This is a genomic window from Microbacterium forte, assembly GCF_031885415.1.
In the GTDB taxonomy this organism is placed as follows: Bacteria; Actinomycetota; Actinomycetes; order Actinomycetales; family Microbacteriaceae; genus Microbacterium; species Microbacterium forte.
Map to the genome: position 1 here is coordinate 966,784 of NZ_CP116871.1, position 57,671 is coordinate 1,024,454.

The following is a 57,671-nucleotide window of genomic DNA, read 5'->3' on the forward strand; positions in this document are numbered from 1 at the left end:
CGGCTGACCGGCGAGAAGGTCGCCCACACGGCGATCGACGGATGCGGCGCCCCGGTCTACGCGATCACGCTGACGGGTCTCGCCCGTTCGATCCACCGGATCGGCACCGCTTCCGATCGCTCTCCGTTCGCCCTGCATCGGGTCGCAGGATCTCTGGTGCGCGCGGTGCGCGAGCACCCCTGGACCATCGACGGCCCCGGTCGCCCTGACACCATCGCGATCGAGAAGCTCGGGGTGTTCGCGAAGGGCGGCGCAGAGGGCGTCATGGTCATGGTCGCTCCGAACGGAACGACCGTGGCGCTGAAGATGCTCGACGGCGGCGCACGCGCATCGACCATCGTGGCCGCGACTCTGCTCGCACGCGCAGGCGGGCTCACCGACTCCGAGGTCGCGACTCTCGCCGCCGCTCTGCCTCTCGAGGTGCTCGGTGGCGGCGCGGAGGTCGGAGCCGTGCGCCCCGGCAGCGGCATCTGACCATACGACGTACCGCTGCTCATCGCCCGGACGCCAATGCCGGGACCACGACACGACGAGGCCCGACGTCACCGATCAGCGACCAGGCACGTCCGGCATGCGGTCGCGCGTAGGGCGGGAGTTCTCGCACGCCCGCGAGCTGCCGCAGCTCGGCGGCGTTCTCTGCCCGGATGAGAGTCTCACCCTCTCGGCGCACCCGTTGCCACAGCGGCCAGTTCCGTTGCCACGCGTCCGCGTCGCCGATCACTATGGTCGGATGTGTCGACGTCGTGAGGTCGCGAGGTTCACCCGAGAGCGCCACGACATCGCATCCTGGGTGCGCGGCGGCCAGCGATTCGGCGACCGTCGGCACCCCCGCGGTGACGAGCGCCGTGAGAGCGCATCGCGGCGACCAACCGCTGTCCTGCCGATACCGAGAGGCACCGTGGGCAGGGCCTGACGATCGCAGTCGCTCCTCGGGTACCCAGACCAGCTGGATCTCTCGATCTCCCATCCGCATCCGCCCCGGCGGTCGGTCTCGATCGAAACCGTCGGACTCGCCGCCTGCGGCGAGATGATCGACACGGCTCGGCATCCTCAGGAGCCCCCGGCGTGGCAGCGCATCGAGAAGCCGACCGATGGGCCCCGCCGCTCTCGTCGCCGTGAGCACGAAGGTGGTACGGGAACCGTGCCGCAGGATCTGATCCCAGAGCTGCGCGACATGCTGACCGTATTCCACAGGCAGCTCGCTGATCCTGACGTCGATGTCGTCGCAGAGAACGAGACCTGCGCCGCGCGATCCGTCTGCCGCCAGAGCGACGACGGCGTCCCAGGCGTGCTCCGGGTCGGACGGTATCCAGAGCGGGTCTGCGTGCTGCTTGGCCAGCGCACGCAGAGCCGAGGTACGCCCCGACCCCGGCCCGCCCAGGAGCACGATGCCACGATCGGACCCGATTGAGAGGAACACGAGCGGCTGGCGCTGACGCTCCGGCTCGTCGGCTCGCCCCAGAACGGCATCGCCCTCCCGCGTCTCCACCTGAAGCGTGGCCAGTGGGAGCATACGCGGAAGCACGGGCAGCCACGGGCTGTGCGGGCTTTCGGCGTCGGCCCATCTCATGGCGATGGCTCTCAGGTCGGCCGCGCCCGTCAGCGCCACTCTCATCGCCGTCGGTTCCGCATCCTGGGGACGACGGACCAGCGCCAGTCCCCTGGACTCCACCCCGCCGGGAAGCTCAGCCGCACCGTCGGTGCCGATCACGGCGCGGCTGTCTGCGGCGTCAGCAACACGCAGGCTCACTCGAAGCGGGCAGTTGGCTGCCAGCGCATCGCGGATCACGCCGGAAGCGCGCTGGGTTCCGAGGATCAGATGCATACCGAGGGCTCTGCCCCGAGCAGCGATATCGGTGAACACGGCACCGAGGTCGGCATGATCCTGAAGCAACGCCGCGAACTCGTCGACCACGATCACCAGCCTCGCCATTCCGATCTCCCGCACATCACGTGCGCCGGCCTCTGCGAGGACGGACTCACGGCGGCGCAGCTCTGCGGTCAGGCTCGAGACTCCTCTGCGCGCTCCCTCCTCATCGAGATCCGTGATGACCGCTGCCACCTGCGGAAGCGTCCGAAGCGGCTCGAAAGCCGTCCCCCCTTTGAAATCCGCCAGGACGAAAGTCACTCGATCCGGCCCATGGCTGCTCGCCATGGCTGTCACCCACGACACCAGCAGCTCGCTCTTGCCGCTGCCCGTCGTGCCGGTCACTATGGCGTGCGGCCCGTCGTCGACGATGTCGAGCAGGACGTCGGCGTGTTCGCCGCGGCCCACCACCGCAGCGAGACCGACCTGCGACTCGGGCTGGCGGAGGTCGCTCAGTGCCACCCTGCTCGGGAGCGAGTCCAGCTCATCGCCCTCGACCGAGCTCTCTTCTGCGGTCGCGATCGCCTGATCGCGGGACACGCATTCAGTGGAGACCTCGACGATCCCCTGCGGTGTGCGCACGCTCGCGCGGTGCGGCTCGACGATGTCGATGACCGTGGTGATTCCCTCGGGGACATCCTCGCCGCGTCCGAGCAGCCAGATCACGGCGTCAGCCGCCGGCCGGGGGTCCCCGCTTCGCGCCACCGCGACGCGGAGCGACCCGCGCCGCGTGAAGCGCGCCTGCGGAAACCGCGCGACCCCCAGCTCCTCGAGATGTGGGCCGACGATCGACATCTGCGCAGCTCCGAATCTCACACACAGCTGCACCACGAGGGCTCTCGCTACGGAGGCGACGACGGGGTGCGCACCGCGCAGACCGAGGCCACTGCTGAGCGGAACCGTCATCGGTACGTTCTCGACCCTGGCGCATCGCGTCTTGAAGTCTCGTTCGCGTTCCCCGTCGCCTCCCGACGCCCGCACACCGCTGGTGCCGACACCGCTGCCGACGACGATCTCGGTGTCGGCGTCCGGTGGCTCGAGGCCGCGCAGCGGAGGTTGCGCCAGACCTGCGGCCGCATCGGGATGACGGTGCCATCGCATCTGACGCTCGTCATCATGGAGCCGTGACAGCTGCGCTTCCGCGAGCGACCACGCCGCCGCGCTCTCGGCCTCCGCGACGCGGAACGCCTTTCGCCGGGAGCGCGACCCGTCGATCAGCGACGCGAGGATCATCAGAGGTCCGAGGGCTGCGAAGCACAGCGAGAACAGGGAACCGGTGACGAGCCAGAGCACCACCCCGGCGGCGACGGGCACGAGCGCCGCGATGAACGGCGTCGGCGGTCTGCGTGCGGGCACGGGGGCGGCGGGGATCGCTATGGGCAGAGAATCCATGCCCCCAGTGGACCGCGCGGGAGGGGCCCAGTGAGCGCCCTCCACAGGGATCGGACGTTATTCGGAGGATTCGCCCTGTGTGGAGGAGGACTCGTCCGCTACGGAGGGGGCCTCGTCAGGCGCCGAAGAGGACTCGTCCTCGATCTGCACGATGACGAGCGTCACATTGTCGCGGCCACCGTTCTCCAACGCAGCCGCGAGCATCGCATCGACGGCAGCGGCAGGATCGGCGTTCTCACGGAGGAAATGCTGGATGCCGTAGTCGGTGAGCTCTTTCGTCAGCCCGTCCGAGCAGATCACGAACCGGTCGCCCGGGCGGACATCGAGAGTGACGTAGTCGGGTGCAGTGAGTTCACTCGCTCCCACCGCTCGTGTGATCACATTGCTGTAGGGGTGACCCTCGGCCTCTTCGGGGCTGATCTTGCCAGCGGCGATGAGCTCCTGGACGACCGAGTGGTCGGTGGTGATCTGCACCAGACGTTCGTCCCGGAGAAGGTACACACGCGAGTCGCCGATGTTGAGCGAGGTCCAGTGCGGCTCGTCCCCCTCGAACTCGAGGAAGACCCCGGTGAGGGTGGTGCCGGTGCCTTCATCGGTGGTCTCGGGGTGGTCGGCGATGTCGGCGACGGCCAGCTGAAGCGCTCCCTCGATGGCTCCGCGATCGACCGCGCCGGCGGCGACGACCGCATCGAGTCGTCTGACCGTGCTCCGGCTCGCGATCTCTCCACCGGCATGACCCCCCATGCCGTCGGCGACGATGAACAGCGGGTAGTCCGCGAAGAACGCATCCTGATTCGTCTCACGGCGGCGCCCCACATCAGTGACACCCGCCCAGGAGAGCAACAGCGAACGCTGCGCAACCCTGACGCTGTGCGTCTTCGTCGTCGTCTCAGCCACTCATCGCCTCCGGATCGCCTGCGGGTCGGGGTCCCCCAGGACACTCACACATCGTAGTGGACGGTGCCACGGTGGCACTCGCGCCCGTGGAGGCCGCTCGCAGTCGAGCGGCGCCGTCCCGGGGCTGCGACATGACCATGCCTCCACGTTATCGTCTTCAACCGGTGCTCTGAGCCACAGAGCGTCGTCTCCGTACAGCACAGAGCCCCCGACCGAAGTCGAGGGCTCTGTGTCGCGTCAGATCAGGCCGGGGGCTGCGTGGGGTCCGTGGGCGGAACCTGCGGAGCTGCCGGGGGCGCTGCGGGCGGAGCGGGCGGAGCCGTCGGGGGTGTCGACGGCGCAGCGGGCGGAACGCCGGGTGCGGCCGGGGACGACGGTGCCGCCGGCGGTGCGTAGCCGGGCTGGGCAGGCTGAGCCGGCGGGGCGTAGCCGGGCTGAGCGGGCGGAGTGTAGCCCTGCGGCGCGGGAGGCGCATAGCCCTGCTGAGGAGCGCCGTAGCCCTGCGGAGCGCCGTAGCCGGGGCCCGCGACCGGGCGCGGCTGCACGGGCACGCCGTCCCAGACGGTGGAGTCAGCGAGGAAGCTGTTCCCTGCCCACGGAGCGGGAACGATGTTCGGGTTCCAGCGGGACTTGTCGAAGGCGTTGATGCCGTACCAGACGATCGAGAGCAGAACGAACAGGACGACCCAGACAGCGTCCTTCTGCAGCTTGAGTCCGACACGCCATGCAGCGAGAGCGAGGACGACCGCGAGCGCGATACCCGTCAGGAAGTTGAGGTACGGGATGAACGAGAGCCCGATGCCGATCAGGACGACCCACGGCGAGATGTCTCCGAGCTTCGCGAAGATCATCGTGTTGTACACGGGAACCCACGCGCGCCACTTGCCCTGCACGCCCGCCTTTTCGAAGATCTTCATCAGGAAGATCGACGAGATCACATAGAACGCCAGTGCGAAGAGCAGACTGATCAAGAAGACGACGAAGAGGCCGGCGATAGCCGCCCCGTTGTCGTAATAGTCGTTGTACATGATCCCCTCCGGATCCGATGGAGCTGACGCTGTGCGCGCCGCGACACCAACCATATCGGTGTGCTGATATTTGGGGCAACGACACACGCGCGGAGAACTCCCTGCGCGACATGCTCGGTCATTCCGCGACGACGAGCTCCACGACACCGGGTTCGTCGGTGCGGCGGAGAACGAGTCCCCGGCCACCGGTCCACGTCTCCAGCGTCCGAAGCGACCGGATGCGGGGGCGGTCCTCGGCGAGAGCCCGCACGAGGAGCCCCTTGGACTTCTTGTTGAAGTGGTTGAGAGCGCGACCGTGCTCCGTCACGACTCGCACGTAGCAGGAGGCGACGGCGTGCGGCACCGGGCCGAGCGCGACGTAGGCCTCGCTGCGCAGATCGAGGACGAAGTCGGGGTCCTCCCCCGCTATCGCCTCCATGGTGGCGTCTGCCCAGTGTCGGCGCAGCGCGGGCAGACCTGGAAGCGATATCCCTGCAGCGAGTCGGTACGGCGGTATGGGATCGAGAGCGCCTACCGGGCCGAGCGGGGCCGAGTGGATCCACACGTGTGCGCCGAGCCAGCGACGGGATGCGGGAGCGAGACTGCCCGCGTCGAGCGCGTCATACAGGACGCCGGTGTAACGGTTGACCGCCGGCATGGTCGCCGCGGAGCGCAGCATCCGATTGTGCGCGACATCGCCGGCCTGCTTCGGGCTGAGTTTCAGCACTTTCCGCGCGTGCTCTTCGTCTCCTGCAAGATCGACGAGAGCGTCGATCACCTCGTGACGCTTCGCGCCGAGGCCCGGAAGCGCGAGCGCGCCCAGGTCGAGAGGGGCACCGTCGCCTCCGGATCGCTTCGTCTCTGACGGGGGCAGCAGAATCTTCATGACACCTCGGTGATACAGACGCGTCCGCCCCGACCCCCGGAGGGGTCGAGGCGGACGCGATGAACTGAACTGCTCAGGCGATGAGAGCCGCGTTGCCTGCCACGATCGTCAGGACGTCGCCCTCCATCGAGAGGAAGCCGTCCTGCGCGTTGGCGAGCACCTTGGTGCCATCCGTCTGAGTGATGCGGACCTGGCCTTCGGCGAGGATGGCCAGAACCGGCTCGTGGCCGGTCATGAAGCCGATCTCACCCTCGACGGTCTTGGCGACCACGAGGCTCGCCTCTCCCGTCCAGACCTCCGCATCCGCGGAGACGAGGCTGACATGCAATGCCATGGTCAGCCGTTCTCCTTCTGGATCTTCGCCCACTGCTCTTCGACGTCGGAGATGCCACCGACGTTGAAGAAGGCCTGCTCGGCGACGTGGTCGAAGTCACCGCGGGTGATCGCATCGAAGGACTCGATGGTCTCCTTCAGCGGGACGGTCGAACCCTCGACACCCGTGAACTTCTTGGCCATGTAGGTGTTCTGCGAGAGGAACTGCTGGATGCGGCGTGCACGCGACACGACGATCTTGTCCTCTTCGGAGAGCTCGTCGACGCCGAGGATGGCGATGATCTCCTGCAGTTCCTTGTTCTTCTGGAGGATCTGCTTGACCGTGGTGGCGACGCGGTAGTGGTCCTCGCCCAAGTAGCGGGGGTCCATGATGCGCGACGTCGAGGTCAGCGGGTCGATGGCCGGGTACAGACCCTTCGACGCGATCTCACGCGAGAGCTCCGTGGTGGCGTCGAGGTGGGCGAACGTGGTCGCCGGGGCCGGGTCCGTGTAGTCATCGGCCGGCACGTAGATCGCCTGCAGCGAGGTGATCGAGTGGCCACGGGTCGACGTGATGCGCTCCTGGAGCACACCCATCTCGTCGGCGAGGTTCGGCTGGTAACCCACGGCGGAGGGCATGCGGCCCAGCAGCGTGGAGACCTCGGAACCGGCCTGCGTGAAGCGGAAGATGTTGTCGATGAAGAGCAGCACGTCCTGCTTCTGCACGTCACGGAAGTACTCCGCCATCGTCAGAGCCGAGAGGGCGACGCGCAGACGCGTTCCCGGCGGCTCGTCCATCTGGCCGAAGACGAGGGCCGTCTTGTCGAAGACACCCGCCTCTTCCATCTCGTGGATCAGGTCGTTGCCCTCACGGGTACGCTCGCCGACACCGGCGAACACCGACACACCACCGTGGTCCTGCGCGACGCGCTGGATCATCTCCTGGATGAGGACGGTCTTGCCGACACCGGCTCCACCGAACAGACCGATCTTTCCACCCAGCACGTAGGGCGTCAGAAGGTCGATCGACTTGATGCCGGTCTCGAACATGGTGGTCTTCGACTCGAGCTGGTCGAAGTTCGGAGCCTTGCGGTGGATGGGCCAGCGCTCGGTGACCTCGATGGTCTCACCGGGCTCGAGGTTCAGGACCTCGCCGATCACGTTGAAGACCTTGCCCTTGGTGACGTCGCCGACGGGGACCGAGATGGCCTCGCCGGTGTCGCGCACTTCCTGGCCGCGCACGATGCCGTCGGTCGGCTTCAGAGCGATGGCGCGAACGAGGTCGTCACCGAGGTGCTGAGCGACCTCGAGGGTGATCTCGACCGAAGAGTCGCCGATCACGATCGTGGTCTTGAGTGCGTTGTAGATGTCGGGGATCGAGTCGTGCGGGAACTCGATGTCGACAACCGGACCGTTGACGCGTGCGACGCGCCCGACGACCGCGGTCGCCGGCTGGTCAGCCGTAGCGGTGGGGGTCATTTTCGTCTCTCTCCTGATGGTCTATTTGCTCGACGAGAGTGCGTCGGCGCCGCCGACGATCTCCGCGATCTGCTGCGTGATCTCCGCCTGACGCGCGTTGTTGCGCAGACGGGTGTAGTCGGTGATGAGCTTGTCGGCGTTGTCGCTGGCCGACTTCATCGCCTTCTGCGTCGCGGCCTGCTTGGCAGCAGACGACTGCAGGAGAGCGTTGAAGACACGGCTCTGGATGTACACCGGCAGGATCGCGTCGAGGACTGTCTCGGCATCCGGCTCGAACTCGTACAGCGGATAGACGGCGTTGCCGGCCTCCGAGTCGTCGGCTTCCGTGATCTCCAACGGAAGCAGACGCACGGACTCTGGCGACTGCGTCATCATGCTGACGAAACGGTTGTACACGAGGTGGATCTCGTCGACGCCGCCGTCGTCTGCCCCGCGGCCGAAGTCCTCGAGCAGCTTCGCCGAGATCTCCTCTGCGGTGTGGAACGACGGGGTGTCGGTGTCGCCGGTCCACTCCGCAGCCGCCGCGATGCGACGGAACTGGAAGTAGCCGACGGCCTTGCGTCCGACGAGGTAGAACACCGGCTCCTTGCCCTGCTCGCGCAGGAGCTCCGCCACCTCGAGACCCTCACGGAGGATCTGCGAGTTGAAGGCTCCGGCGAGACCGCGGTCCGACGAGAAGATCACGACCGCGGAGCGGCGGATCGTCTCGGGCTCGCGCGTGAGCGGGTGGTCGACGTTCGAGTGCGTCGCGACGGCGGACACGGCCCTCGTCACGGCTCGCGCGAAGGGACTGGACGCTTTGACACGTCCCATCGCCTTCTGGATGCGCGAAGCCGCGATGAGTTCCATCGCCTTCGTGATCTTCTTGGTCGTCTGAGCAGAGCTGATCTTCTGCTTGTAGACCCTGAGTTGAGCGCCCATGAGTTCAGTTCCTCACGCGGTTACGCGCGACGACCCTTGACGATCTTCTCCTGGTTGACGTCGTCAGCCTCTGCTGCAGCGTGCTCCTCGTGGCCGGGAGCGCCGATGGCGTGTCCCTTGCCACCCTGGAACTCCAGGATGAAAGCGTCAGTGTGCTTCTCGAGCTCGGCGACGGTGTCGTCGTCGAGGACGTTGGTGTCACGCAGCGTCTCGAGAACCTGGGTGTTGCGACGCAGGTAGTCGAGCAGCTCGCGCTCGAAGCGCAGGACGTCGGAGACCTCGATAGTGTCGAGCTTTCCCTTGGTTCCGGCCCAGATCGAGACGACCTGCTCCTCGACCGGGTACGGCGAGTACTGAGGCTGCTTGAGCAGCTCGGTGAGACGCGCACCGCGGGAGAGCTGACGACGCGAAGCCGCGTCGAGGTCGGACGCGAACATCGCGAACGCCTCGAGCGAGCGGTACTGCGCGAGTTCCAGCTTCAAGGTTCCGGAGACCTTCTTGATCGACTTCACCTGAGCGTCACCGCCGACTCGCGAGACCGAGATACCCACGTCGACCGCGGGACGCTGGTTGGCGTTGAAGAGGTCGGACTGCAGGAAGATCTGGCCGTCGGTGATCGAGATCACGTTGGTCGGGATGTATGCCGAGACGTCGTTCGCCTTGGTCTCGATGATCGGCAGACCGGTCATCGAGCCCGCGCCGAGCTCGTCGGACAGCTTCGCGCAACGCTCGAGCAAACGCGAGTGCAGGTAGAAGACGTCACCCGGGTATGCCTCGCGGCCCGGCGGACGGCGCAGGAGGAGCGATACGGCACGGTAGGCCTCAGCCTGCTTCGACAGGTCGTCGAAGATGATGAGGACGTGCTTGCCGCCGTACATCCAGTGCTGACCGATGGCCGAACCGGTGTACGGAGCGAGGTACTTGAAACCGGCGGGGTCGGATGCAGGAGCGGCCACGATGGTGGTGTACTCCAGAGCGCCGGCCTCTTCGAGCGCGCCCTTCACCGAAGCGATGGTCGAACCCTTCTGGCCGATTGCGACGTAGATGCAGCGAACCTGCTTGTTGACGTCGCCCGACTCCCAGTTGTCCTTCTGGTTGATGATCGTGTCGATCGCGATGGCCGTCTTACCGGTCTGGCGGTCGCCGATGATCAGCTGACGCTGACCGCGGCCGACGGGGATCATCGCGTCGATGGCCTTGATGCCGGTCTGCATCGGCTCGTGCACCGACTTGCGCTGCATGACGCCGGGAGCCTGAAGCTCGAGCTCACGCACGCCGTCGGTGGCGATGGAGCCGAGGCCGTCGATCGGGTTGCCCAGCGGGTCGACCACGCGGCCCAGGTAGCCGTCGCCGACGGGGACGGAGAGGACCTCACCCGTGCGGGTGACTTCCTGGCCGGCCTCGACGCCGGTGAACTCACCGAGCACGACGACACCGATCTGGTGCTCGTCGAGGTTGAGCGCGAGTCCCTTGGTGCCGTCTGCGAAGGTGACGAGCTCGTTCGCCATCACGCCGGGAAGTCCCTCGACGTGCGCGATGCCGTCTGCCGCGTCGATGACGGTGCCGACCTCGGTCGCCGCGGCCCCAGTGGGCTCGTATGCTGCGGCGAAGTCCTTCAGCGCGTCACGGATGACGTCGGGGCTGATCGATAGTTCTGCCATTGTCTTCCCTTTGTATCTGGGTGCGCGGTTCCCCGCGCGAAGTCGTGTTAGCCGGCGAGCTTCTGGCGAAGGTCGGCGAGACGGGCGGAGATGCTGCCGTCGATGACGTCATCGGCGATCTGCACGCGCAGGCCTCCGACGACGGCGGGGTCAGAGACCTCGTTGAGCGAGATCTTGCCGTCGTAGCGACGCGAGAGTGCGTCCCTGAGACGAGTGCGCTGCGCATCCGTGAGCGGCTTGGCGCTGTGCACAGTGGCCACCACGCGGTCGCCCTGATCTGCGACGACCCGCGTTGCGCGACCGAGCATCTGACGCACGCGGCGATCACGAGGCTGGCGGACCAGCGACGAGACGATCACCGCAGTCGCGTCGCTGACGCCACCTGCGAGCAGCTTGTCGACGAGTGCACCCTTGGCGTCTTCTCCCCCGAGGCGGCTCCCGAGCGCGAGCTCGAGTTCCGCGTTCGCGGCGATCACGCGGGTGAAGCCGAACAGCTCTCCCGCGATGTCGGCCTGGGGCTCGGCGAGGGCAGCAGCTCGGATGGCGAGCTCCTCGATGCCGTCGACCAGCTGCGACGCCGAAGACCAGCGCTCGGCGACGACGGTCTTCAAGACACTCTGGGCGTCCTGAGAGAACCCGCCGAACACCGCTGCGACGACGTTCTGTCGCGCCTCGACCGGAGCCGAGGCGTCGGCGAGCGCGCCGCTCAAATGAGACGACTCCGTCACGGCACGCGCGGCTGCGAACAGCTCCCGTGCCGTGTCGAGAGTGACGTCCGTCGCTGCGGCAAGCGTCTGAGTGGATGCCGCGAGTGCCTGAGTGGTCGCGCTGCCCATTACTGAGCCGCCTTCTCGGATGCTTCGAGGTCTGCGAGGAAGCGGTCGACCACTGCGGTCGCACGTGCGTCGTCGGAGAGCGTCTCGCCGACCACGCCACCGGCGAGGTCGATGGCGAGCGAGCCCACCTCGCTGCGCAGCGAGACGAGAGCGGTCTGACGCTCGGCCTCGATCTGCGTGTGCGCGGTCGCGGTGATGCGAGCAGCCTCGCTCGACGCGGCGTCCTTGGCTTCGGCGACGATCTTCTTGCCGTCCTCGCGGGCGGCCTCACGGATCTCACCGGCCTCGGTGCGTGCCTCAGCGAGCTGGCGGGTGTACTCCTCGAGCGCGGCCTCAGCCTGCTTCTGTGCTTCGTCAGCCTTGGCGATGTTGCCCTCGATGGCGGCGGACCGCTTGTCGAGCATCGCCGTGAACTTCGGAAGGGCGACCTTCCACACGACGACGAGGATGATGAGGAACCACAGACCCGACCAGATGATGTCGTACCACGCAGGGATCAGCGGGTTAGGCGTTTCTCCCTCAGCCGCGAGGTTCGTGACAAGAGCGTTCAGCATCCTGTCTCCTTCTGAAGTCGGTAGAGATTACGGGAAGGGGATGAATCCGACGGCGATGCCGACGAATGCAAGCGCCTCGGTGAAGGCGATACCGATCCACATGAGGACCTGAAGGCGACCGGCCAGCTCGGGCTGACGGGCGACGCCCTCGATGGTCTTGCCGACGACGATGCCCACGCCGATGGCCGGACCGATCGCGGCGAGGCCGTAGCCGACCGATGCGAGGTGACCGTTGATGTCTGCGAGAACCGTAGTAGCGTCCACGGGTTTTTCCTTTCGTTGGGTGGGACGGCAGTTGCCGACCCGCTCAGTGCTCTTCTGCGACCGCGAGCTGGATGTAGACCGCGGTGAGGACGGTGAAGACGTATGCCTGGAGGACGGCGACAAGAATCTCGAAGAGAGTGAAGGCGCCGCCGAAGGCGAGGGTTCCGACACCGAGAGCGGCCCAGCCGCCACCTGCGGTGAAGAAGAAGAACTGGGTTGCCGCGAAGCACAGCACCAGGAGCATGTGGCCGACGACCATGTTCATCAGGAGTCGGAGCATCAGCGTGACGGGCCGGATGATGAAGGTCGAGAGGAACTCGATGGGCGTCACGATGACGTAGACCGGCCACGGAACACCGGCCGGGAACAGCGCGTTCTTGAAGAAGCCCAGGGGGCTCTTCTTGATACCCGCGTAGATGAAGGTGACGTAGCTCACGAGTGCGAGCGTCAGCGGCACGGCGGCGATGCTCGTGCCGGCGATGTTCAGGAACGGGATGATTCCCGTGATGTTCATGAACAGCACCATGAAGAAGATCGTGGTGAGGATCGGCAGGAATCGGTTGCCGTCCTTGCGACCGAGCAGATCGTGCGCGATGTTGGTGCGGACGAAGTCCAGACCCATCTCGACGACGCTCTGGAAGCGGCCGGGGACGATCTTCATGCGACGGGTTCCGAGAACCAGGAGCAGGACCACCACCACGACGGCGAGGAACTGCACGAGGTGGATCCGGTGGACGGGGATGACCCCGAACGCGTTGAAGAGGATCTCCGGGAAGAACTCGTCGATCGAAGGTCCGTGGAACTCGCCGTCAGAGGCGAGTTTGGGCATCAGGGTCGCAGCAAGATTGAACAGCGCGGGCTCCAGCTTCGGGGCACCGGTCAGAACCGGGGCGACGATGGTCGGTGTGCTTCAAGCGCAAGCGCTCGCGAACGAGCGGCGGGCACGTGTCAACACTATCAGAATCTGAGGGTGTCCTAAGACCGAGGGGCGTCTTCGGCCGGCCCGTCCTGATCACGGGGCTCGGGAATCAGGTTGTGCCTGCCGGGCGCGCGATCCTCGGGCACGACGGTGGGCAGCTGCACACCGGGCGCGTGGTCCGTCGGCGCCTCCGAGGGCAGAGTGGCATCGCTCACGTTCGGCAGCCGCATGCGCGTGAGCACGATCACGTCGATCACCAGCGACACGATCACGCCGGCGACGATCGAGAGGAAGAAGACCATGGGGTCCAGCCACGGCTGACCGGCGAGGAGGATCATCACGAGCAGGAAGACACCGAGCTTCAGCAGCCAGCCGCCGAGCACGATCGCGAAGAACAGCTGCACGTAGAGAGGGTCGCCGAACCAGCGGTTGGCGATCAGGATGCTGAGCGCGGTGATCCCGAGGAACAGCATGGCGAGCACGACGCCGAGTAGGCCGCTCACGAGGCCCTCTCCCCCGCCGACGAGAAGACCGACACCTCCGGCGATGATCGCGAGGACCACCATCGAGAGGGCGGACCAGAGCAGCGTCCTCCGCAGGATCGGATTGCTGGAAACGGGGCTCGGGCTCACGGGGACTCCACGGGTGTCGGGTCGGACTCAGCAGACGCCGCGGGCTTCCGTCGGCGCAGAGGATTCAGGGTGATGACGAGGCACGCGGCGATTCCCACGAGGCCGAAGACGACCCCGGGAAGATACTGGCCGGGCCAGTCCTCGCGGGCGCCCACGTACATCAGGAGGACGGCGAGGGAGATGACCGCCGTCCAGGCGTAGAAGATCAGCACGGCGTCGCGGTCGCGATGGCCGAGGTCGAGCATGCGGTGATGAAGATGCTTGCGGTCGGGAGAGAACGGCGACTTTCCCGCGTTCATCCGGCGCAGAACGGCCAGCCCGAAATCGAGGAGCGGCAGCAGCACCACCAGCAGCGGAAGCAGGATCGGGATGAACGCGCCGAGGAGCTGCGATCGGCCCAGGCGCTCGGGGTCGAGGGCGGAGGGTTCGAGCTGTCCGGTCACGGCGATCGCTGACGTCGCCATCAGCAGGCCGAGGACCAGAGCGCCCGAGTCGCCCATGAAGAGCTTCGCCGGGCTCCAGTTGAAGGGCAGGAATCCGAGGCAGGCGCCGATCAGCACAGCCGCCAGGAACGAGGCGAGGTTGAAGTAGCTGGACGCGCCGGTGTCACGCGTCAGGATGTAGGAGTACGCGAAGAAGACTCCGTTGGCGATCAGGCAGACGCCGGCGACGAGCCCATCGAGTCCGTCGATGAAGTTGACCGCGTTCATCACGATGACGATCGCGAACATCGTGATGGTGATGCTCAACCAGCTCGAGAACACGATCAGATCGCCGAACGGCAGGGAGAGGATCTGCAGCCCGCCCCCCACGGTGATGATCCCTGCGGCGAGGAACTGCGCGCCGAGCTTGATCATCCAGTCGAGATCCCACAGATCGTCCACGACGCCGATGACGGCGATCAGCAGCGACGCGGCGAGGATCGACCACATCGTCTGCGGCGGCATCCACATGGTGGCGAAGAATGGATTCGCGGCCGAGAATCCGATCGCTGCGGCGATGCCGAGGAAGATCGCGACGCCGCCGAGACGCGGCGTCGGGGTGGTGTGGACATCCCGCTCGCGGATCGTCGGGTAGAGCTTGAACCGCAGGCTCAGCCGCCAGACCGCCCAGGTCAACGCGAATGTGATCGCGGCGGTCAGGATGATCGTGAAGAGGTACTGCTTCACGAATCCCCGTCCGATTCCGGTGCCTGCGCGTCGGGCTCGAGCAGATCGCCGAGCACCTCCTCCAACCGCTCGCGGCTGACAGCGCCGACCCGGAGGATGCGCACGCCGCCCGTGGTGGGCTCAGCGCCGCGGGGCACCAGCGAGGTCGCGTCGACGATCGTCGACGCGATCCCGTCGCGGCTGACACCGTCGGCGAGATAGACCGAGACGCTGTCCCCGAGCATCCGCTCGGCATCGAGCGCCGAGATCGCCGACTCACGGCCCGTGAGGTTGGCGCTGGAGACCGCGAGCGGTCCCGTCTCGGCGAGCAGCTCGAGTGCGACGCGCCCTTCGGGCATCCTGACGGCGACTGTGCCCTCCGTGTCTCCCAGGTCCCAGACGAGGGAGGGCTGGGCGGGCAGGACGATGGTCAGGCCGCCGGGCCAGAACTCATCGACGAGACGCTGGACGGGCTCCGGCACGGACTCCGCGAGCGCGTGCAGGGTCTCCTTCGTGCCGATGAGCACGGGCGGGGGCTGGTTGCGCCCTCGTCCCTTGGCATCGAGGAGGCGCTGCACCGCTGCGGGCGAGAAAGCGTCGGCGGCGACGCCGTAGACCGTGTCGGTGGGCATGACGATGAGTTCGCCGCGGCTGATCGCCTGGCGGGCGTGGCGCATGCCGGCGAGGAGCTGGGCCTCATCGCCGCAATCGAAGATGGAGGACATGACGATCCGATTCTAGTTGGGGATGCCTGTGCGGTTCGTGTCCGCGTCTCAGGGGCGCAGAGCGGTCGTCGCTCTGTCTCGGAGCGTGAGGTCGCGGTGCGTCGCCGCCGCCCGCCACCCGTCGCGGGTGAGGATGCTGCGGATCTCCTCGCCCTGCAACTCGCCGTGCTCGATGACCAGAAGCCCGCCCGTATGCAACAGCTCGAGGGCGCGCACGCTGAGCACGCGCACGACGTCGAGGCCGTCCTCTCCCCCGTACAGCGCCATCGACGGATCGAAGAGGCGCACCTCGGGGTCGCGGGGAACAGCGGCGTCAGGGACGTACGGCGGGTTCGAGATCACGACGGACGCCGTGCCGTCGAGCTCGGGGAACGCATGCGCCAGGTCTTCATTCACCAGGGTGAGATTGTCCACGCCAGCGGTGTTCCGTACCGCCCACGGGTAGGCGTCGGGCGACAGCTCCGTCGCGAAGACACGCGCATGGGGCACCTCGGTGGCCATGGCGAGAGCGATCGCGCCGCTGCCTGTGCCGAGGTCGATGCCGATCGGCGCGGGAAGCGCGGAACCCAGGAGGGCGTCGATCGCGTACTGCACCACGGTCTCGGTCTCCGGTCGAGGCACGAAGACCCCCGGACCCACGGCGAGTTCCAGATGCCGGAACGGCGCGGTTCCGGTGATGTGCTGCAGCGGCTCCCTGCCCGCCCGGCGGGTGACCAGGGCTCGCAGTGAATCCGCATCCGCCTCCTCGACCGCATCGCCGCGGATGATGACGGCCTGCACCTCTCCCCGTCGCAGACCCAGGACGTGGCCCGCGAGCAGCTCGGCATCGACGAGGGGATCCGAGACGCCCGCGTCGGCGAGTTGTCGGGCCGCGGCATGCACGGCTGAGGCGAGGGTGAGATCGGGCATGGATCAAGCGTAGAGCGCAGAAGGTGTCATATTGCCCACCCCTCCAGAGTGCTCGCCTAGGCTGGAGCGCGCAGTCCCCCCGCACAGGAAGGCTCTCCCCATGCCCGGAATCCACTCCGACATCACCACCGCTTTCGGCAACACTCCCCTGGTTCGCCTGAACCGGGTCACCGAGGGCCTCGGTGCCACCGTGCTGGCCAAGCTCGAGTTCTACAACCCGGCCTCGAGTGTCAAGGACCGGCTCGGCATCGCGATCGTCGACGCCGCAGAGGCATCGGGCGAGCTCAAGCCCGGGGGCACGATCGTGGAGGCGACCAGCGGCAACACCGGTATCGCCCTGGCGATGGTCGGCGCCGCCCGCGGCTACAAGGTGATCCTGACGATGCCCGCGTCGATGTCGAAGGAGCGGCGCATGCTTCTCAAGGCATTCGGCGCCGAACTCGTGCTCACCGACCCCACCAAGGGCATGACGCACGCTCTCGCCGAGGCGGAGGACATCGCCGCCCGCACGCCGGGCGCGGTGCTGGCGAAGCAGTTCGCCAACGAGGCGAACCCCGCGATCCACCGCAAGACCACAGCGGAGGAGATCCTCCGCGACACGGAGGGCTCGGTCGACTACTTCGTCGCCGGGATCGGCACCGGCGGAACCATCACCGGTGTCGGCCAGGTTCTGAAGGAGCGCGTCCCCGGCGTGCAGATCATCGCCGTCGAGCCCAAGGACTCCCCGATTCTCACCGAGGGGCACCCCGGACCGCACAAGATCCAGGGCATCGGACCGAACTTCGTGCCCCCCATCCTCGATCGCGATGTCCTCGACGAGGTCATCGACGTCACCTTCGACGACGCCATCCGTGTCGCGCGTGAGACCGCGCGCAAGGAGGGCATCCTCGTGGGCATGTCGAGCGGCGCCGCGATCTGGGCCGCTCTGCAGGTCGCGCAGCGCCCCGAGGCTGCGGGCAAGACCATCGTCGTCATCATCCCGTCGTTCGGCGAGCGCTACCTCTCGACCGCCCTGTACGAAGACCTTCGCGAAGGCTGATCCGCTCGATGGGCATGATCGGCCGAATGCGCGAGGACATCGCGGCAGCGCGCATCCGCGACCCCGCGGCGCGCAGCGGCGCTGAGGTGGCGCTGCTGTATCCGGGGCTGCACGCGATCTGGGCGCATCGCGTCTCGCACGCGCTCTGGCGCCGACGGCTGCGGCTCGTCGCCCGGGCCACCTCGCAGATCTCGCGCTGGCTCACCGGCATCGAGATCCACCCGGGGGCGCGGATCGGCCGACGCTTCTTCATCGACCACGGCATGGGTGTGGTGATCGGCGAGACGGCGGAGATCGGCGACGACGTGATGCTCTACCACGGCGTCACGCTCGGCGGTCGCACGCGAGACGCCGGCAAGCGTCACCCCACCCTCCGCGACGGTGTCGCCGTCGGCGCGGGGGCGAAGATCCTGGGGCCGGTCACGATCGGCGAGGGCTCGGTGGTCGGGGCGAACGCCGTGGTGACCCGTGACGCCCCGGCTGACAGCATCCTCGTCGGAGTGCCGGCGAAGCCGCGGGCACGGATCATGGGTGAGGACACCAGAGCCGTGCTGACCGCGCCGGACTACTCGATCTGACGCTCTCGCGAGTGCATCACGCGCCGCGGCGCGACCGCACCTTGTCGACCTTCTTGCGGAGGAAGATCAACGGCAGCAGAACGCTGCCCAGTGCGGTGATGAGCCAGACGATCACGGATCCGAGCAGCCACCCCGAGAGATCGACGATGCGCAGCCCGCCGATCGGCAGCAGCACGACGATGACGAGCGAGATGAGCGTCGAGAAGATCCCGATGCCGCCCATCAGCACGGGCGCGTAGCGATCGGCCATCCTGCTGACCCACGGAGCGAGAACGCTCTGCAGGATCGCGAAGATCACGATGCAGACCACGAATCCCCACCATTTGTCCCACTCGATCTGGAAGCCCTCGAGCAGGAGGTCGGCGGCGATGAGGCCGAGACCTGCGGACACGAGATACATGAGCGCGCGGAACAGAAGGGTGATCACGGCCTGAGCCTATCGCTCTCACTGCGCGACGAAGAAGGGGATCGCTCCCGACAGGATGCCGACGGCGAGCATCACCAACGACACGATCACCGCGCGCCAGAGCACCTTCTTGTGATGATCGCCGAGGTTGACGCTCGCGAGCGAGACGAGCAGCAGGATCGCCGGCACCAGAGGGCTCTGCAGGTGCACGGGCTGACCGATGATCGACGCCCTCGCCATCTCGACGGGATCGATTCCGAAGGTCGCTGCGCTCTGGGCGAGCACAGGAAGGATGCCGAAGTAGAAGGCGTCGTTGGACATGAAGAAGGTGAACGGGATCGACAGGACTCCGGTGATGGGTGCGAGGAAGGGCCCGAGCGCCGGCGGCAGCACATCAGTGATCCACGTCGCCATCGCATCGACCATGCCGGTGCCGGTCAGCACGCCGACCAGAACTCCGGCGGCGATGACCATCGACACCACCCCGACGATGCTCGGGGCGTGTGCGACGATCTCCGACGCCTGCTCCTTGATCCCCCGGAAGTTGACGAGCAGCGCGACCGCTGCACCGACCATGAAGACGTACGGAAGCGGCATGATGTCGAGCACGAGCAGGACCATCACGGCGAGCGTGAGGGCGAGGTTGAACCAGATGAGCCTCGGCCGCAGCGTGGGCCGTGCGGGGTCGAGCATGGTGTCCGCCATGGCCGTGTCCGCCGGGTCCACGCTCGCCGCGGCCACCGGGTTGCGCCCACCCGCCACGACGACGATGTTGCCGGTGCGCAGCGCCGCACGGGCACCGGGCGTCGCATCCGAGCCGCGGAAGATCTTCGGCACCGTCGAGAAGGCTCCGCCGTCTGCGCCTGTGAGCAGCGCCTCGGAGTCCAGGCGGCCGAGACGACGTCGCTCCTGCAGACCGAGCATCCAGGCGAAACCGAGCGTCACGACGATGCCGACTCCGAGCGCCGGCAGCATGGGAACGAAGATGTCGGTCGGCTGCAGACCCAGAGCGGTCGCGGCGCGCACAGTCGGCCCGCCCCACGGCACGATGTTCAACGTGCCGTTCATCAACCCGGCGACGCAGGTGAGGACGACCGGGCTCATGCCGAGACGGAGATAGATCGGCAGCATCGCCGAGGTCGTGATGATGAACGTCGTCGAGCCGTCGCCGTCGAGAGAGACAGCGCCGGCGAGGATCGCCGTGCCCAGCACGACCTTTGCGGGGTCGTCACCGAGAACGCGCGTGATGACGCGGATCAGCGGGTCGAACAGGCCGACGTCGATCATGATCCCGAAGAACATGATCGCGAACATCAGCAGTGCGGCGGTCGGTGCCATGGTGGCGATCGAGTCGAGGATCATGTCGCCCATGCCGAGCCCGGCGCCGGCGAACAGCCCGAACACGGTCGGCACGAGGATCAACGCCACCATGGGAGTCAGCCGCTTCGTCATGATCAGAGTCATGAAGGCGAGCACCATGGTGAATCCGAGAAGGACGAGGACCCACTCCGGCGGAACGAACGCGACGTCGTAGGTCGGCGCCTCTTCGGCGGCCGCTGACAGGCCGGTGAGTACGTCGGGCATGCTGTGACTCCTTCGTCGGGGATCCGTCGACTCCGACGGATCCTGACGAGACTAGGCAATCCGTCGCTTGCGAGCGCGGTATGCCGCATTCCCGGACGTTGTGCGCGTAGCGTGAGTTCTGCGCATATTGCGCGATGGTCGCGTGCGAAGGGAACAGGGTGTCGAAGAAGACGACGAGACCTCGGTTCGCCACACGGACGCTGCTGCTGCACCTCGGCACGGTCGCGCTCGTGGTCGCGCTGTGCACCGGTGTGTACCTCGCACTCGCCGTGCAGCAGCTGCGCGCCGAAGCCGAGTCGACCGCCCTCGGCATCGCCAGGACCCTGGCCGAGGACCCGCAGGTTCGCGCCGAGGTCGCGCGCATCTCCTCATTGCAGGAGACGCCGGAGGCCGAGGTGCTCAGAAACGGCGAGCTGCAGCGCATCGCGTCGGACGTGTCCGACCGCACCGGCGCGCTCTTCGTGGTGATCGCCGACTCGGACGGCATCCGCCTGGCCCACCCCACCAGCTCACGCATCGGCCAGAGGGTCAGCACGCCTTTCGAGGAGGTTCTCGCCGGGAACGAGGTCGTCGACTGGCAGACCGGCACCCTCGGCGAGTCGGCGAGAGCCAAGGTGCCGGTGCGTGACGAGGCCGGCGTGCCCGTCGGCGAGGTCAGCGTGGGGTTCGAGCGCACGGGCGTGTTCGACGACCTCCTACCCCTGCTCGCCGTGATCGGCGCCACAGCCGCGGGGGCGGTGTGTCTGGCGATCATCGCGTTCCTTCTGCTGCGTCGTCGCTGGGAGCGGCTCACGCTCGGCGTGCAGCCGGAAGAGCTCGTGGCGCTCGTGCAGAACCAGACAGCAGTGCTCAACGGCGTCGACGACGGCGTGCTCGCGGTCGACATCGCTGGCGTCGTGCGGGTCAGCAACGATGCGGTCGACCGTATGCTCGGGCTCGATTCGCCGGTCGGACATCGGCTGGCGGAACTCGGACTTCCTCCGGCTGTCGTCGAGACCGCGACGGGCAGGCGCACCACATCGACCGCGGCGGTGGGCGGACGCGTCCTGTACTTCGACTCCAGACCCGTCATCCGCGACGGGAGGCCGCTCGGAGACGTGCTGATCATCCGCGACCGCACCGACCTCATCGCGCTGACGGAGCGGCTGGAGACCGTGCGCGCGGTCACCACTGCGCTGCGCGTGCAGCGCCACGAGTTCGCCAATCGCATGCACGTGGTCGCCGGACTCATCGATGCGGCCAGGATCGACGACGCCAGAGGCTTTCTCGATGAGCTCGTCGAGCGGGGCTCGGTCGCGTTCCCCGTCGCCGGGCTCGAGCTGCTCAGCGATCCCTTCCTGCATTCGTTCCTCGGCGCCAAGGGCATCGAAGCCGGTGAGCGCGGCGTCGCGTTGCGGATCGCGGACGAGACCCAGCTGATCGGAAGTGTGGCAGAGCCGGAGGACGTCGCCGCCGTGCTGGGCAACCTCGTCGACAACGCGGTGAAAGCAGCCGCCTCCGGAGAGCGGATCCCCCGCTGGGTGGAAGTCGCGGTGCTGGGAGACGGTGACGCGCTGGTCGTCACGGTCGCGGATTCCGGGCCGGGACTCGCGGGGATCGATCCGATGGCGCCGCGGACGCCGGGTGAGGACGACCACGATCACGTGCACGGCCACGGTCTGGGCATCCCCCTGGCTCGAGACATCGCGCGCCGCCGTGGCGGAGACCTCTGGATCATCGACGCGGGGGGCGGGGAGCACGGCGCCGTTCTCGCCGCGCGCATCGGCCGCGCCGTGTCCGACACTCCGACGACCGAGGAGAAGCAATGACCGACCCCCTCCGCGTACTGATACTCGACGATGACTTCCGCGTCGGCCTGCTGCATCAGAGCATCGTCGACGACCAACCGGCCTTCACCGCCCTGGAGCCGGTGCGGTCTCTCGCCGAGGCGAGGGAGCGCATCCGCTCGGCGCGCCCTGACCTGCTCCTCGCTGATGTCTTCCTCCCCGACGGAGACGGCATCGCTCTGGTGCGGGAGGCCGGGATCGACGCGATCCTCATCTCGGCGGCTGACGACGCACCCACCGTGCGCCGGGCGCTCAGATCAGGTGCCGTCGGATATCTGCTGAAGCCTTTCGACCGACGCGCGCTGATCGGCCTGCTCGAGCGCTACGCGCGGTACCGCAACCTGCTCGCCGGCGACCGGCCCCTGCGTCAGGAGGACGCCGACCGTGCTCTGGCGATCCTGCACGGCGCCGGAGAACCGGTGTCGGTCTCGCGTTCGGCGACGGAGCAGCTGGTGCTCGCCGCACTCGGCGATGGCGAGGCCTCGGCGGCCGAGGTCGGGGAGCTCGTCGGGATCTCGCGCGCCACTGCACAGCGTCACCTCGCGGCTCTCGCTGCTCGCACCGTCGTGGAGGTGCGGCTGCGCTACGGCGCGACCGGACGACCCGAGCACCGATACGCCGCCCGCACCTGATCGGAGCACAGGCGAGGACCGAGGCGCGATCGGCTCAGGAGTCGGAGCCCACCGCGGCGAGCCGGGCTTCTTCGTCTGCCTGGATGGCACTGACGATGATCGGCTCGAGCGCACCGTCCATCACCTGGTCGAGGTTGTACGCCTTGAAGCCGGTGCGGTGGTCGGCGATCCGGTTCTCGGGGAAGTTGTACGTGCGGATGCGCTCCGAACGATCCATCCCGCGGATCTGCGACTTGCGCGCGTCGGATGCCGCTGCATCCAGCTCCTCCTGCTGCTTCGCGAGCAGCCGCGCTCGGAGCACGCGCATCGCCGCCTCACGGTTCTGCAGCTGGGACTTCTCGTTCTGCATCGACACGACGATGCCGCTCGGCAGGTGCGTGATGCGCACAGCCGAGTCCGTGGTGTTCACCGACTGGCCGCCAGGGCCCGATGAGCGGAACACGTCGATCTTCAGGTCGTTCTGGTTGATGGCGATCTCGTCGGGCTCATCGACCTCGGGGAACACCAGCACTCCGGTGGTCGAGGTGTGGATGCGCCCCTGCGACTCGGTGGCCGGCACGCGCTGCACGCGGTGCACGCCGCCCTCGTACTTCAGGTGCGCCCAGACGCCCTGGGCCGGGTCGGTCGACGACCCCTTGATCGCGACCTGGACATCCTTGTAGCCGCCGAGGTCGGACTCGTTCCGCTCGAGCAGCTCGGTCTTCCATCCCTTGGACGCCGCGTACTGGATGTACATGCGGAGCAGATCTGCGGCGAACAGCGCCGACTCGGCACCGCCCTCCCCCGCCTTGATCTCCATGATCACGTCGCGTGCATCGTCGGGGTCACGAGGGATGAGCAGACGCCGGAGCTTCTCCTGCGCCGTCTGCAGACCCTCTTCGAGGGACGGGACCTCGGCGGCGAACGCCTCGTCGTCGCGAGCGAGCTCACGCGCAGCGTCCAGATCTTCGGATGCCGCCACCCAGGCCTCGTAGGCGGCGACGATCCTCGACAGCTCGGCGTAGCGACGATTGACGCGCTTCGCCCGAGCAGCATCGGCGTGCACCGCCGGGTCGGAGAGTTCCTCCTGCACCCGGCGATGCTCGTCGATCAGAGTCTGGACGGACTCGAACACGTCAGCTCCGCTCAGCGGATGTTGTTGTCGTGACCGTGCGCGCCCGAAGGCAGCGTCGGGATCGACTTCTGCATCTGCACGAGGAACTCGACGTTCGAGTGGGTCTCCTTGAGCTTGCCCAGGACGACCTCGAGCGCCTGCTGCTGGTCGAGGCCCGCGAGGGCTCGGCGCAGCTTCCAGGTGATCTTGACCTCGTCGGTCGACAGCAGCATCTCTTCGCGGCGGGTGCTCGACGCGTTCACGTCGACGGCCGGGAAGATGCGCTTGTCGGCGAGCTGACGCGACAGGCGCAGCTCGCTGTTGCCGGTGCCCTTGAACTCCTCGAAGATGACCTCGTCCATCTTGGAGCCGGTCTCGACGAGAGCCGTGGCGAGGATCGTGAGGGATCCGCCGTTCTCGATGTTGCGCGCAGCGCCGAAGAAGCGCTTGGGCGGGTACAGCGCCGAGGCGTCGACACCACCCGAGAGCACCCGTCCGGATGCCGGAGCCGCGAGGTTGTACGCACGGCCGAGACGCGTGATCGAGTCGAGCAGCACGACCACGTCGCGGCCCAGCTCGACGAGACGCTTGGCACGCTCGATGGCGAGCTCTGCGACCGTGGTGTGGTCTTCGGCAGGACGGTCGAACGTCGAGGCGATGACCTCGCCCTTGACCGTGCGCTCCATGTCGGTGACCTCTTCGGGGCGCTCGTCGACGAGCACGACCATGAGGTGGACCTCGGGGTTGTTCTGAGCGATCGCGTTCGCGATCTGCTGCAGGACGATCGTCTTGCCGGCCTTGGGCGGTGCGACGATGAGGCCGCGCTGTCCCTTGCCGATCGGAGCGACGAGGTCGATGATGCGCTGGGTCAGCTTCTCGGGCACCGTCTCGAGGCGCAGACGCTCCTGCGGGTAGAGCGGGGTGAGCTTGCCGAACTCCACGCGGGTCGCGGCGTCGTCGATCGACAGGCCGTTGATCGAGTCGACCTTCACGAGGGCGTTGTACTTCTGGCGCCCCTGCTGCTCGCCTTCGCGCGGCTGCTTGATCGAGCCGACGATCGCGTCGCCCTTGCGCAGGTTGTACTTCTTGACCTGTCCGAGGGAGACGTACACGTCGCTCGGGCCGGCGAGGTAGCCGGTCGTGCGCACGAATGCGTAGTTGTCGAGCACGTCGAGGATTCCGGCGATCGGAACGAGGACGTCGTCCTCACCGATCTCGGTGTCGAACTCGTCGGTCGGCACACCACCGCGGCGCTTGTTGCGCTGACGGTTGCGGCCGTTGCCGCCCTCGTCTTCGGCGGGTGCGCTCTGCTGCTGCTGAGGCTGCTGCTCGCCGCCCTGTGCGGTGCCGTTCTGACCGCGACCGCGGTTGCGGCTGCGGTTCCGGTTGCGGTTGCGGCCGCCCTGCTCCTCGCCGCCGTCAGCGGAGTCGGAGGACGAGTCGGCGGCGGAGGTCGCGTCGGCCGGTGCGGCCTCGGCGGGCTTCTCGGTCGCAGGAGCCTCGGTCTCGGCCGCGGGCTTCTTCGCCGTGCGGCGTCCGCGGCCGGTGGTCTTCTTCGGCTCGTCGGTCGAGCCGGCAGCGTCAGCAGAGCCGGCTGTGTCAGCGGAGTCGCTGCTGTCGGCGGTCTTCGCAGCGGGGGCCTCGGCGGGCGCTGCGGGAGCCGATGAGGAGGGTGCAGAAGCCTCTACGGCTGCGGGAGCCTCGGCGGTCTCGGCGTCGGCCTTCTTCGCACGACTGCGGCGGGGGGCCTTGGCCTTGGGAGCCGCGTCGGCGGCAGGCGCCTCGGCAGCGGGGGCCTCGGGCGCCAGTGTGCTGTCTGCGGACGCAGCAGCCTTCTCGGCCTTCGCGGCGGCCGATGCGGTGCTCGCTCGGCGCGGCGCGCGCTTGCGGGCCGGGGCCACCTCGGTCGCGGCAGTCGTCGCGGCGTCGGAGCTCGCGGCCTTTGCCGGAGCCTCGGCGGCAGTCGCCGCCTGGTCGTTCTGGGTCTCGGAGAAATTCTCCACGAGTACTCCCTCTTTGGTCTCGGGGACATGAGCGGCACGCGCACAACGGGTGCTGCGCGCGATCGCACGGACTGACGCTCGGCGTCAGTCAGCCTCTGCACTGGGTTCTCGGAAAGAACGAAGTTCTCGGTGAGAGCAGTGTCACAGGGGTTTGCGTGCGGGTCTTGCAGAGTTGCAATGGGGCCAGATTCACGCAGTTACGTGGAGCCCTCCGCTCGATTCCCCACTGTACCACCACGCACGTCGACCGCGAGCAGCAGCGCGTCCCACGGGGTGTCGGTCGTCGATGCGGCGAGTTCCATGGCGTCCTGACGGCTTCCCGGGCCGTCGGCGAGCACGAGCACGCTGGGACCGGCACCGGACACCACGGCGGCGAAGCCCGCCGCACGAAGCGTCTGGACCAGCCGCTGAGTCTCGGGCATCGCCTCGGCTCGATAGTCCTGATGAAGGCGGTCGGCCGTCGCGTCGAGCAGCAGTTCGGGGCTCTGCATGAGTGCGGCGATCAGCAGTGCCGAGCGCGAGACGTTGAACACGGCATCCGCCGTCGAGACCTGAGGCGGCTGCAGCGAGCGCGCCTTCGTGGTCGACATCGTGTACGAGGGCACGAGCACGAGCGGCGACACACCGCGGTGCACGAGCAGCTTCTTGTGCTGCGCTCCGCGCTCACCCATCCACGCGATCGTCAGCCCGCCGAACAGCGCGGGCGCCACGTTGTCGGGGTGTCCCTCGATCTCGGTGGCGAGGCGGAGCATGTCCGCGTCACTGATCTCCACGTCACCCTCGAGCAGCCCCTTGGCCGCGAGGATGCCCGCCGCGACCGCAGCACCCGAGGATCCGAGTCCACGACCGTGCGGCACGCCGTTCTCGGCGACGATGCGCAGCCCCGGAAGGGGCCGCTCGACGTCCGCGTACACATGCGCGATCGTGCGCACGATGAGATTCGAGTCGTCACGGGGGATCTCGGCTGCTCCCGAACCGGAGACCTCGATCTCGAGCGCTCCCGCAAGGAGCTCTGTCACCAGGAGCGTGTCGTAGACGCTGAGCGCGAGTCCGAGGGTGTCGAATCCAGGGCCGAGGTTGGCACTGGTCGCCGGGACCGTCACCTCGACCGTGCGCCCCTCCGCCATCGTCACTCGCCTTCCACGCGGAGCACCGAGACGACCCGTTCGACGACAGAGCTGTCGGCGAGCGCATCGACCGTGGCGCTGAGCGCGGCATCCGTGGCCCGGTGCGTGCCGATGACGAGGCGAGCGGTGGGCTCGTCCTCTCCTTCGACGGTCTGCACGACAGTGGCGACCGAAACGGCTCCATCGCTCAGGATCCCGGCGACGGTCGCCAGCACGCCCGGAGCGTCCGCGACCTCGAGAGTGATCTGGTAACGGGTCGTGACGTGACCGATCGGCACCACAGGGAGGTTCGCTCTGGTGGACTCCCCCACGCCGACACCGCCGGCGATGTGCCGGCGAGCCGCCGACACGACGTCTCCGAGCACAGCGGATGCCGTCTGCACTCCGCCGGCGCCTGCACCGTAGAACATCAGCGACCCTGCGGCCTCCGCCTCGACGAAGACGGCGTTGTTGGCGCCGTGCACCGAGGCGAGCGGGTGCGACTTGGGGACGAGTGCCGGGTAGACGCGCACCGAGATCGACTCGGTGCCGTTGGCCTCGATGCGCTCGCAGACGGCAAGCAGCTTGATCACGAAGCCGGCGGCGCGCGCCTCGTCGATCATCGACGCCGTGATCGTCGTGATGCCCTCGCGGTACACGGCGTCGAGCGGAACAGCCGTGTGGAATGCGAGACTCGCGAGGATCGCGGCCTTCTGGGCTGCGTCGTATCCCTCGATGTCGGCGGTCGGGTCTGCTTCGGCATAACCGAGGCGCTGCGCGTCGGAAAGGACGTCGGCGAAGTCGGCGCCCTCGGTCTCCATGCGATCGAGGATGTAGTTGGTCGTGCCGTTCACGATCCCCATGATGCGCACCACGCGGTCGCCTGCCAGCGAGTCGCGCAGCGGGCGGATGATCGGGATCGCACCGGCAGCGGCCGCTTCGTAGTAGACGGATGCGCCCACCCGGTCGGCCGCCTCGAACAGCTCGGGACCATGCGTCGCCAGCAGCGCCTTGTTGGCCGTGACCACATCGGCTCCGGAGCCGATCGCCTGCAGGATGCTCGTGCGCGCCGGCTCGATGCCGCCGATCAGTTCGATCACGATGTCGGAGCCGAGGATCAGCGACTCTGCATCCGTCGTGAACAGCTCCTTGGGCAGATCGGTCTCGCGCGGCGCATCGAGGTTGCGCACCGCGATGCCGGCCAGCTCCAGCGTGGCACCCGCGCGGTCGGCGAGTTCGTCGCCGTGGCGAAGAAGGAGGGCGGCCACCTGGGAGCCGACCGCTCCGGCGCCGAGGAGCGCCACCCGAAGTCGTCGGTACTCAGTCGTCATTGCATCTCTCCTTAGGAGGGTTGATCAGTCGTGCTACGTCGGGGACCGCGTCGTTCGCGCGGATCACCCGTGGTTCTCGGACGCCCCGACGCCGACATCGCGTGCCAGGACGTCGGCGATGGTCTCGCCGCGGACGATGATCGCCGACCGGCCATCGCGCACGGCGACGATCGGAGGGCGAGGGACGTGGTTGTAGTTGCTGGCGAGCGGCGCGCAGTAGGCGCCGGTGGAGGGAACAGCCAGCAGGTCGCCCGGAGAGACATCGGCGGGCAGATACTCGTGGTCGACCACGATGTCGCCGGACTCGCAGTGCTTGCCGACCACCCGGCTGAGCTGCGGCTCCCCTGAGCCGAGCCGCGAGGCGAGACGAGCCGAGAACTGCGCTTCGTAGAGCGCCGTCCTGGCGTTGTCGCTCATGCCGCCGTCGACGCTGATGTAACGCCGAGTGGCTCCGGTGTCGAGCGCGACGTCCTTGGTGGTTCCGACCTCGTAGATCGTCACCCCGGCGGTGCCCACGATCGCCCTGCCCGGCTCGAACGACAGGGCGGGCACGGCGATCCCGCGTGCGGCGCAGCCCTCCGCGACGGCGGCGACGATCTCGCCCGCGAGCATCTCGATCGGCGTGGGGTCGTCGACGCTCGTGTATGCGATGCCGAAGCCTCCGCCGAGGTTGAGCTGAGGCACCGGTCCACCCTCGAGCAGCGCGGCGTGCAGCTCGAGCACCCGCTCCGCCGACTCGCGGAAGCCCGCGACGCCGAAGATCTGCGATCCGATATGGCAGTGGAGTCCGGCGAATTCGATGCCGGGGATCTCGCGGATGCGGGCGACCGCCTGCTCGGCGTCGGGGAGCGGGAAGCCGAACTTCTGGTCTTCGTGGGCCGTCGCCAGAAAATCGTGGGTCTCGGCGTGCACGCCGCTGATGACCCGCACCAGCACGCGCTGCACAGCGCCCGTCCTGGCGGTGATCGCCGCCAGACGCTCGATCTCGATCGCGCTGTCGACGATGATCGTGCCGATGCCCACCTCGACGGCGCGCTCGAGCTCGGCGACCGACTTGTTGTTGCCGTGGAAGCCCAGGGATGCCGGAGCGACGCCCGCTGCGAGCGCGACCTCCAGCTCGCCGCCGGTGCACACGTCGATGCGGAGTCCTTCGTCGATCACCCAGCGCGCGATCGTCGTGGTCAGCAGCGCCTTGCCCGCGTAGTACACCTGCGCGGTCGTGCCGTATTCGCTCGCCGCCGCGTCGAAAGACGAGCGGAAGGCGCGGGCGCGGGAACGCACCTCGTCCTCGTCGATCACGAGCAGCGGCGTACCGTACGTCTCGGCGAGAGCGGTCGCGGAGATGCCGGCGATCCGCAGTTCTCCGTCGGCGCCGCGGACTGCGGAGGCGGGCCACACAGCGGCGGGAAGATCATTCACGTCGCCGGGCACGACGAGCCATTCCGGGGCGAGCGAGTCGGCAGGGGAAAGCAAGGAACACCAATCGTGGGACGAGTCTCGGGCGGATACGCGCACTGCGAGGTTGCCCCCGATTCTAGGGCACCGTGCATGCCGCATCAGTCATGGTGACGCTCGGCGTCAACCCCCTGCGGACACATCCTGCCGACTCGTAAGGTGGTGGAGATGAGCACCGAATCCGCAGCACCCGATGCCCGACGCCCCGGCCTGATCGCGCGCGTCAGCACTGCGACGATCCGCTGGGCTCTGACCCGTCGTCCGGTGCGGGCCTTCCTCCTCTACTCGGAGCGTCGGGGCCCGATGCTGGCCGACAGCGTGACCTACCGCGCGCTGTTCAGTGTGTTCGCCGCCGTTCTCCTCGGCTTCTCGATCGCCGCGCTGTGGCTCGCCGGCAATCCGGACGTCTGGGATGCGATCATCTCCGCCGTTCAGTCCGTGGTGCCCGGTCTCATCGGCGAAGACGGCGTCGTGAATCCCGATGACCTCAAGGAGCCGATCTCGCTGTCGATCGCGGGCGCCGTCTCGACGGTCGCTCTGATCGGCTCGGCGCTCGGCGCCGTGGGTTCCCTGCGCACGGCGGTGCGAGTCCTCGCCGGAACGGCGCACGCCGACGTGCTGTTCATCTGGGTTCTGCTCCGCAACCTGCTGCTCGCGGTGGGTGTCGCTGTGCTGTTCATCGTTGCAGCGGCCGTCACTTTCGCCGGTCGGCTCGGGATCACCTGGATCAGTGGTCTGCTCGGCATCCCCGAGGATTCGCCCGTCGCATCCTGGGGCATCCGGATCGTCTCGCTGATCGTCGTACTGGCGCTCGACACCGTGCTCATCGCGGGCGTGTTCCGGCTGCTCTCCGGTCTCCGTCCCTCGGGGCGCTCCCTCTGGATCGGGGCTCTCATCGGCGGCGTCGGGCTGCTCGTGCTGCAGGAGCTCTCCGGGCTGTTCATCGGGGGCGCGACGAGCAATCCGCTGCTCGCATCCTTCGCCACGCTGCTGGCGCTGCTGATCTGGCTCAACCTGTCGACCCAGGTCATCCTGATCTCGTGCGCGTACATCGTCACGTCGGAGGAAGAGCGCAAGGACCGCGTGCATGCCCGGTTCGGCGCGACGACCTTCCCGCAGCGACGCGTGCAGCGAGCTGAGGCCGAGGTCGCGCTCGCGACATCGGAGCTTCGCGCGGCCCAGCAGGCCGAACGGGAAGCCCGCCTCGGTTCCGACGACGACTGAGCGTCACCCCTGAGGGCAGGTGCCCTTCTCGAGCAGACTCTCGTCGGTGGCGATGGCACCGTCGACGTCGACGTCGATCACGGCCTCCGCTCCATCGATCTCGAGGTCGGTGAGTGTGATGCCCGCGGGCAGCTGATCGGCGATGCAGATGCGCTGCGTCTCGGTGAGCCGTTCCCCGAGTGCGCCGAGGGTCGATCCGACCTGATCCGCGTCGACCTCGAGTCCGCCGATCGTCAGCCCGACGGGGGTGAGCTCGAGGTCTCCTTCCGCGACGCCAGGAGTCACCGTGAGGGAGATCGGGATCGCGATGCCCAGCACGCTCACGGAGCCCGCCACCGTCGCGTTCGGCGTGTCGAGCGTGACGGTGTCGATGGGGAGATCGGTGTCGGACAGCAGATCCGTGAACTGCGACTCATCGATGCGGATGGTGCCGGAAGCGCCGCGCAGGTCGCCGCCGCGCAGCGGGACGCCCGTGGCAGTGACGTCGACGGCGCCGGTGATCCCCTCCAGGGTCACGGAGTCGGTGGTGAGGTGCAGGCTGTCGAGCGTGCCACCGATCAGCTGAGGCAGCAGGATGCCGTCAGCCTCGACCGCGAGCTCCTGGTCAGCGGGCAGATCGAGCTGTTCGATCACGATGCCCCGCACTATGCCGGGCAGGACAGCCCGCGCGATGAGCTCCGCCGCCACGACGAGAGCGGCGAGCACCACGACGACGATCAGCAGCACCCATGGCCACCGCTTGCGCTTGCGTGCGGGTGCGGCGACACCGTCGACGGGCGCACCATCCTTGCCGCCGGGGATCACGAGCGTCGGATGCTCGGAATCCGCAGCGGGGTAAGGAAGGGTGTGGTTGTCGTCGCTCATGCTGCCATCCTGCCCTACGACGCCGGACGGCAACCGGAGTCACATGCGCTCTGGCGCAGACACACCGAGCAGGTCGAGTCCGTTGCGGAACACCTGCCCTGCGGCGTCGTTGAGCCACAGACGCGTGCGATGCACCGTCTCGACAGGATCGTCGCCCTGTGGGATGACCCGGCAGTTGTCGTACCAGCGGTGGTAGAGGCCCGCGAGCTCTTCGAGGTATCGCGCGACCCGGTGCGGCTCGCGCACCTCAGCCGCGAACGCGACGATGCGAGGGAACTCCTGCAGGGCGCCGAGAAGCGCGCTCTCGGTCTCGTGCGTGAGCGTCTCGGGAGAGAACTCCGAACGGTCCACCCCGGAGTCGGCGGCGTTGCGCGCGACGTTGTGCGTGCGAGCATGCGCGTACTGGACGTAGAACACCGGGTTGTCGTTCGTGCGCTTCTGCAGCAGCTCGGGGTCGAGTGCGAGAGGAGAGTCGGCGGGCGACCGCTCGAGCGAGTAGCGGAGAGCGTCGGTGCCCAGCCACTCGCGCAGATCGTCCATCTCGATGATGTTTCCGGCGCGCTTGCTGAGACGTGCACCGCCCACCGAGACCAACTGCCCGATCAGCACCTCGACGTTCTTCTCGGGGTCCTCACCTGCCGCGCCCGCAATCGCCTTGAGGCGGTGGACATAGCCGTGATGGTCGGCGCCCAGCAGGTACAGCTTGTACTCGAAGCCGCGATCGCCTTTGTTGAGGTAGTACGCGGCGTCGGCGGCGAAGTAGGTGTACTCGCCGTTGGAGCGACGGATCACACGATCTTTGTCGTCGCCGAAGTCGGTCGTGCGCACCCAGACAGCGCCCTCGTGGTCGAACACGTGACCCTGCTCGCGCAGACGATCGACGGCACGATCGACGAAGCTGACTCCGTCTTCGTCTTTGGCGTGCAGAGTGCGCTCCGAGAACCACACGTCGAAATCGACGTTGAACTTCGAGAGCGACTGCTTCTGCTCTTCGAGCTGGAAGCCGTAAGCGAGTTCGCGCGTCACGACCACCTGCTCGTCGCCGGGCAGGTCGAGCAGGTCGGGGCGCGCAGCGAGCACCCGTGCGGCGAGGTCGCCGATGTAGCTGCCGGCGTATCCGCCCTCGGGGGTGGGCTCACCCTTGACTGCGGCGAGCACCGAGTTGGCGAAGCGCTCCATCTGCACGCCGGCGTCGTTGATGTAGTACTCCCTGGCGACCTTCGCGCCTGAGGCCGCGAGCACCCGGGCGATCGCGTCGCCCAGCGCCGCCCAGCGGGTGTGGCCGATGTGCAGCGGTCCGGTCGGGTTCGCGCTGACGAACTCGATGTTGATGCTGCGCCCGGCCTGGGTGTCGTTGTGCCCGTACTCGGCACCGGCGTCGACGATCACCTTCGCCAGTGCGCCGGCTGCAGCCGCATCCAGGCGGATGTTGATGAACCCGGGCCCCGCGACCTCTGCGCTCTGCACGCCGTCGACCTGCGCGAGCCCGTCCGCGATCTGCTGCGCGAGCTCACGGGGGTTCGTGCCGAACGGCTTCGCCAGGCGCATCGCGATGTTCGAGGCCCAGTCTCCGTGGTCGCGGTTGCGAGGACGCTCGAAGACGATGTCTGCTGCGGTGAGTCCGAGCGGCTCGCCAGGACGTCGTTCCTCGGCGATCGGTGCGAGGACGGCGAGGAGGGCTGTGGCGAGCGTTTCAGGGTTCATAGGCCTCCCAGTTTACGGCGCGTCACGCGTCGGAATTTGCGCGGGCGGGATCGTGATCTACAGTCATGCCATGAAGGCCGCCCCCGCCCGCCGCCGTCTGCCCGTCGCAGGCCTCGCCGTCGCCGTGATCCTGGCGCTCGCCGCGGTCGTCCTCGGTGTCTGGCGCCCGTGGGTTCCGGTGCCGTCCTCGGCACCCGTCGGTGCGGCCGCCGTCGCGAATGAAGACGCCGTCGCGATCGCGCCGGTTCCGCTCCATCTTCCCGAGCATCCGACCGTGCTCGTGTTCGGCGATTCCTGGACCTACGGATCGGCGGCGACCGACCCGACCCTCGGCTACGCCTATCAGCTCGCCGCCCTGATCGACGGCGAGACGATCGTCGACGGCGTCCGCGGCAGCGGCTACCTCAAGCCCGGACTCGACGGCCCCGCCTTCGGCGAGCGCATCGCCGCTCTGGACCCCGCGCTCAGCCCCGACCTGATCATCCTGCAGGGGTCGATCAACGACCGGGCACAGGGCGAGGCCGGGTACCGAGAGGCCGTCACCGCCGCGTGGGATGCGATGGCCGCGAAGTATCCGGAGGCGACGATCGTCATCCTGGGCCCGGCGCCCCACGAGCTGCCCGTGGGCGCCGAGACCGCTCGCATCGACGCCGATCTCGGCGAACTCGCCGCGGCTCGCAGCTGGTGGTACATCTCCCCCGTCGCGCAGGACTGGATCACCGAGCAGAACTATCTGTCGGTCATCGACGTCGAGGTGGGCCGCAAGCATCCGTCGACGGACGGCCACCGTTACCTCGCCGAAAAGCTGGCCGCGGCGCTGGGCGAACTGGGCGACGCGCCGGTGACCGAAGCCGGTGGGTCGGAGACCACTCCCGAGCAGTGATATTGTCGATCGGTACGCCTCCGTAGCTCAGTGGATAGAGCGCCGGTTTCCGGTACCGTAGGTCGCAGGTTCGACTCCTGTCGGGGGCACACACATCAACTCCACGAGAAAAGCCGCCTGGGTTCAGGCGGCTTTTCTCGTTGGTGCTCTGCGCGACGTGAGCGCACGACACGAAGTCAGGCGTCGTCGGCCGTCACGGCGTTACCCCAGACCCAGCATCGGAACGTGCTGTCGCCGGCACGGAACTCTATACCTGCGGCAGATGGCGTGGAGCGCGCGAGCTTGGCGTCCACACGAATGGCCTCCGGCCCGAACCGCACCCACGCGCGGACTGCACGGTATGGCTGCGGGTAGATGGTGACCGGCTGTTCTCGAAGTGCGAGTTCGCGGTCAGTCAGGGACTGGAGGGGTCCACATCGAGCGGCCGCGAGGATCGCCTGGTACTGGGATCGCATGTCGTAGTGAGCAGCGAGACGCTTGCTAGACCCCATGCCGGCTCCCTTCTCCGGCCTGAGTCCAGGGTAGCAACATTCGAAGATATGTTCTATTCTGAAGTCATGCGACCGACGACCGATCACCTCCCGGCAACCCTATGGATGGTCGACGACATTCCGTCGCGCATGGTCTTCGCCGGGCACCGGTGGAGGGTGTCCGACACCCCTACGCGCCTGCGTCACTCGATCTGGTCCGCATCGGCGACTCAGCATCACGGGCTCTACGGATGGCGCTTCCAGGGCACGAACGACGACGGCCTGTCGCTGGTGTTCGACGTCTTCAAGGGCGAGGATGGCTGGCACGTCCACCGCAGCTACGACTAGTCCGCTCACCCTGCTCGTGCGCACTCTGGTGCTCGAAGGCGATCCGAGCATGACATGGCTTCGGTGGCTCTCCGGTGACCGGAATGCGGTCCCTTCAGAGGAGCACCCCGCAGAGGAGCGACCTGCGACGAGACCCCGGCGTCGACGGTCCGCACGCGACCTCCGATCAGGCGACCGCTAGGACACGGCCTCCGTCAATCGGATGCGCCGCTCCCCGGCGCTGCATCTGCGGCCGCTGCGTCCTCGTCCCGGCGTGGCTTGGCGCCCGCACCGGCGCCGAGCGAGATCGTCGAGAGCAATCCGAGCGACAGGAACCCCGCCGCCGTCCACGCGGCGAACCGGGTGCCGTCGGAGAACGCCGACTTCGCATCGTCTGCGATCTCGGCGGTCTCGGGCTGCGCCTCGAGCCCGCTGATCGCCGCGCCGGCGCTGTCGACGACGGACGACACGATCTGATCGCGCTGCTCGACCGGAAGCCCACGTGCATCGAGTGACGATGAGAGGATCCCGGCCGTGCTCGTGAACAGCACGGTCCCGAGCACGGCGACACCGAGAGCAGCACCGAGCTGGCGCGACGTCGACTGGGTGCCCGACGCCGCGCCGCTGTCATCGACCGGCACGTCGGCGAGCACGACACCCGTCAGCTGAGCTGTGGCGAGGCCGACACCGAGTCCGTAGACGAAGAGGAACGGGATGAGGGGCACCCACGACGCGTCTGGGGCGATGACGAAGCCGACGCCTGCGACGCCGATGATCTCGGCCAGAAGTCCCGCCCGCACGACCCAGACCGGAGCGATCTTGCCGCTCGCCGCGCCCGCCGCGCCGCTGGCCACGAACGACCCGCCGGCCAGGGCGAGCAGCAGCAGGCCCGTCTGCAGCGCATCGAACCCCAGGACGAACTGCAGCCACAACGGCAGCGCGAGGATGATACCGAACTCGCCCAGAGACACCACTGTCGCCGCTATGTTGCCGTTGCGGAACGACGGAATGGAGAACAGACGCAGGGCGAGAAGGGTCGACCTGCCGCGGCGCTCCCGGTGCACGCCCCAAGCGATGAAGGCGACGAGGGCGACGACGGCCAGCGCGAAGGCGAACGGGATCGGAGACACGTCCGACGGCCAGGTCCAGTCGCCGATCTGCGGACGCTGGTCGACGAGCCACCACCCGTAGGTACGCCCCTCGATCAGACCGAACACGAGACTCGCCATCGTGATCACCGCGAGGATCGCTCCGACGACGTCGATCTTCGACGTCCGATCGCTGCGCGATTCGGCGACCGTGAGCAGCACCCCGATGACGATGATGATCCCGAGCGGGATGTTGATGCCGAAGGCCCAGCGCCACGAGAACGCGGTCGTCAGCCACCCGCCGAGCAACGGACCGACGGCCGCCATGCCACCGATCGTCGAGCCCCACACCGCGAAGGCGATGCCGCGCTCACGACCACGGAACGTGGCGTTGATGATCGACAGCGTCGTGGGCAGGATCATCGCTCCGCCGACGCCCTGTGCGAGGCGGGCGAGGATCAGCATCCCTCCGTCGGGTGCGAGGGCCGCGAGCACCGACGACGCTGCGAAGACGACGACGCCGATGAGCATCACGCGCCGTCGTCCGAAACGGTCCGCCAGACTGCCGAACACGAGGAGCAGTGCGGCGAAGACCAGCGTGTAGGCCTCCTGCACCCATTGGACCTCGGTCGACGTGATGCCCAGATCGTCGACGATCGCCGGAATCGTCACATTCACGATCGTCGAATCGACGATGATCAGCGACACGGCGATGCTGATGAAGACCAGGCCCACCCAGCGCAGGCGAATGTAGCGTTCCATGACTACTAGCCTAGCTAGCAATTAGACAGGTGTCACGAATCTGCTCACCGTCTCTCAGCGGCAATCAGTCGGCGTGCGTCTCCGCGGCCGGACGATCGACGATCCTCCGAACACCACCCCTTGCGAGCATGAGCACGATGATGAGCGCGGTCACCTGCAAGAACCCACCCAGATACACGGCGTCGCCGAAGACCCACGCCACGATCTCGAGCACGAGGAACTTGCTGCCGGGAAGGACGAGGAGCAGCGCGGCGACGTTCAGCACTCTGATCCAGCGGCTGTGCGTGCCGCGGATGCGCGCCATGATGCGCTTCTTCACAAAGAGCACTCCCTCGAGCACGACCTTGAGCAGCACCGCCGTCAGCAGGGCGAGAAGGAATGACTCGGAGATGACCTCGGGGAACAGCTGGATGAAGACGCCGAGCACCACGAGGTAGACGAAGATGTCGACGAGGTCGACGGGACGGAGCCGCACGGCCTCATCGTAGCGAGGACTCGAACACGATTAGATTGTGCACAATCTAATCGTGTGCAATGCTTGAGAGATGGCCGTGACCGATGAGATGGTGTGCTTCTCGCTGTATTCCGCCGCCCGAGCGACGACGCAGGCCTATCGAGCCCTCCTCGCACCCTGGGGGCTCACCTACCCGCAGTACCTGGTGCTCGCGATCCTCTGGATGGAGGGCGAGCAGACGATCGGGTCGCTGGGCGACGCGATGCAGCTCGATTCCGGCACCCTCTCCCCCCTCGTGCGTCGCCTCGAGCAGGCGGGCTACGTGATCCGAGCCCGCAGCTCTGCCGATGAGCGGGTCGTCACGGTGGGGCTGACCGAGGCGGGCACGGCGCTGCGCACCGAGGTCGCGCCTGTCCACACCACGATCGCAGCCCTCGCCGGCATGCAGGACGACGACCAGCGTCACCGCCTGATCACCGAGCTGCAGGAGCTCACCGAGCGGCTGCAGAAGACAGGCGCCACCCCGCACCCCTGACGCGCACACCGCGCGCCGACTGACCACAACCGGAAGGAATCCACACCATGGAAGCTCTCTACACCGCCGAGGCCCTCGCCACAGGAGCCGGCCGCGACGGCCGCGTCGCCACGAGCGAAGGCAACCTCGAGCTCGACCTCGCCATCCCCAAGGAGATGGGCGGCAGCGGAGACGGCGCCAACCCCGAGCAGCTGTTCGCCGCCGGTTACGCCGCGTGCTTCCACTCCGCACTGCAGTCGGTCGCCCGCACGCAGAAGGTGAAGATCACCGACTCGTCGGTCGGTGCCCGCGTGCAGATCGGATCCAACGGCGAGGGCGGTTTCGGGCTCGCCGTGCAGCTCGAGGTCGTCATCCCCGACCTCCCCCACGACCAGGCCCAGGCACTCGCGGACGCCGCCCACAAGGTGTGCCCCTACTCCAACGCGACCCGCGGCAACATCGACGTCGAGATCACCGTCACCGACGACTGATCCACCCGGAACATCCCCCACGACCGATCCCACGAGGAGACACAATGCGCGCACTCACCCATGACACCTTCGGCGATCCCGAACAGGTTCTGACCGTCACCGAACGCCCCACCCCCGAGCCCGGCCCGGGTCAGGTGCGGCTGAAGATCGTGCTGTCGCCGATCCACAACCACGACCTCTGGACCATCCGGGGCACCTACGGCTTCAAGCCCGAGCTGCCCGCGGCATCCGGCACCGAGGCCCTCGGCATCGTCGACGCTCTCGGCGAGGGCGTCGACAGCCTGGCAGTCGGACAGCGGGTCGCCACCGGCGGCACGTTCGGCGCCTGGGCCGAGTACGTGGTCGCGAACGCCGCAGGTCTCATCCCGGTTCCCGAGTCGCTCAGCGACGAGAGCGCGGCACAGCTCGTCTCGATGCCGTTCAGCACCATCAGCCTGCTGCAGTTCCTGGGGGCCGAGAAGGGCGACTGGATCGTCCAGAACGCGGCGAACGGCGCGGTCGGACGCATGCTCGCCCAGCTCGGCGCCGCTCGTGGCGTCAATGTCATCGGCCTCGTGCGCCGCTCGGCCGGCGTCGACGAACTCCGCGAACAGGGCATCGAGAACGTCGTCTCGACCGACGACGACGGCTGGCGCGAGCAGGTCGCCGAGATCACCGGCGGCGCGCACATCGCCTTCGGCATCGACTCCGTGGGCGGATCGTCTGCGGGAGACGTGCTGTCGCTCCTCGGCGAGGGCGGCACACTCGTCGCTTTCGGCGCCATGAACTCGCCCACGATGGAGATCGCCTCGGGAGACGTCATCTTCAAGCAGGCGACCGTCAAGGGCTTCTGGGGCAGCAAGGTCATCCAGACGATGGATGCCGCCACACGCGGCGCTCTGTTCGGCGAACTCATCCAGCGCGTGAGCGACGGCACACTGACCCTGCCGGTCGCCGGGGTCTTCGACGCCGCAGACGCCGCGGACGCTGTGCGTGCGAGCAACACCGCCGGCCGCGTGGGCAAGGTCCTTCTGAAGTTCTGATCTCGGCGAGGCGCAGGGTGTCCGGAATTACTTGACAACGGCAATTAATGCCGCATACGCTGACGGTGACATCGAGATCGATCGAACACACCGGAGTGCGATGACCGACACACTGCGCCTCACCTGGGACGCCCCCGCCACCCAGTGGGAGGAGGCGACTCCACTCGGCAACGGCCGCATCGGCGCCATGTCATTCGGCGGATCGGACGGTCGCTATCAGCTCAACGACTCGACGATCTGGTCGGGGACACCCGACGGCCCTTCGCGCGCACTGCAGAACGTGCGCGCGAAGGGCGCCGGCCCCGAACGTCTCGCGGCGGTTCGCGAGGCACTCAGCGCCGGTGACGTGCGCATCGCCGAGGACCTCCTCATGGCCTTCGAGGGTCCCTACTCCCAGGAGTTCCTGCCCCTCGCCGACCTGCACGTCCGCGTGCACGAAGCCGATGAGGATGCCGACCCGTCCGCCCCGTGCCGCGTCCTCGATCTCGACTCGGCGACGCTCACCGAGACACTCCGGACCCCGAACGGGGACGTCATCCGTCGTTCCTGGATCTCGGCTCCGGCACAGGTCCTGATCATCGAGCTCACCTCGACCGTCGAGTTCGCGGCGACCATCGAGCTGTCCACGCCCCTGCGCGGTCGCATCGTCGATGCGCACGACGCCCTCGTCCTCGACGTCCAGGCGCCGATCGACGGCGCTCCGCTGCACGAGGACGCGGTCGATCCCCTGCGCTACGCCGATGACGACACCGAGTTCGATGCCTATGCGGCCGTCGCCGTGTCGCTCGACTCGGACGGCGAGGTGCGTCGAACCGGCGATCACCTCATCGTCCGCCATGCCCGCCGCCTGCTGATCGCCCTGTCCACATCGTCGCGCGCCGGGTCGTGGTGGGCCGACGCCGACGGGGACTGGCGGACCGCCTCTCGGGAGGCGATCCGGGATCGCGCACGAGCGAGAGCGGAGACCGCGGCTCAGCGCGACGTCTCCGCCCTCTTCGCCGAGCACGTCGCCGACCGGCGACGCATCACTCGGGCGCGATTCGCGATCGGCAGTCGGCGCGAGGGCGAGTGGAGCGTCGACCGCGATGTCCTTCACGGCTCCGACCCTCTGCTGCGCGCGACCGTCGCCGCCGAATTCGGGATGTACCTGCTCGCCTCCAGCTCTCGCGCGGGCAGCCCCGCCGCGAACCTGCAGGGCATCTGGAACGACCAGCTGCAGCCTGCCTGGTCGTCGAACTACACGATCAACATCAACACCGAGATGAACTACTGGGCGGCTCCGATGCTGCTCGACCCCGATGCGCTCGAGCCGCTCCTCTCGCTCGTCGAGCTGCTCGCACGCACAGGCACCGACACCGCGCGCGAGCTCTACGGGACGCGCGGGTGGGTCGCCCACCACAACAGCGACGTCTGGGGCTGGAGCCTGCCCGTGGGCGACGGCCACGGCGCCGCGAGCTGGGCGATCTGGATGATGGGCGGAGTATGGCTCACCCACAATCTGTGGGACGCGTACGAGTTCGGCGGAGACACCGAGCTGCTGCGCGCACGGATCTGGCCGCTGATGCGCGGTGCGGTGGAATTCTGTCTCGACTGGCTCGTGCCGGGCGCCGACGGCCACCTGCACGCCTCCCCCTCGACCGCGCCCGAGAACTCCTACGTCGCCGCCGACGGCCGGCCGACTCCCCTCGGCCTGACCGCGACCTCGGACCTCAGCCTCATCGGCTCGCTGTTCGAGCGCGCACTCGTCGCGATCGATGCGCTCGGCCTCGACGATGCGCTCGAAGCCGAGGTGAGAGAGGCGCTCGCAGCTCTCGCACCCCTGCAGGTCGGCTCAGACGGGCGCCTGCTCGAATGGTCCGCGGAGGTCGAAGAGCACGAACCTCTGCATCGGCACCTCTCCCCCGTCGTCGGGCTGTTCCCGCTCGACCTGGTGACACCCGAGCGCACCCCCGAGCTGTTCGACGCCTCCGTGCGACTGATCGACGCCCGCGGTCCCGGCGCGATGGGCTGGTCGTGGGCCTGGAAGGTGGCGCTGCGCGCCAGAGCACGGCAGGGCGAGGTCGCCGCCTCGCTGCTCGAGGAGGCACTCACCCCGTTCGACGGCGACGCCACCCGGCACGGCCCGGTCGACGGGTCGGAGTGGGGCGGCCTCCTGCCCAACCTGTTCAGCACGCATCCGCCGTTCCAGATCGACGGCAACCTCGGCTTTCCTGCCGCGATCGCCGAGATGCTCGTGCAGAGCCACGGCGGCACGGTCCGCCTGCTTCCCGCGCTCCCCGTCTCGTGGGATCACGGAGACGTCCAGGGCATGGCTGTGCGCCCCGGCCTCGTGCTCGACATCGCCTGGGTGGGCGGGCGGGTGACCTCCGGCATCCTCCGCAATCCCGGTGACCGCGACAGGCACGTCAGCGTCTCGGATGGCGACCGGGTGGCGGAGATCCTGGTGCCCGCCGGCGGGCAGGTCGACCTCGCGCGTCACGGCTTCGGCTCTGTCGAGGCAGACGAGGCGGAGTCCCGTGCACGGTGAGACGCGTCTCATCGACGCGCCCACCACTCAGACCGAGCCCGAGGATTTCGACGTCTTCTGGGCGGACACGATCGAGAGGACCCGCAGCCGTCCCCTCGATCTCACCGTCACCGCGCACCCCACGCGCCTCACGCAGATCGACGTGTTCGACGTGTCGTTCCGAGGATTCGGCGGAACACCCATCCGCGCCTGGCTGCGCGTGCCGCACGGCGCCGCAGGACCACTTCCGGGGCTGGTGCAGTTCTTCGGCTACGGCAACGGCCGCGGCCACGCACTGCGCGATCTGCGATGGGCATCGGCCGGCTACGCCCACCTGGTCGTCGACGCCCGCGGGCAGGGGCACGGCGACACCGACGACGACCACGCCGACGGCGGCCCCTCGGCCGGCGGTTTCCTCACCCGCGGCATCCGCTCGCGCGAGGAGTACTACTACCGCCGGGTCTATGCGGATGCCGTGCGAGCGGTCGACGCCCTCCGCACCATCGACCTCGTCGACGCCGAACGAGTCGGTGCGGTCGGGGCGAGCCAGGGCGGGGGGATCGCGCTCGCGATCGCCGGCCTCGTGCCGGACCTTGCCGCCGTGATCGTGCAGGCCCCGTTCCTCTGCGAGCTCGACCGGGCGGCGGTGCTGACCTCCGAGCATCCGTACGCGCTGCTCACGCAGTACTTCGCGGACCGTCGCAATGACACCGCGGCCGCTCTCGAGACTCTCCGGTATTTCGACGGCATCACCCATGCGAAGCGCGCGAACGCCCCGGCGCTGCTCAGCACGGGACTCCTCGACGGCATCGCACCACCCGACACGGTGCTTCCCGCGTTCACCGCATACGGCGGCCCCAAGACCGTGGTGCTCTGGCCGTACAACGGACACGAAGCCGGCGGGGACCTCGACGAGGAGAACGCGCTGGAGTTCGCCGCCGAGCATCTCGGTGCGCGCGCGCCCGACCGCCTGGCGGCGGATTCGCTACGATAGCCGACACGACCCGAAGGACCCGATGGACCACGACACCGTAGCGCGTACCACCCTGATCCGCTCGGCGTCCGACGCGGGATCCCGGGTCTTCGAGACGATCCTGACGCGCAGCCCCATCAGCAGGATCGACATCGCCCGCCAGACCGGGCTGTCCCAGGCCGCCGTCACGAAGGCCGTCGCCCCGCTCGTCGCCGCCGGCCTCGTCGATGCACCGCCGGCCTCGCACCGCGACGGCACCCCCGGGCGGCCCGTGAGCCCGGTGTCCATCGTCCTCGAGGCGATGGTGATGATCGGCGTCAAGGTCAACGTCGACGAGGTCATCGCCGTCGCCACGGACCTCGCGACCACCGCGCTGGCCAGCGAGCGCCGCGCCCTCCCCGCCGACGATCCCCGCACCGTGATCGAGACGATCTCCGAGATCGTCGATGCCCTCGAGACCCAGCTCGGGGCGAGCGCCTCGGCGATCGCCGGCATCGGCGTCGCCGTCTCGGGCGACGTCGACAGCTCCACCGGCATCGTGCGCGAGTCGAACATCATGGGCTGGGCCGATGTGGCGCTCGGAGACCTCCTGCAGGAGCGCCTTCCCTGGCCCGTCACCGTGGAGAACGACGTCCATGCCCTGACGATCGGCGAGCACTGGTTCGGAGTCGGTCTCGGCACCGCATCCTTCGCCATCGTCACGATCGGACGCGGCATCGGCAGCGGCCTGCACCTCAACGGCGAGGTCGTCAGCGGCGCGTTCGGCGTCGCGGGTGAGATCGGCCACCTGCCGCTCGCCGACCCGTCTCTCGTCTGCCCGTGCGGCCGCCGCGGCTGCGTCGAGGCGGCCGCATCGACGGGCGCGATCGAGTCAGCCGTATCGGCCGCCCTCGGACGCCCGATCGCCATCGATGAGGCCGTGGCCCTCGCCCATGCGGGCGACCCTGACGCCGATGCCGCGTTCCGAGAAGCCGCCCGCCTCATCGGCACGGCGATCGCCACCCTCGTGAACCTCACCGGCCCTGAGGTCGTCATCATCGGCGGAGAGGGCGTCTCCGACTTCGATCTCTTCGAGAAGACGCTGCACGATGCGTTCGACGCGCACGCGTTCGGCGCTGCGGCGCGCTGCCGCATCCTGACCCGGCCCCACACGTTCGAGGACTGGGCGCGAGGCGCATCCGCCGCCGCCATCCAGTCGCTCGTGCGCTGACCGTCGGCCACAGCTCTTCGACCGGAGGGAGCGGATGCCGTCGGCATCCGCTCCCTCCGCTGCGCATCCGCTCCTGCCACGGCCAGACGCAGAAGTGCGCGGGACGGATGATCCGTCCCGCGCACCTCATGGTCGATCAGAGTGCGTCGTAGGCCGCCTGCAGCAGCTCCAGGTAGCGTGCGAGTCCGAGCCCCTCGATGTCGGCGACGTAGGCGTCCCACGCGGCGTCGTCTGCGATGTCGCGCTGTCCGGTGACGAACTCCGCCTGCGCCTGCGTGATGTAGGTGGCGATGTTCGTCTGCAGCTCCGCGAGCTCGGCAGAGGTCTCGAGGTCGGGCCACAGCTTCTCGACCGGGAAGAGCACGCTCTCGTCGGGTGCGAACGGCTCGTACTCCTGCGTCGCATAGAGCAGACGTCGCTCGTAGCCGTCCGGCGTGTAGATGTCCTCAGGCACCACCTGCGCGTTGCGGAACTCGAGCGAGTCCCAGTACTGCGACATCGAACGCCACGCGGCATTGGAGGTCTCGTCGTAGGTGACGGGACGGAAGGTCGGCTCGAGCTCCGGGTCGAGCGCGAGATCGCCCTCTTCAGCCGGCACCCAGGCCTCGCCCTCGGGCCCCATGGACGCGCGGATCTGCCCCTCGTCCGTGGCGAGGTAGTCGAGCAGCTTGATCGCCTCGATGCGCTCCTCCTCGGTCGACTTGTTCGTGAGGGCGAAGGTCCCCACCGGGTTCACGGGCGATCGCCAGGTGGCGAGCTGCGTACCGTCCGGTCCTGCGAGGGGTGCCACCGCGTCGTAGTTCTTGTCGCGACCGTCCGGCGAGTCCGCCGAGACGAAGACGTAGGGGTGCAGAGTGACGGCGGAGCCGAGGATCTGCGCATCCGCACTGTCGCCGAGCGCCTTCAGCGCGTCGCCGTTCTGAGTGAACGCCGCCGTGTCGAGCAGCCCCTCCTGGGCGAGCGAGGTGATGTACTCGAGCCCTGCGCGCCAGCTGTCAGAGGTGGCGTTCAGCACGACCTCGTCGCCGTCGAGCACGAGCGGCGGCGGACTGGAGGGCCCGCCGACGGGTGCATAGGTGAAGGCGTTCATCAGGTAGTTGATGATGGGCTCCGACGCCGATCCGCTCAGCGGCACCTCGTCGGCCGCGCCGTTGCCGTTCGGGTCCCCGTCCTTGAAGGCACGCAGCACCGTGCGCAGCTCCTCGGTGGTGGTCGGCTGCTCGAGTCCCAGCGCGTCGAGCCACGTCGTGTTCATCCAGAGCTTCGACGGGTAGCTGCAGTGGAAGCACTCGCTCCACTGGGTGATGGCGTAGATGTGACCGTCCGGCGCGGTGACCGACTGCTCCCAGTCGGGTTTCTCCTCGAAGCGCTTCTTGAGGTTCGGCGCGTGCTCGTCGATCAGGTCCTCCAAGGGCATGAGCACGCCCTGCTGGCCGTATTTGAGGATCTCGTTGCGCGAGAATCCGTCGACCCACGGCACGAGGAAGTAGGCGTCCGGATAGTCACCGCTGGCGAGCGAGATCTGGCGCTTCTCTCCCGCGACGCTGCCGTCGTAGGTGGTGGTCTGCCAGTCGAAGTCGATGTCGAACTTCTTCTCGACCTCCTGGGTGAAGAGGTTGTCCTTGAGCGAGCCGTTCTCGCCCTGTGGGCCGAATGCGACCAGCTGGCCGTTGTCGTCGCTCGACGGGGTGCAGGCGGCGAGCGCCAGTCCCGTCGCGACGACGGTGACCGCTGCGATCGCCCCTCGTGTGATGCGGTGTGTCATTGCCGGAATCTCCTTTGACCGGTTCAGGTGTGCGGGTGTGTGTGGTGGGTCTGAGTGGGGTCTGATCAGCCTTTGACGGCGCCGACCATGATCCCCTTGCTGAAGTGCTTCGCGACGAACGGGTAGACGATGAGCATCGGGACCGTCGCGATGATCACGGTCGAGTACTTCAGCAGGTCTGCGAGCTCCCGGCGCTCGAGCTGTGCGGCGAGATCGCCACCGCCTCCGCCGTCGTTGAGGATGAGGATGCCTCGAAGCACCAGCTGCAGCGGCTGCAGATCGGCGTCGCGCAGGTAGAGGAGGGCGTCGAAGTACGAGTTCCACTGCATGATGGCGTACATCAGCGCGATGACCGCGAGGAGAGGCTTCGCGAGCGGCAGCACGATGGTCCAGAGGATCCGCAGTTCGCTCGCGCCGTCCAGCTGCGCGGCCTCGTACACCTCGTCGGGGATCGACGTCCGGAAGTAGACCATCGCGATGATCACCTGCCAGACACCGATCGCGTTGGGGAGGAGCATCGACCATCGCGTGTCGAGCAGACCGAGCGACTGCACCACGATGTACATCGGGATGACTCCGCCCGAGAACAGCATCGTGAACACGACGCCTCCGGTGAGCGTCTTGCGGCCGAAGAGGTTGGCCCGCGACAACGGGTAGGCGATGGCGACGGTGCCGGCGACGCTGATGACGGTGCCGGCCACGGTGTAGAACACCGAGTTGCCGAATCCTCGGAGAATCGCCGGGTTGTTGAGCGCCTCCGTGTAGCCGCGGAGCGTGAACTCGACGGGCCAGAACAGCACACGCCCGGATGAGACCGCCTGGGGACTCGAGAACGAGCTGGCGACGATGTTCAGCAGGGGCAGGAGCACGACGAGCAGGAAGACCGTGAGCAGCAGGTAGGCGGCGATCACGAAGACGCGATCCGCGCGGGTCTCTTTGACCTTCACGCCGGAGGTCAGGGGGTCGCGTCGGCGCCGACCGCGTCCTCTGCCGGACGAGACGACGATCTCCTCGGTGAGGAGAGGCTGTTCTCTGATCACAGTGCTCACCACAACCCGCTTCCGGTCACTCGCTTGGATATGCCGTTGACGACGAGCAGCAGCAGCAGGCTGATGACGGCGTTGAAGAGCCCGATGGTGGCTCCGAGGCTGAAGTTCGCATTGAGGATGCCCGTCTTGTAGACGTAGGTCGGGATGATCTCCGAGGTCGAGAGGTTGAGCGCGTTCTGCAACAGGAACGCCTTCTCGAATCCGATCGCCATGATGTTGCCGACACCGAGGATCAGGATGATCGTGGCGGTGGGCAGGAGCGAGGGGAGGTCGACGTACCAGATCTTCTGCAGCCGCGAGGCGCCGTCGATCTTCGCGGCCTCGTAGAGGGAGGTGTCGACCGAGGCCAGAGCCGCGAGGTAGATGACGGCCGAGTATCCGGTCGTCGTCCAGATGTCGGTCGCCACGTAGATGTGGCGGAAGAAGTCGGCACTCGCCAGCAGGTCGACCTGTCCCGCACCGAAGAAGCTGAGAGTGCGCCCGAGGATCCCCACTCTGGGCGACAGCAGCAGGATCGTCATCGACACGATCACGACCGTCGAGATGAAGTACGGGGCGTAGGTCACGAGCTGCACGGTGCGTGTGAAGAACCGCAGCCTGACCTCGTTCAGCATGATCGCGAGGATGATCGGAAGAGGGAAGCTCGCGATGAGCGTGTACACGGCAAGGATGAAGGTGTTGCCGATCAGCTTCGGAAACACGGGGTTGCGGAAGAGCGCCGCGAAGTTGTCGAACCCGACCCACGGGCTCCCCCACACGCCGTCGATGGGGTTGTAGTTCTTGAACGCGATCACGGCGTTGGCCATGGGCACGTATCGGAACACGATGAACCAGATGACGGGCAGTAACAGCAGCAGGTACAGCTGCCAGTATCGGCGCAGACTGCGGGCGAACCGGGAACGTGCGTCGGTACGTCGAGGAGCCGGCGTCGAGACCTCGACCGGTGGTGCGTGCTCAGCACTGAGCTTCATGATCGCCCTCCCAGGGCAGGGTTACTTTACGACGTAATAAAATCACGTGCAGCGGAAAAAGTAAACGCCGACTTTCGCGGCGGAGATTTCTGCGGATCACTTGCACCCCTCTCGCAAACGTGATTTATTGACGTTGTCAAGTAACTACCGGAGGGTCTTATCCCATGACTTCCCGTGCCGACACCGTCGTCGCACTCCGCGCCTCAGGCGTCGTCTTCGTTCTCCAGATCTCCGCCCCCATCCCCCGTGTCCTGCACTGGGGCGCAGACCTCGGCGAGTCCACAGCCGCGACGGCATACGCGCTGGCGCTGACCGCCAGCCCCGCTCAGCTCAACAACTCCCCCGACATCCCCCGCTCGTTCTCCGCTCTGCCCACGGAGTACGAGGGCTGGTCAGGAACACCCGCACTGTCCGGACACGCGCAGGGCCGCGCGACGACGCCGCGACCACGGCTCGTTCGGCACGACGTGGTCATCCCGTCAGACGGAGTCGGCGGCCGCATCGCGCTCGAGTTCGAGGACGAGGTCTGCGGCATCCGCACCGAGCTGCGGTATCACCTCGACGCGCACGGAGTGCTCGCCGTCGACGCCTCGCTGACCAGAGCCGCAGAACTCAGCCCGCGGATCGGAGACACCGCGTATACGGTCGGCGCGTTCCTCGCCCTGCTCCCCCTTCCCGAACGCGCGACGGAGATCCTGGATTTCACGGGCAAGTGGTGTCGTGAGCGGTCTCCGCAGAGGTCGCCGTTCGGGTTCGGAACGCACCTGCGGTCCGCACACCGTGGCAAGCCCGGCCATGACTCTCCCTTCCTCTTCGCGGCCGGCACCGAGGGCTTCGGATTCGGTCACGGCGAGATCTGGGCCGTGCACCTCGCATGGAGCGGCGAGCAGCAGTACCTCGCTGAGCGCCTTCCCGAGGGCGCGGGGGCATTCAGCTCGGTCCTCGGCGCCGGCGAGGACCTGCACCCGGGCGAGATCATCCTCGAGGACGGCGAGCGCTATGACGCGCCGACCGCCCTGTTCGTCTGGTCAGACGACGGCCTCGACGCGATCAGCGATCGACTGCACCGGCGACTTCGCGCGCGGGACTCGCACCCGCGCGGCCCGCGCCCGCTGGTCCTCAACACCTGGGAGGCCGTCTACTTCGATCACGACCTCGCCCGCCTGACTGCCCTGATCGAGAGGGCTGCAGAGGTGGGTGTCGAGCGCATCGTCCTCGACGACGGTTGGTTCCGCGGTCGGCGGGAGGCGGATGCCGGCCTCGGCGACTGGTTCGTCGATGAGGACGTCTGGCCGCAGGGACTCAGCCCGCTGGTCGATGTCGTCCGCGCACACGGCATGCAGTTCGGCCTGTGGTTCGAACCCGAAATGATCAACCTCGACTCCGACCTCGCCCGGTCGCATCCTGACTGGGTCCTCGGGCCCGCCGAAGGATTCGGGCCCGAATCCCGATCACAGCACGTGCTGGACATCGCCAGGCCCGAGGCATACGAATACCTTCTCGAACGCATCGACGCGCTGGTCCGCGAGCATTCGATCGACTACCTCAAGTGGGACCACAACCGCGACCTCCTCGAGGCGGTGAGTCGCGGCACCGATGGCGATCGTCCGAGTGTGCATCGGCAGACCGAAGCGCTCTACCGGCTGCTCGACGAGCTCCGCCTGAGCCACCCGGACCTCGAGATCGAGACGTGCTCGGGTGGCGGCGGTCGGGTCGACCTCGGAATCCTCGACCGCACCGATCGCGTGTGGGCATCCGACTGCAACGATCCGGTCGAGCGGATCCAGATCGAACGGTGGACGCGCACGATCGTGCCACCCGAACTGATCGGATCTCACCTCGGGGCCGCTCGCTCGCACACCACGGCGCGGACCACCGATCTGTCGTTCCGTCTCGTCACGTCGCTCACGGCTCACGCCGGCATCGAGCAGGACCTCACATCGGTGGACGACGACGAGCTGGCCGCGATCGCCCGCTGGGCCGGCATGTACCGGGAGTTCCGCGACCTGCTGCACAGTGGTCGCGTGGTGAACGCAGACCTCGCCGATCAGGCGACCTCGCTCTCGGGGATAGTCGCCCAGGACGGTTCCGCGGCGCTGTTCACGTGGAGCAGGTTCGCGACCTCGGCGGCGGGTCAGTCGGGTCGAGTGCGCTTCCCCGGGCTCGATGCGCACGCGGCGTACAGCGTCCGGATCCGCGAGGACCTCGGCTCCGCGAGTCGGCACGGGGGCGACCCCGTGTGGGTGACCACCGCTCTGGCGGGCGCGATCGACGTGCCGGGAGTGGTCCTGAGCACTGTGGGGGTTCCTCTCCCGACCCTCAACGCGCAGCAGGCGATGCTCATCGAGATCCGGCGCACCGACAGCTGACACCCCGACTCTTCCTTCCCATCCACACGACAGAGCAGTCGAACGAGAGGAAAGCAATGAAGACCCATCGACAGAGAAGGCGAGCGGCCTCGATCACCGGGGCACTCGCCGCAACCGCACTCGTCCTGAGTCTCGCCCCCGGCGCGACCTGGGCGACTGCGGCGACGCCCACCCCGACGCCTGCGCCGGAAGCGACCCCGGTCTCCACGCCGTCACCACCCGCGGAGGACTCTCCCGAGACGCCGCCCCCGGCGGAGGACTCTCCCGAGACGCCGCCCCCGGCGGAGGACTCTCCCGAGACGCCGCCCCCGGCGGAGGAATCCCCCGAGACCACGCCCCCGACGGAGGATCCGACGCCGACCGAATCCGAGCCCGCCCCCTCGGCCTCGCCCGATGCCACCCAGGCACCGCCGGCGAAGGAGGCGGCGAAAGCCACGTCGGACGCCGACGACGGGATCTCCGAGCTGTCCGCGAAGCCCTACATGGGCTGGAGCAGCTACAGCATGCAGGTCTACGAGGGCGGCCAGTGGATCACCGCCGATCAGATCATGGCGCAGTCCGATGCCATGCACGACAAGCTGCAGGACTTCGGCTACGAATACATCAACATCGACGCAGGGTGGAACGGCGGCCAGGACGAGTACGGACGCCCGATACCCAGCACGACGCTGTTCCCCGACGGGCTGGATGCCGTGATCGACCACGTGCACGGCAACGGCCAGAAGGTCGGCCTGTACCTCATCCCCGGCATGAGCCTGGAGACCGCTCAGAAGGCGCTTCCGATCTACAACGCGCCGGGCTGCACCACCGAGAACCTGCTCAAGCAGCCCCTGCAGCAGGGTGACTACTGGGGCTTCGGCTACCGCTTGGATTTCGACAACCCCTGCACGCAGAAGTACATCGACTCGATCGCCGACCTGCTCGGCGAGTGGGGTGTGGACTTCATCAAGTTCGACAGCGTGACGCCGGGTTCCGGCATCGGCGACCTCTCGATGGATGCTCGCGAGGAGGTGGCCGCCTGGTCTGAGGCTCTCGAACGCAACGGCATCTGGTTCGAGCTGTCGTGGGCGGTCGACATCAACTACGCCGACTACTGGAAGCAGTACGCCGACGGCTGGCGCATCGACTGGGACGTCGAGTGCTATTGCGGCGACGAGGCGCTGACGACCTGGGAGAACGTCGCGCGTCTGTTCCCGCGGCTCTCCGACTGGTGGCGCCACGCCGGACCCGCCGGATGGAACGACCTCGACTCCCTCAATGTCGGAAACGGCAGGATGGACGGCCTCACCCGCGACGAACGGCGCACGGCGACGACGCTGTGGGCGACATCTGCCGCCCCGATGTACCTCGGCAACGACCTCACGAACCTCGACGAGTTCGGCCTCGACCTGATCACCAATCGCGAGGTCATAGCCGTGAACCAGGCGGGTGTCCCCGCGCGACCGGTCTGGACCGGCACGAAGCAGCAGGTCTGGTACGCACTCAACCCCGATGGCACATATACGGTCGCGCTGTACAACCTCGGTCGTGCAGACGCCGACATCACCGTCGACTGGTCTGACATCGGTCTCGACGGATCCGCGAAGATCCGCGACCTCTGGGCCGGCAAGAACCTGGGCACGGAGGCCGACGGCTTCACAGCCGAGAGCGTGCCGATCCATGGTGTGCGTCTGCTGAAGGTGACGCCAGCGAAGCAGGCCGTGCTCACGGTGAACGATGACTCGCTGCGCGTCGGCTACGACGGAGACTGGATCCGCAACGACGGCAACGAAGTCCCGGCGACATCGCAGCCGTTCACCGTCGCCGTGTCCGACACCCCGGGGGGTGGCACGCCCACCCCGCCCGCCACAGGTCTCACGGTGACGCTGAACGACGACGATGCACGCATCGGCTACAGCGGCTCGTGGGGGGACAGCAACAATCGAGGACTCGGCGATCACGGCGACGATGTGCACTACGCAGAGACCAACGGAGCGGCGTTCGAGTACACGTTCCAAGGCACCGGCATCCAATACGTCACCGAGAAGCACGAGTCGCAGGGAGAGGTCGAGATCTACCTCGACGGTCAGCTCGTGGAGACCGTGGACACGTCGCTTCCTGCGGCGGACGGCCGACTCTCGCAGCAGGTCGTCTACGGCGTCGCCGACCTCGCGAGCGGGAGCCACACCCTGCGTGTGGTGAAGAAGTCCGGCTCCTTCATGCTCCTCGACAAGCTGGTCGTCACGCTCGACAGCCAGCTGAGCACGACCTCGGGAGCCTTCAACAAGGCCGCGCCCGCCGATGTCGCCGTCGACGTGCTGCGGGATCCCGGCGAGCTCGCCTCGATCAGCGTCGCCGGCGATGCGCTCGAGCGCGACGTCGACTTCACGCTGTCAGGCAGCACGGTCACGATCCGCTCGTCGTACCTTGCGACGCTTCCCGTCGGCGATACGATCCTGGACTTCGACTTCACGGGAGACCACCTCGATGACGTGCACGCCACCGTGGCTGACGGAGCGTCCGTGGCATTCAGCTTCCGCGGAACCGGCGTCTCGTGGATCGGTCCGAAGGGCCCTGACCAGGGCACGGTCGACGTCTACATCGACGGCAAGAAGGTCGAGAGCATCGACACTCACAACGAATCGCGCGTCTCGACCCAGGAGCTGTTCTCCGTCTCGGGTCTGAAAGACAAGGAGCACACGATCAAGATCGTGAAGACGTCGGGAGACGTGCTGCGCACGGACGTGTTCCGGTACACGGTCAAGAAGGTCGGCTGATCACTGCCGGGGCGGGCCTCGCGCCCGCCCCGGCAGCACCCGTGCGCCTCGCGGATGTCCGCGTCCGGGTGCATACTCTGCGGCATGGAGATCACACTCGCACAGCCCGCGGGACTCGTCGTGAGCCCCGCATTCAGTCATGTCGCCGTCGTCCCCCCAGGGGCCACGACGATCCACATCGGCGGCCAGAACGGCGTCGACGAGACCGGCGCGCTCGTCTCGGCGGATGCCGCCGAGCAGTCGCTCCGAGCGGTTCAGAACGCCCGCATCGCCCTCGAGTCAGCGGGCGCGAGCCTCGACGACGTCATCAGCTGGACCATCTATATCCATCAGGATGCTGATCTGCGCGCTGCCTACGGCGCCGTCGCATCCACGCTCGCGCGCGACGGCGCCCCTCCCCTGGTGACCGCAGCCCTGGTGGCCGGTCTCGGCGTCCCCGGAGCAGTGATCGAGGTGAGCGCGATCGCCGCTGTCATCCGCGAATGACCTGACCCGGCGTCAGCTGTTCAGATTCTGCCCCGCACCGGCGTCCGCTCGGCCGAGTCGCCGCCGTCCGGCATGGCCATCTCGGCGCGAACACCGAGCAGTCGCACCTCACGGTCGCGATCGAGCGTGTCACCGAGAGCGAGAGCCGCATCGACGACCTCGGCCCGCTCGGTCGTCGGCTCTGACAGCTTGCGACCGAAGGTCTTCGTCTCGAACGGTGCGTAACGCACCTTGAGGTGCACGCGGACGACCGCGCGCCCCTCGGAGGCGCAGTCGTCGAAGGCCTGCCCGGCCAGATCGACCAGCGCCGAGCGCACCTCCGCGGGCGTCGTGAGGTTCTGCTGGAAGGTCGTCTCACGGCTGTGGCTGCGTGCCACCCAGGGGGTGCTGTCGACCACAGCAGGTCCGAGACCCGACCCCAGACCGTGATACCAGACGCCCATCCGGGGACCGAACTCCGCGGTGAGCTGGCCCTCATCGGCCTCAGCCAGCTCACGGACGGTCGTGATGCCGTGGGCTGCGAGCCTCTTCTGCACCTTCGGCCCCACACCCCAGAGCCCCCGCGTGGGCTTGTCACCCATCACCTCGAACCAGTTGTCGGCGGTGAGCCGGAACACTCCTCGGGGCTTGCCGAACTCGGTGGCGATCTTGGCGCGCACCTTGTTGTCTCCGATACCGACCGAGCAGTGCAGCCCGGTCGCCTCGAGCACCGCGCTCTGAGCGAGGCGCGCGATCCCCTCAGGATCATCGGTCGTGACGCCGAGGAAGCACTCGTCCCAGCCGATGACCTCGAGCACCACCCCTGGCAGCGCGCGCAGCGTCGACATCACCTCCGTCGACGCCGACTCGTAGGCGTCGTGATCCACCGGCAGGAAGACAGCGTTCTCGGGCGCCTTGCGCGCCGCGATCTTCAACGGCATCCCGGATCCGATGCCGAACTCGCGCGCCTCGTACGACGCCGTCGACACGACGGCTCGCTCCGTGGGATCCCCCCTGCCGCCGACGATCACAGGGAGCCCCGCGAGCTCGGGTCTGCGCAGCACCTCGACCGCAGCGATGAACTGGTCCATGTCCACGTGCAGAACCCAGTCGCTCATGCATCGAGTGTGGCCCGTGTCACTCGGGAAGTCACCCCTCGCACACGATCAGCGCGCGGTGCTCAGCTGATCGAGATGCCGATCGCCGTCGCGATCACGGCGAGCAGCGGCAGAGTGCCCTGCATCGCGGCCGCCCGCAGCTTGGTGCGGTCGGAGAGCACGAGCACCAGTGCCGCGGCGAGCATCATCCCCGTGCCGGCGAAGACCAGAGTCAGCCCGATCGTCGTGAGGCCGATGATCACGAAGCCGACGCCGAGCAGCGCGGTCAGCGCCAGGAAGAGGTTGTAGAAGCCCTGATTGAAGGCGAGGGCCTTCATCGTGACGGCGTCGGCCTCGCTGGCGACGCCGAAGATCTTCCTCGTCTCAGGTTCGGTCCACTTGAGCGATTCGAGCGCGAAGATGAAGACGTGGAAGGCGGCAGCGGCCGCGGCGAGGACGAGTCCGACGATGAGCATGACTCGATCGTATCGACCCTCGCGTGCTGTCAGATCAGGAAGATCGGCAGCAGCCCGGGGTTGTGCGCGTGCACGAGCACGGCGAAGACGACAGCGTCGAAGAGCAGATGCACGGTCACGACATAGGCGAGCGAGTGCGTCCGCATGAAGATGAACCCCTGCAGTAGCGCGAACGGGATGGTGAGCAGCGGACCCCACTCGCGGTAGCCGAGCTCCCACAGGAAGGAGACGAACACGATCATCTGCAGCACGTTGGCGAGGGCATCGGGAAAGTGTCTGCGCAGCAGTGCGAACACGGTGCAGATGAAGAACAGCTCGTCCCAGATGCCGACTGCGCCGACGCCGACGAACAGCCGCGCGATGAGCTCGGGCGAGTCGACGACCGGCCAGTTCTGATAGACCCCGCTCGTGATGAAGTAGAAGGGCAGGATCAGCCAGCCGAGCACCAGGACCGCCACCAGCCAGCCCCATTGCAGGCGCCCCCATCGCCGGTGTGCACGCCAGGGGAAACCGATCGCCCGATCTCGGAAGACGAAGCGCGAGACGACGTACGGCACGGCGACCGCACCTCCGAGCGCCAGCGTGAAGCGCAGCATCGCCAGGTTGTCGAGCTCCGCCGCCAGCGGGATGACGCTCACGATGAGCATTCCGAGCGCGATCAACGAGAGGTCCCGGGTGAGCGAAGGCCGACGACTCGCTCCGATCACGCGAGCGCTCTCAGGCCGCGCGCCGACGGTCGCCGTCTGATCCGGGGACGAGGGCACACGCCGTTCGACCAGCCAGGCGGCGCCGACGCCGAGCGCGAGCAGCACCCAGCCGAGCCAGGCGATCTGCACGACGAAGAACGCCGGTGCCGCAAGGCACACGAGCAGCGCAGGTGCGACGGCGGGCCAGGTGGTCGACGTGCGCTGGATGTCGATCACGCGCGCGGCTTCCGCCGATACACGAGATCGCGGATGTCGCGCCCCTTGGCGATCCCCTTGCGCTCGAAAGCCGTCATGACTCGTCCGTCGAACCGCTCCGCCCAGTCACCGTCGAAAGCGCGCTCGAACAGCGGCTCGTCGTCGAGCACGTCGCGCATCTGGAGGGCGTAGTCCTCCCAGTCGGTCGCCAGGCGGAGGAGACCTCCGTCGCGAAGCGCGCGGGCGGCGGTGTCACCGAACCCCTGGCGGACGAGCCGGCGTTTGGTGTGCTTCTTCTTGTGCCACGGGTCGGGGAAGAAGATCCAGACCTCCGCTGCGGCTTCCTCGGGCAGGTAAGACGACAGCACCTCCGGCGCATTCGCCTCGACCACACGCACGTTGCGTGCGCCCTCGCGGTCGGCATCGAGCATCGTCCTCGCCAGCCCGGCGCGAAAGACCTCGACGGCGAGGAAGTCGTCATCGGGTCGCGACGACGCCGCGGCGACGATGGCGTGCCCCTGGCCGGATCCGATCTCGACGAACAGATCGGCCGCCCGTCCGTATTCGACGGTCGGGTCGAGCCTTGCTTCAGGGTGCACCGAGGTCCACGCGACATCACGAGGGACATCCAGGAGGTAGTGCGGTCCGAGCTCTTCGAACGCGCGTTCCTGCGCGTCGGACATCCGGCCGCTGCGGCGCACGAAGGAGACCGGTTCGTCGCGGAAGGTGCGGGGTTCGGGCATGCTTCCAGGGTAGTCGGCGGCGATCGACGCCACAGACCGCGGATCAGGGCGCGGGCGCGGTGACGAAGTCGATCAGCTCTTCGACCCGGCCGAGGAGCGCGGGCTCGAGGTCGCGATACGTGTGCACCTTCGACAGGATGTGCTGCCAGGCCCGACCGGTGTCGCCCTGCGTCTCGTATGGCCAGCCGAACGCACGACAGATCCCGGTCTTCCAGTCCGTCCCCCGGGGGATCTCCGGCCACTTCGCGATTCCGAGAGCCCGCGGGGTGACGCACTGCCAGACGTCGACGAACGGATGGCCGACGATGCGTACGTGCTTTCCATGCGGTCCGCGGGCGACCGCATCGGCGACGCGCGACTCCTTCGACCCCGGCACGAGATGATCGACGAGCACCCCGTAGCGCCGGGAGGCGGTCGGCGGCTCGGCGGCGAGCAGCTCATCGAGCAGATCGACTCCCTGCAGGAACTCGACGACCACGCCCTCGACCCGCAGATCTGCGCCCCACACCTTCTCGACGAGCTCGGCGTCGTGCTTGCCCTCCACCAGGATGCGGCTGGGCAGTGCGACCCTGGCTCGCTGGTCAGCGGCCACGAAGGATCCGGATGCCGTGCGCCGGAGTCCCTGCTCCTTCGCTGCGGGGACTGTGAGGCGAACAGGCGATCCGTCGATCAGGAACCCGCCGCCCAGGGGGAAGAGGCGCTTGCGCCCGACTCGGTCTTCGAGCTCGACGTTGCCGCCCTGCACCCGCGTGACCGCTCCGCAGAATCCGTCCTGCGCGACCTCGACGACGAGATCGAGCTCGGCCGCAACCTGAGGAACCGGCTTCGCTGCGCGCTCACGCCAGCCGGCCGCGAGCACATCCGATCCATACCTGTCGTCCATGCCATCCAGCGTATGTGTCTCCGCTGAGGGCGAACGGCTATCCCCGCTCGGAAGCTGTCGCGTGTCGGTCTCAGTGCATAGACTCGTGCCATGGGGCTCGGCTGCCGGTCGGAGGGAACACGATGAAGACACGGTGGCTCGCGCTGGCCGCGCTGACCGCGGCAGCGGCCGCAGGGGCGTTCTCCGCCTCGGCCGCGTCTGCGACCGATCCGGTCACTCTCGACTCGGGGTACGTGACCGA

At 67.8% G+C, this 57,671-nt stretch carries 53 protein-coding genes and 1 tRNA gene (2 of these 54 only partly in view); 19 read left to right on the forward strand and 35 right to left on the reverse strand.

Annotation, left to right across the window (positions count from 1 at the left end; translation table 11 throughout):
- On the forward strand, positions 1–474 hold the 3' end of the coding sequence (locus OB895_RS04850; protein WP_228385688.1) for an asparaginase. It extends 522 nt beyond the left edge of the window; 474 of the gene's 996 nt are visible here — the last part of the coding sequence; its start codon lies off the left edge, out of view; its stop codon occupies positions 472–474.
- Positions 475–493: 19 nt separating this feature from the next.
- Here the strand turns inward: OB895_RS04850 and OB895_RS04855 are convergent, their stop codons facing one another.
- The 16 genes from OB895_RS04855 to prmC form a co-directional block, all read right to left on the reverse strand.
- Complete coding sequence (locus OB895_RS04855) at positions 494–3,259, reverse strand: FtsK/SpoIIIE domain-containing protein (RefSeq protein WP_311879327.1); 2,766 nt, start codon at positions 3,257–3,259, stop codon at positions 494–496.
- A 57-nt stretch (positions 3,260–3,316) separates the two neighbouring features.
- Positions 3,317–4,156 carry a PP2C family protein-serine/threonine phosphatase gene (locus tag OB895_RS04860; protein WP_079112638.1) on the reverse strand — a complete coding sequence of 280 codons (840 nt, stop codon included), beginning with the start codon at positions 4,154–4,156 and terminating at the stop codon, positions 3,317–3,319.
- Between the two features lie 242 nt (positions 4,157–4,398).
- On the reverse strand, positions 4,399–5,184 hold the full coding sequence (locus tag OB895_RS04865) for a DUF5684 domain-containing protein (protein WP_052493006.1): 786 nt from the start codon (positions 5,182–5,184) through the stop codon (positions 4,399–4,401).
- A 118-nt stretch (positions 5,185–5,302) separates the two neighbouring features.
- Positions 5,303–6,049 (reverse strand): YaaA family protein, encoded by a 747-nt coding sequence (locus OB895_RS04870; protein ID WP_079112637.1) that lies wholly within the window; start codon positions 6,047–6,049, stop codon positions 5,303–5,305.
- A 73-nt stretch (positions 6,050–6,122) separates the two neighbouring features.
- A complete protein-coding gene (locus tag OB895_RS04875) occupies positions 6,123–6,383 on the reverse strand; it encodes a F0F1 ATP synthase subunit epsilon (RefSeq protein WP_042541845.1) in 261 nt (86 codons plus the stop codon).
- 2 nt (positions 6,384–6,385) lie between these two features.
- Positions 6,386–7,840, reverse strand: a complete 1,455-nt coding sequence (atpD, locus tag OB895_RS04880; protein WP_042541846.1) for a F0F1 ATP synthase subunit beta — start codon at positions 7,838–7,840, stop codon at positions 6,386–6,388.
- A gap of 21 nt (positions 7,841–7,861) precedes the next feature.
- Positions 7,862–8,761: a F0F1 ATP synthase subunit gamma gene (locus tag OB895_RS04885; protein ID WP_042541847.1), complete on the reverse strand. Its 900-nt coding sequence runs from the start codon at positions 8,759–8,761 to the stop codon at positions 7,862–7,864.
- 20 nt (positions 8,762–8,781) lie between these two features.
- On the reverse strand, positions 8,782–10,422 hold the full coding sequence (gene atpA, locus OB895_RS04890) for a F0F1 ATP synthase subunit alpha (protein WP_042541848.1): 1,641 nt from the start codon (positions 10,420–10,422) through the stop codon (positions 8,782–8,784).
- A 47-nt stretch (positions 10,423–10,469) separates the two neighbouring features.
- On the reverse strand, positions 10,470–11,258 hold the full coding sequence (locus tag OB895_RS04895) for a F0F1 ATP synthase subunit delta (RefSeq protein WP_042541849.1): 789 nt from the start codon (positions 11,256–11,258) through the stop codon (positions 10,470–10,472).
- On the reverse strand, positions 11,258–11,812 hold the full coding sequence (locus OB895_RS04900) for a F0F1 ATP synthase subunit B (protein WP_042541850.1): 555 nt from the start codon (positions 11,810–11,812) through the stop codon (positions 11,258–11,260). Before OB895_RS04900 ends, OB895_RS04895 begins: the two co-directional genes overlap by 1 nt.
- A gap of 27 nt (positions 11,813–11,839) precedes the next feature.
- The gene (gene atpE, locus OB895_RS04905) at positions 11,840–12,076 is read right to left on the reverse strand and encodes an ATP synthase F0 subunit C (protein WP_042541851.1); all 237 of its coding nucleotides are present in this window, start codon (positions 12,074–12,076) and stop codon (positions 11,840–11,842) included.
- Between the two features lie 43 nt (positions 12,077–12,119).
- Complete coding sequence (atpB, locus tag OB895_RS04910) at positions 12,120–12,905, reverse strand: F0F1 ATP synthase subunit A (RefSeq protein WP_042541852.1); 786 nt, start codon at positions 12,903–12,905, stop codon at positions 12,120–12,122.
- A 146-nt stretch (positions 12,906–13,051) separates the two neighbouring features.
- Complete coding sequence (locus OB895_RS04915) at positions 13,052–13,627, reverse strand: Cg1360 family ATP-synthase-associated protein (protein WP_042541853.1); 576 nt, start codon at positions 13,625–13,627, stop codon at positions 13,052–13,054.
- Positions 13,624–14,796 carry an MraY family glycosyltransferase gene (locus tag OB895_RS04920; RefSeq protein ID WP_042541854.1) on the reverse strand — a complete coding sequence of 391 codons (1,173 nt, stop codon included), beginning with the start codon at positions 14,794–14,796 and terminating at the stop codon, positions 13,624–13,626. The genes OB895_RS04915 and OB895_RS04920 overlap by 4 nt, the downstream gene beginning before the upstream one ends.
- Complete coding sequence (locus tag OB895_RS04925) at positions 14,793–15,500, reverse strand: L-threonylcarbamoyladenylate synthase (protein WP_042541855.1); 708 nt, start codon at positions 15,498–15,500, stop codon at positions 14,793–14,795. The genes OB895_RS04920 and OB895_RS04925 overlap by 4 nt, the downstream gene beginning before the upstream one ends.
- Positions 15,501–15,548: 48 nt before the next feature.
- On the reverse strand, positions 15,549–16,409 hold the full coding sequence (gene prmC, locus OB895_RS04930) for a peptide chain release factor N(5)-glutamine methyltransferase (RefSeq protein ID WP_079112636.1): 861 nt from the start codon (positions 16,407–16,409) through the stop codon (positions 15,549–15,551).
- Between the two features lie 100 nt (positions 16,410–16,509).
- Between prmC and cysK the strand changes: the two genes are divergently transcribed.
- A complete protein-coding gene (gene cysK / locus OB895_RS04935) occupies positions 16,510–17,448 on the forward strand; it encodes a cysteine synthase A (protein WP_311879335.1) in 939 nt (312 codons plus the stop codon).
- Between the two features lie 8 nt (positions 17,449–17,456).
- Positions 17,457–18,026, forward strand: coding sequence for a serine O-acetyltransferase EpsC (gene epsC, locus OB895_RS04940; protein ID WP_042541858.1), 570 nt, complete (start codon positions 17,457–17,459; stop codon positions 18,024–18,026).
- A gap of 16 nt (positions 18,027–18,042) precedes the next feature.
- Here epsC and OB895_RS04945 read toward each other — a convergent pair whose 3' ends face one another.
- Positions 18,043–18,453: a phage holin family protein gene (locus OB895_RS04945; protein ID WP_079112633.1), complete on the reverse strand. Its 411-nt coding sequence runs from the start codon at positions 18,451–18,453 to the stop codon at positions 18,043–18,045.
- A gap of 18 nt (positions 18,454–18,471) precedes the next feature.
- Positions 18,472–20,016 carry a CitMHS family transporter gene (locus OB895_RS04950; RefSeq protein WP_311879338.1) on the reverse strand — a complete coding sequence of 515 codons (1,545 nt, stop codon included), beginning with the start codon at positions 20,014–20,016 and terminating at the stop codon, positions 18,472–18,474.
- A 158-nt stretch (positions 20,017–20,174) separates the two neighbouring features.
- On the opposite strand from OB895_RS04950, the gene OB895_RS04955 reads away from it, so the two are divergent.
- Positions 20,175–21,824, forward strand: a complete 1,650-nt coding sequence (locus OB895_RS04955) for a sensor histidine kinase (RefSeq protein ID WP_311879340.1) — start codon at positions 20,175–20,177, stop codon at positions 21,822–21,824.
- Positions 21,821–22,474: a response regulator gene (locus OB895_RS04960; protein ID WP_079112630.1), complete on the forward strand. Its 654-nt coding sequence runs from the start codon at positions 21,821–21,823 to the stop codon at positions 22,472–22,474. The genes OB895_RS04955 and OB895_RS04960 overlap by 4 nt, the downstream gene beginning before the upstream one ends.
- 34 nt (positions 22,475–22,508) lie before the next feature.
- On the opposite strand, the gene prfA is transcribed toward OB895_RS04960, so the two are convergent.
- The 5 genes from prfA to lysA form a co-directional block, all read right to left on the reverse strand.
- Positions 22,509–23,588, reverse strand: a complete 1,080-nt coding sequence (gene prfA, locus OB895_RS04965; RefSeq protein WP_042541861.1) for a peptide chain release factor 1 — start codon at positions 23,586–23,588, stop codon at positions 22,509–22,511.
- 11 nt (positions 23,589–23,599) lie between these two features.
- Positions 23,600–25,570: a transcription termination factor Rho gene (rho, locus tag OB895_RS04970; RefSeq protein ID WP_311879341.1), complete on the reverse strand. Its 1,971-nt coding sequence runs from the start codon at positions 25,568–25,570 to the stop codon at positions 23,600–23,602.
- 197 nt (positions 25,571–25,767) lie between these two features.
- Positions 25,768–26,697, reverse strand: a complete 930-nt coding sequence (gene thrB / locus OB895_RS04975; protein WP_311879342.1) for a homoserine kinase — start codon at positions 26,695–26,697, stop codon at positions 25,768–25,770.
- Between the two features lie 2 nt (positions 26,698–26,699).
- Complete coding sequence (locus tag OB895_RS04980) at positions 26,700–28,007, reverse strand: homoserine dehydrogenase (RefSeq protein ID WP_079112628.1); 1,308 nt, start codon at positions 28,005–28,007, stop codon at positions 26,700–26,702.
- 63 nt (positions 28,008–28,070) lie between these two features.
- The gene (lysA, locus tag OB895_RS04985) at positions 28,071–29,480 is read right to left on the reverse strand and encodes a diaminopimelate decarboxylase (RefSeq protein WP_042541865.1); all 1,410 of its coding nucleotides are present in this window, start codon (positions 29,478–29,480) and stop codon (positions 28,071–28,073) included.
- A gap of 150 nt (positions 29,481–29,630) precedes the next feature.
- On the opposite strand from lysA, the gene OB895_RS04990 reads away from it, so the two are divergent.
- Entirely contained in the window at positions 29,631–30,686 is a 1,056-nt protein-coding gene (locus OB895_RS04990; protein WP_311879344.1) for a YihY/virulence factor BrkB family protein, read from the forward strand.
- A gap of 3 nt (positions 30,687–30,689) precedes the next feature.
- Here the strand turns inward: OB895_RS04990 and OB895_RS04995 are convergent, their stop codons facing one another.
- Both OB895_RS04995 and argS read right to left on the reverse strand, forming a co-directional pair.
- Complete coding sequence (locus OB895_RS04995; protein WP_311879346.1) at positions 30,690–31,550, reverse strand: LmeA family phospholipid-binding protein; 861 nt, start codon at positions 31,548–31,550, stop codon at positions 30,690–30,692.
- 39 nt (positions 31,551–31,589) lie between these two features.
- Positions 31,590–33,254, reverse strand: a complete 1,665-nt coding sequence (gene argS, locus OB895_RS05000; RefSeq protein ID WP_311879348.1) for an arginine--tRNA ligase — start codon at positions 33,252–33,254, stop codon at positions 31,590–31,592.
- A gap of 70 nt (positions 33,255–33,324) precedes the next feature.
- Here argS and OB895_RS05005 point away from each other — a divergent pair, with 70 nt between their 5' ends.
- From OB895_RS05005 to OB895_RS05015, 3 genes are all read left to right on the forward strand, one after another.
- On the forward strand, positions 33,325–34,137 hold the full coding sequence (locus OB895_RS05005) for an SGNH/GDSL hydrolase family protein (RefSeq protein WP_079112624.1): 813 nt from the start codon (positions 33,325–33,327) through the stop codon (positions 34,135–34,137).
- Positions 34,138–34,153: 16 nt separating this feature from the next.
- Positions 34,154–34,226: transfer RNA gene (locus OB895_RS05010), tRNA-Arg, on the forward strand.
- A gap of 507 nt (positions 34,227–34,733) precedes the next feature.
- Entirely contained in the window at positions 34,734–34,955 is a 222-nt protein-coding gene (locus OB895_RS05015) for a hypothetical protein (RefSeq protein WP_311879351.1), read from the forward strand.
- A 194-nt stretch (positions 34,956–35,149) separates the two neighbouring features.
- Here the strand turns inward: OB895_RS05015 and OB895_RS05020 are convergent, their stop codons facing one another.
- Entirely contained in the window at positions 35,150–36,784 is a 1,635-nt protein-coding gene (locus tag OB895_RS05020; protein WP_311879352.1) for a DHA2 family efflux MFS transporter permease subunit, read from the reverse strand.
- A 64-nt stretch (positions 36,785–36,848) separates the two neighbouring features.
- The gene (locus OB895_RS05025; protein WP_311879354.1) at positions 36,849–37,259 is read right to left on the reverse strand and encodes a hypothetical protein; all 411 of its coding nucleotides are present in this window, start codon (positions 37,257–37,259) and stop codon (positions 36,849–36,851) included.
- A gap of 70 nt (positions 37,260–37,329) precedes the next feature.
- Here OB895_RS05025 and OB895_RS05030 point away from each other — a divergent pair, with 70 nt between their 5' ends.
- The 6 genes from OB895_RS05030 (at position 37,330) to OB895_RS05055 (ending at position 43,954) form a co-directional block, all read left to right on the forward strand.
- Entirely contained in the window at positions 37,330–37,773 is a 444-nt protein-coding gene (locus OB895_RS05030; RefSeq protein ID WP_311879355.1) for a MarR family winged helix-turn-helix transcriptional regulator, read from the forward strand.
- Between the two features lie 47 nt (positions 37,774–37,820).
- Positions 37,821–38,243, forward strand: coding sequence for an organic hydroperoxide resistance protein (locus OB895_RS05035; RefSeq protein WP_042541872.1), 423 nt, complete (start codon positions 37,821–37,823; stop codon positions 38,241–38,243).
- A gap of 44 nt (positions 38,244–38,287) precedes the next feature.
- Positions 38,288–39,265 (forward strand): zinc-binding dehydrogenase, encoded by a 978-nt coding sequence (locus tag OB895_RS05040; protein WP_042541873.1) that lies wholly within the window; start codon positions 38,288–38,290, stop codon positions 39,263–39,265.
- Positions 39,266–39,365: 100 nt separating this feature from the next.
- Positions 39,366–41,792, forward strand: a complete 2,427-nt coding sequence (locus OB895_RS05045) for a glycosyl hydrolase family 95 catalytic domain-containing protein (RefSeq protein ID WP_311879357.1) — start codon at positions 39,366–39,368, stop codon at positions 41,790–41,792.
- The gene (locus OB895_RS05050) at positions 41,782–42,765 is read left to right on the forward strand and encodes an acetylxylan esterase (protein WP_311879358.1); all 984 of its coding nucleotides are present in this window, start codon (positions 41,782–41,784) and stop codon (positions 42,763–42,765) included. Before OB895_RS05045 ends, OB895_RS05050 begins: the two co-directional genes overlap by 11 nt.
- 22 nt (positions 42,766–42,787) lie before the next feature.
- Entirely contained in the window at positions 42,788–43,954 is a 1,167-nt protein-coding gene (locus OB895_RS05055) for an ROK family transcriptional regulator (protein ID WP_311879359.1), read from the forward strand.
- A gap of 136 nt (positions 43,955–44,090) precedes the next feature.
- On the opposite strand, the gene OB895_RS05060 is transcribed toward OB895_RS05055, so the two are convergent.
- From OB895_RS05060 to OB895_RS05070, 3 genes are all read right to left on the reverse strand, one after another.
- On the reverse strand, positions 44,091–45,719 hold the full coding sequence (locus tag OB895_RS05060) for a type 2 periplasmic-binding domain-containing protein (RefSeq protein WP_042541876.1): 1,629 nt from the start codon (positions 45,717–45,719) through the stop codon (positions 44,091–44,093).
- 65 nt (positions 45,720–45,784) lie between these two features.
- The gene (locus OB895_RS05065; protein ID WP_231567638.1) at positions 45,785–46,768 is read right to left on the reverse strand and encodes a carbohydrate ABC transporter permease; all 984 of its coding nucleotides are present in this window, start codon (positions 46,766–46,768) and stop codon (positions 45,785–45,787) included.
- Entirely contained in the window at positions 46,765–47,739 is a 975-nt protein-coding gene (locus OB895_RS05070) for an ABC transporter permease (RefSeq protein ID WP_082508913.1), read from the reverse strand. The genes OB895_RS05065 and OB895_RS05070 overlap by 4 nt, the downstream gene beginning before the upstream one ends.
- A 164-nt stretch (positions 47,740–47,903) precedes the next feature.
- Between OB895_RS05070 and OB895_RS05075 the strand changes: the two genes are divergently transcribed.
- The 3 genes from OB895_RS05075 (at position 47,904) to OB895_RS05085 (ending at position 53,350) form a co-directional block, all read left to right on the forward strand.
- Positions 47,904–50,108, forward strand: a complete 2,205-nt coding sequence (locus OB895_RS05075; protein WP_311879361.1) for an alpha-galactosidase — start codon at positions 47,904–47,906, stop codon at positions 50,106–50,108.
- A 56-nt stretch (positions 50,109–50,164) separates the two neighbouring features.
- Positions 50,165–52,864, forward strand: coding sequence for a X2-like carbohydrate binding domain-containing protein (locus OB895_RS05080; protein WP_311879363.1), 2,700 nt, complete (start codon positions 50,165–50,167; stop codon positions 52,862–52,864).
- 84 nt (positions 52,865–52,948) lie between these two features.
- On the forward strand, positions 52,949–53,350 hold the full coding sequence (locus OB895_RS05085) for a RidA family protein (protein WP_042541878.1): 402 nt from the start codon (positions 52,949–52,951) through the stop codon (positions 53,348–53,350).
- Positions 53,351–53,370: 20 nt separating this feature from the next.
- Here the strand turns inward: OB895_RS05085 and OB895_RS05090 are convergent, their stop codons facing one another.
- The 5 genes from OB895_RS05090 to OB895_RS05110 all read right to left on the reverse strand — a co-directional run bounded on the left by OB895_RS05090 (position 53,371) and on the right by OB895_RS05110 (position 57,430).
- Complete coding sequence (locus tag OB895_RS05090; protein WP_079112613.1) at positions 53,371–54,447, reverse strand: DNA polymerase IV; 1,077 nt, start codon at positions 54,445–54,447, stop codon at positions 53,371–53,373.
- A gap of 62 nt (positions 54,448–54,509) precedes the next feature.
- Positions 54,510–54,902: a DUF1304 domain-containing protein gene (locus OB895_RS05095; protein WP_042541880.1), complete on the reverse strand. Its 393-nt coding sequence runs from the start codon at positions 54,900–54,902 to the stop codon at positions 54,510–54,512.
- 29 nt (positions 54,903–54,931) lie between these two features.
- On the reverse strand, positions 54,932–55,825 hold the full coding sequence (locus tag OB895_RS05100) for a CPBP family intramembrane glutamic endopeptidase (protein ID WP_042541881.1): 894 nt from the start codon (positions 55,823–55,825) through the stop codon (positions 54,932–54,934).
- The gene (trmB, locus tag OB895_RS05105; protein ID WP_042542162.1) at positions 55,822–56,547 is read right to left on the reverse strand and encodes a tRNA (guanosine(46)-N7)-methyltransferase TrmB; all 726 of its coding nucleotides are present in this window, start codon (positions 56,545–56,547) and stop codon (positions 55,822–55,824) included. Before trmB ends, OB895_RS05100 begins: the two co-directional genes overlap by 4 nt.
- Before the next feature lie 43 nt (positions 56,548–56,590).
- On the reverse strand, positions 56,591–57,430 hold the full coding sequence (locus tag OB895_RS05110; RefSeq protein ID WP_042541882.1) for a DUF3097 domain-containing protein: 840 nt from the start codon (positions 57,428–57,430) through the stop codon (positions 56,591–56,593).
- Between the two features lie 122 nt (positions 57,431–57,552).
- On the opposite strand from OB895_RS05110, the gene OB895_RS05115 reads away from it, so the two are divergent.
- A protein-coding gene (locus OB895_RS05115) for a TPM domain-containing protein (protein WP_079112612.1) crosses the window boundary here: on the forward strand, positions 57,553–57,671 show its 5' portion. The gene runs 1,930 nt beyond the window's last position; the window shows 119 of its 2,049 coding nt (coding positions 1–119); the start codon lies at positions 57,553–57,555; the stop codon falls past the right edge of the window.

Excerpts from the sequence above, each read along its gene's own strand:
- atpA (WP_042541848.1), bottom strand. The coding sequence starts at position 10,422 with ATGGCAGAACTATCGATCAGCCCCGACGTCATCCGTGACGCGCTGAAG.
- OB895_RS04960 (WP_079112630.1), top strand. The coding sequence starts at position 21,821 with ATGACCGACCCCCTCCGCGTACTGATACTCGACGATGACTTCCGCGTC.
- OB895_RS05040 (WP_042541873.1), top strand. The coding sequence starts at position 38,288 with ATGCGCGCACTCACCCATGACACCTTCGGCGATCCCGAACAGGTTCTG.
- OB895_RS04950 (WP_311879338.1), bottom strand. The coding sequence starts at position 20,016 with ATGCCCGACGTACTCACCGGCCTGTCAGCGGCCGCCGAAGAGGCGCCG.
- OB895_RS05060 (WP_042541876.1), bottom strand. The coding sequence starts at position 45,719 with ATGACACACCGCATCACACGAGGGGCGATCGCAGCGGTCACCGTCGTC.
- cysK (WP_311879335.1), top strand. The coding sequence starts at position 16,510 with ATGCCCGGAATCCACTCCGACATCACCACCGCTTTCGGCAACACTCCC.
- OB895_RS04900 (WP_042541850.1), bottom strand. The coding sequence starts at position 11,812 with ATGCTGAACGCTCTTGTCACGAACCTCGCGGCTGAGGGAGAAACGCCT.
- OB895_RS05020 (WP_311879352.1), bottom strand. The coding sequence starts at position 36,784 with ATGGAACGCTACATTCGCCTGCGCTGGGTGGGCCTGGTCTTCATCAGC.
- OB895_RS05030 (WP_311879355.1), top strand. The coding sequence starts at position 37,330 with ATGGCCGTGACCGATGAGATGGTGTGCTTCTCGCTGTATTCCGCCGCC.
- OB895_RS04925 (WP_042541855.1), bottom strand. The coding sequence starts at position 15,500 with ATGTCCTCCATCTTCGATTGCGGCGATGAGGCCCAGCTCCTCGCCGGC.
- epsC (WP_042541858.1), top strand. The coding sequence starts at position 17,457 with ATGGGCATGATCGGCCGAATGCGCGAGGACATCGCGGCAGCGCGCATC.
- OB895_RS05080 (WP_311879363.1), top strand. The coding sequence starts at position 50,165 with ATGAAGACCCATCGACAGAGAAGGCGAGCGGCCTCGATCACCGGGGCA.
- OB895_RS04980 (WP_079112628.1), bottom strand. The coding sequence starts at position 28,007 with ATGACGACTGAGTACCGACGACTTCGGGTGGCGCTCCTCGGCGCCGGA.
- OB895_RS04885 (WP_042541847.1), bottom strand. The coding sequence starts at position 8,761 with ATGGGCGCTCAACTCAGGGTCTACAAGCAGAAGATCAGCTCTGCTCAG.
- OB895_RS05075 (WP_311879361.1), top strand. The coding sequence starts at position 47,904 with ATGACTTCCCGTGCCGACACCGTCGTCGCACTCCGCGCCTCAGGCGTC.
- OB895_RS04990 (WP_311879344.1), top strand. The coding sequence starts at position 29,631 with ATGAGCACCGAATCCGCAGCACCCGATGCCCGACGCCCCGGCCTGATC.
- OB895_RS05045 (WP_311879357.1), top strand. The coding sequence starts at position 39,366 with ATGACCGACACACTGCGCCTCACCTGGGACGCCCCCGCCACCCAGTGG.
- OB895_RS05055 (WP_311879359.1), top strand. The coding sequence starts at position 42,788 with ATGGACCACGACACCGTAGCGCGTACCACCCTGATCCGCTCGGCGTCC.
- OB895_RS04895 (WP_042541849.1), bottom strand. The coding sequence starts at position 11,258 with ATGGGCAGCGCGACCACTCAGGCACTCGCGGCATCCACTCAGACGCTT.
- argS (WP_311879348.1), bottom strand. The coding sequence starts at position 33,254 with ATGAACCCTGAAACGCTCGCCACAGCCCTCCTCGCCGTCCTCGCACCG.
- OB895_RS04870 (WP_079112637.1), bottom strand. The coding sequence starts at position 6,049 with ATGAAGATTCTGCTGCCCCCGTCAGAGACGAAGCGATCCGGAGGCGAC.
- thrB (WP_311879342.1), bottom strand. The coding sequence starts at position 26,697 with ATGGCGGAGGGGCGCACGGTCGAGGTGACGGTCCCGGCGACCAGTGCC.
- OB895_RS05085 (WP_042541878.1), top strand. The coding sequence starts at position 52,949 with ATGGAGATCACACTCGCACAGCCCGCGGGACTCGTCGTGAGCCCCGCA.
- OB895_RS05015 (WP_311879351.1), top strand. The coding sequence starts at position 34,734 with ATGGTCGACGACATTCCGTCGCGCATGGTCTTCGCCGGGCACCGGTGG.
- OB895_RS05005 (WP_079112624.1), top strand. The coding sequence starts at position 33,325 with ATGAAGGCCGCCCCCGCCCGCCGCCGTCTGCCCGTCGCAGGCCTCGCC.
- OB895_RS04995 (WP_311879346.1), bottom strand. The coding sequence starts at position 31,550 with ATGAGCGACGACAACCACACCCTTCCTTACCCCGCTGCGGATTCCGAG.
- atpD (WP_042541846.1), bottom strand. The coding sequence starts at position 7,840 with ATGACCCCCACCGCTACGGCTGACCAGCCGGCGACCGCGGTCGTCGGG.
- OB895_RS05090 (WP_079112613.1), bottom strand. The coding sequence starts at position 54,447 with ATGAGCGACTGGGTTCTGCACGTGGACATGGACCAGTTCATCGCTGCG.
- OB895_RS05110 (WP_042541882.1), bottom strand. The coding sequence starts at position 57,430 with ATGGACGACAGGTATGGATCGGATGTGCTCGCGGCCGGCTGGCGTGAG.
- trmB (WP_042542162.1), bottom strand. The coding sequence starts at position 56,547 with ATGCCCGAACCCCGCACCTTCCGCGACGAACCGGTCTCCTTCGTGCGC.
- OB895_RS04855 (WP_311879327.1), bottom strand. The coding sequence starts at position 3,259 with ATGGATTCTCTGCCCATAGCGATCCCCGCCGCCCCCGTGCCCGCACGC.
- OB895_RS05035 (WP_042541872.1), top strand. The coding sequence starts at position 37,821 with ATGGAAGCTCTCTACACCGCCGAGGCCCTCGCCACAGGAGCCGGCCGC.
- OB895_RS05095 (WP_042541880.1), bottom strand. The coding sequence starts at position 54,902 with ATGCTCATCGTCGGACTCGTCCTCGCCGCGGCCGCTGCCGCCTTCCAC.
- OB895_RS04865 (WP_052493006.1), bottom strand. The coding sequence starts at position 5,184 with ATGTACAACGACTATTACGACAACGGGGCGGCTATCGCCGGCCTCTTC.
- prmC (WP_079112636.1), bottom strand. The coding sequence starts at position 16,409 with ATGCCCGATCTCACCCTCGCCTCAGCCGTGCATGCCGCGGCCCGACAA.
- OB895_RS04875 (WP_042541845.1), bottom strand. The coding sequence starts at position 6,383 with ATGGCATTGCATGTCAGCCTCGTCTCCGCGGATGCGGAGGTCTGGACG.
- atpB (WP_042541852.1), bottom strand. The coding sequence starts at position 12,905 with ATGCCCAAACTCGCCTCTGACGGCGAGTTCCACGGACCTTCGATCGAC.
- OB895_RS05070 (WP_082508913.1), bottom strand. The coding sequence starts at position 47,739 with ATGAAGCTCAGTGCTGAGCACGCACCACCGGTCGAGGTCTCGACGCCG.